The following is a 57,671-nucleotide window of genomic DNA, read 5'->3' on the forward strand; positions in this document are numbered from 1 at the left end:
GCTGAGGGCAGTGGCCGCCGCACGGGCAAGTTCTGGGTTTTCATGGCGCAGCAGCTCAATGAGGGATTGAACGTTGTAGCCCCCCAGCATTGTCCCTAGGAGTTCCACCGCTGCAACGGGAGTGATGAGGGGACTGGTGAGTTCTCCTTTGGCGATCGCCGTCAAAAAGCCGGCTTTAATGTAGGCCGCTTCATCGACACCGGGGGGCACGCGATCGCGAATCAGGTGCAGTAGGTAGTCTTCTTCGCCCGCTGGGGGGTGTTGCAGTAGATCACAAACCGCCGAGGTTTCTGCCGCCGTCAGGGGCAAGGGGGGAATGCCCAAGGCAGCACGTTCTTGGGTTTGCTGACGGTATTGGCTGAGTACGGTTGTGTCCACGCGCTGTTGACCTCAATTCGGATACAAGGGAGAACAAAATCATTTAAGTGCGGATCTAGATTTTAGAGTACAGATTCCCCTTTGGGGGTTTGGTTGCCTTTGCTACCCTTGCCCCTATCGCCAGTCCCGCTGTAACTCTTCAGCAACGCGGCGGTAATCCGCTTGAGCTTCCTTCGCCTGCTTGCCCTTCCATTGGGTAATGGGTACGCCGTCGAGAGCCGCCCGTTCGTGGGCTTTGTAGGCGCGGATAAAGGAGTGACAGGCTGCTACCCCCAACTGCAAGAGCGTATTTTGGGCTTCGAGGGCTTCATTGACACAGCGGGGATCAACGCGGGTGAGCAGGACGCGGTGGGGAACGTTAGACGGTTGCACCACTTGCTTCACTGTTTCAATGAGGGCGGCAAGGTCAATGGGGGCGGGGGGGGTGGGCAGCACCAGATAGTCAGCGATCGGTACCACCGCTGCTAGGGCACTGGAGGCTAAGGCCGGCGGCGTATCGACAACAATCAGGTCATAGCCAGAAAGCTGGCGTACCCTGCTGAGGAGTTTGGGGTTAAGCTCCTGGGCGAGATCGAAGCCCATGGATTGGCCACTGCGCTGAAACCACCACGTGGCTGAGGCTTGGGGATCCGTATCCACCAACAACACCCTGTACTGCTCGGCATAGGTGGCTGCTAGGTTGATTGCCGTTGTGGTTTTACCAACGCCTCCCTTGCCATTGAGGACCGCCAGCAGACGGGGTTCAGCCAAGGCCCTATCCTCCTAAAACTGCCGCAGAAAGCGCAAATCACTGGTGTAAAAGCGGCGAATATCATCAATTTGATGCAGCACCATGGCAAACCGCTCCACACCGAATCCGGCGGCAAAGCCCGTGTAGACCTCTGGATCGTAGCCGACATTTTTGAGCACAGCAGGATCCACCATGCCACAGCCCATCACCTCTAACCAGCGTCCCTGCCACTGCACATCCACCTCCGCCGAGGGTTCGGTAAAGGGGAAATAGCTGGCTCGGAAACGAATGGGAACATCACCAAAGAGTGCCGCCAGAAACGTCGTGACGGTACCCTTGAGGTCGGTAAAGGTCAGCCCCTCATCCACTGCCAAAATCTCAATCTGATGGAACACAGCCGCGTGGGTGGCATCCTCCGTATCCCGCCGATAACAACGGCCGGGAGCAACAATGCGAATGGGCGGATCATTGAGTTCCATGTAGCGAATCTGCACCGAGGAGGTGTGGGTGCGCAGCAGATTGCCATCGGGCAGGTAGAAGGTGTCCTGCATGTCGCGAGCCGGGTGATCTGCAGGTGTATTCAGCGCCTCAAAGTTGTAGTAGTCAGTTTCCATTTCGGGGCCATTGGCAACGGTATAGCCGAGACCCACAAAAATATCGAGGATGCGGTCAATGGTGCTATTGAGGGGATGAATGTGCCCTTGGGGACGATAGACGCCCGGCAGGGTGACATCAAGGCTTTCAGCCGCCAGTTGCGCAGCAATTTTTTCGGCTTGCAGGGTTTCGCGGCGGGCTTCTAGTTCTTGGAGCAGTTTTTCCTTGAGGGTGTTGGCGAGGGCACCAATGGTGGGGCGATCGCTAGGGGGCAGTTTGCCCATAAGGGCGAGAATTTGTGAGAGTTCGCCTTTTTTGCCCAAGTAGGCAACGCGCAGTTGCTCTAGGGTATCGAGGGTGCGGGCTGCAGCGATCGCCTGTAGGGCTTTGGCTTCTAAATCTTTGAGTTGTTGGCTGAGCCGATCACGATCAAGGGTGGGGGTCGTCATGGCAAAATGCAGTTGCGGGGTGCACAAATGGCAACAATTTCGGTCAAGATAAAGCATTCCCACCTGTTGGGAATAAGCCTTGATTATAACGCTATGCCCGCAGTTGCGATCGCGATGGTTCTCGAATGCCGATTCCCAACCTCACCAGCCAGCCTAAACAGACGGTCAGTCAGTGGCTAGCCAGCGCACCCCAAGCCTTTCTCCGTTCACCGCGGTTTTCTGCGAACCGCGAGCAACAGATGGCGATCGCTGCCTGTGGGCTGTGGTTTTGGGCACAACTCCTTTACCTGCACGATTTGTCTGCAACCCCTTGGCCGTGGCTCGAAAGTGTGGTGGAGGCCGCCGCCGTCGTCATCATTGGTGGTTTTCCAGTGCTATGGTGGGCAAGTGGCCAGCGGGATTTTAATAAGATGACCCAACGCTGGCCGGGGCGGTTACTCCTCAGTTTGGCACTGTACATTGCCATTGGCTTGATTCTCCCCCAAGCAGGCCGCTTTCCTTGGCAGCGGGTTCTCACCAATTTAATCTTTGCTGATCAGCCGTGGCTGAACTTGCTGATCTTTCTCGGAGGCGTCTGGGCCATGGTGCGCGTCCCTGTCCTCTTGCGGCAGCAAACCACACCGACACCAGTGTTGTGGGCTTGGATCAGTGGAGCAGCACTTTATTTGTTGCTCAGCCACAGTGGGTTGATTTCGCCAGCCTTCCCCAAAGCGTACACAGAAGGATTCATCATTACCCCTATCTATTTGCTCCTATGTGCTTGGGGCGATTGGCAGCGGCGACACCCGCCACGGGCGACCCCCACGGGATTGGGACTGCACGACATTCCCCTAATTGCGGTCTCGCTTTTTAGCCTCTACTGGTTCTCGACCCCCTACTTTCGCTTTGGCCCTTTTGTGGCACTGCAACTGTTTATTTTGGTGATCATTTTTGGCAGGGGGCTGGGGCGATCGCACTTTGGCTATAGTTTTGAACCCCGCTGGTGCGATGCTCGTTTATTGGCGGCAATGTTCTTGGCGGCTTTGGTAACCATGGTGCCCTTGGGGAGTCTATTGGGCTTTTTGCCCTTGGCGAAATTTAACTTGACGCCTTCGCCTTTGGCGGTGTTTGTCTATGTCAGCCTCTTTGCAATGCGGGTGGGCATTTTTGAGGAGGTGCTCTTTCGCAGTGGTTTGATGATTTTCGTGCGGGATCTGTGGCAGCACTATGGGGGCGATCGCCAGCGGCCGGTGGTCATTGCTTGGGGTGCCATTCTCATTTGTTCGCTGCTTTTTGGTATTCTCCATGTAGGCAATGAGCCGAATGCCGATATTCAACTGCCCCTCATGGCCTACCGAGCGGTGTATATCGTCATGGCAACCTTGGCCTCCCTCTTTTACTGCCTCACCTTTGCCTGTACCCAGCGCCTCTGGGCGGGCGTTCTCCTGCATGGTCTGGTGGATGCGATCGCCGTCGTCTTTTTTGGCGCTGCCCTTGTTGCCCCTTTCTAGCGCACCACAATCACAGGCACACCCGGCTTGACTTTCTCAAAAAGCTCCTCAATGTCGCGGTTGTACATCCGCACGCAACCGTGGGAAACCGCATGACCAATGGAATCCGGATGGGGGGTACCGTGCAACCCAACCCAATTGGTGCCATCACTCCAAAAGCCAATCCAACGCCGCCCCAAGGGGTTGCGGGGATGTCCACCAGCAATCACTGCCCCGGTAAAGGGATTTTTCCAAGCGGGATCGCGAATCATCTCCCGCACTTGAAATTGACCTGTGGGGGTTTCCCACCCCGGACGACCTACGGCCACGGGATACCGGCGCAGGGGAGTTTGTCCTTGATAGAGGGTCAATTGGCGCCGTGATAGGCTGATTTCTAGACGTAGGGGAGCGGTGACCGCCGGTGGAGGAGCAGTAGCAAGGGCAAAGGGGAGACGACCCCAAAGACTCAAACTCACCCATCCAATAACCGCGATCGCTCGCTGGCCAGCTTTTAGGAAGCCTTGTGCTTTCATTCCGCAATTCACTCCTACCACTGTGAGATTGGCATTGGGGAATAATAGATAGTTACGTTGCTACTGAAAAATTTTTCAAAATTCTAGATGAATGACCAAGTTCTCCGCTATTTACCCCTTGCAACGGGGGTTTTGGGGGGCACACTTCTCCTCATCAATCGCCTCTTGACCCCCCTGCTGACCCCTTCCCAAGCCCGTGCCGATGTCGTGGGGGTGATCCTTGCGGCGGTCTTGATTTTGACGACGCTGATTTGGCAGCGGGTGCAGCCCCGTCCTGCGGAAGCGGTGATCCTTGAAGGGGAAGAGGGATTTGAACTTGCCGATGATCTGGATGCTGCCCTGAAAACAGAGCTGGCGTGGCTGTCCTATACCTTGCTGAAGAATACGCCGACAAAGTCCATTGTCATTTGGCGCGCCGATCGCCCCCTCCTGCGGCGCGGTATTCTGGGGCCCAAACCAATGACGGCCACGGGTGCCATTGTGCAGCGCGCCCTGCAAACCCAACGCCCCATCTATTTAGTGAATTTAGCCCTTTACCCCGGACGCATTGAATTTGACTATTTGCCCCCCAATACCCAAGGGGTGATCTGCCAACCGGTGGATGCGCAAACGGTGATGATTCTCGGCACTAATGCCCCCCGCCGCTATACCAAACAGGATGAACAGTGGGTAGCTGCCCTTGCCGCCAAGCTCGCCCAGGTGCTGGCAGAACAGTACAATAAAGCCTAGACACGCTTTGAAGCGACTTTTTTTTGACACTGAAGACCGTTTATTAGGATTTCGATATTTACTATGACTGTTGCCACTTCTGCTACCCCTGCTGTGCCCAGCGACTCGCGTCAACGGGCAGCGACTTTTTTGAAAGACCTCCAGGATCAGATTTGTCAGGCTCTAGAGGCAGCCGATGGCGGTGCCCAGTTTCAAGAGGACAGTTGGCAACGTCCCGAAGGGGGCGGTGGTCGCTCGCGGGTGATGAAAAATGGTCAGCTCTTAGAGCAGGGGGGCGTTAATTTCTCAGAGGTGTGGGGGGAGCAATTGCCGCCCTCAATCTTGGCGCAGCGGCCAGAGGCAGCGGGGCATGGCTTCTATGCCACGGGTACCTCCATGGTGCTCCATCCCCGCAATCCCTATGTGCCAACGGTGCATTTGAACTACCGCTACTTTGAAGCAGGTCCTGTGTGGTGGTTTGGCGGTGGCGCAGATTTGACCCCCTACTACCCCTTTGCTGAGGATGCGAAACACTTCCATCAGGTGCATAAGGCTGCCTGCGATCGCCACCACAGCGAGTACTACCCTGTGTTCAAACGCTGGTGTGATGAATACTTCTACCTCAAGCATCGTGGCGAGACCCGTGGCGTGGGCGGCATTTTCTTTGACTACCAAGATGGCAGCGATCGCGAGCTTTACCGCGGCCCTGATCCCCATGGCGAAGCTGCTCGCTACAGTCAAAAGGTTGGTTCCATCGGCAATCGTTCGTGGGAAGACCTGTTTGCCTTTATTCAAAGCTGTGGCCAAGCCTTTCTAGAAGCCTACCTACCGATTGTGGAACGGCGGCGTCACCTCGAGTATGGCGATCGCGAGCGGCAATTTCAGCTCTATCGGCGCGGGCGCTATGTGGAATTCAACCTCGTCTATGACCGCGGCACCATCTTCGGCCTGCAAACCAATGGCCGCACCGAGTCTATTTTGATGTCCTTACCCCCCCTTGTCCGCTGGGAATATGGCTATACCCCGGAACCCAACAGCCGCGAAGCGGAACTGTACACCACCTTTCTCAAGCCCCAAGACTGGGTGAATTGGCCACTCTAAAGTAACTCTAAAGATGGACGCCCCTGTGTTGCGCCGTGTTCTTGCTCTCCTTGGAGATCTGCGCCTAGCAATTCTCCTGTTGCTGGTGATTGCGATCGCCAGTATTGCCGGCACCGTGATTGAGCAGGGGCAATCCCTCAGCTTCTATCAGGCCAATTATCCCGAAGACCCTGCCCTGTTTGGTTTTCTCAGTTGGCGGGTGCTGCTGGCCCTAGGGCTAGATCATGTCTATCGCACCCCTTGGTATCTCACTCTGTTGGTGCTCTTTGGCGCCAGTTTAACGGCCTGTACCTTCACTCGGCAGGTGCCTGCCCTCACCACCGCCCAACGCTGGCAGTACTACTCCCAACCGCGTCAATTCACCAAGCTGGCCCTGAGCACCACGATTCCCCAAGGCTCCCTCAAGGACTTAGCCACTGCCCTAGGTGCAAAGGGCTACCGCGTCTGGCAAACCGATAATCAACTCTATGCCCGCAAAGGCATTGTTGGTCGCATGGGCCCGATTGTGGTTCATGCCAGTATGATTCTGATTTTGCTGGGGGGGATTTTGGGGGCGCTGACGGGCTTTATGGCGCAAGAACTCATTCCCAGTGGTGAAACCTTTCATCTTCAGCACATTGTGCAGGCGGGGCCACTGGCGCGCATCCCCCAACACTGGTCGGTCAGGGTAAATCGCTTTTGGATTGATTACACTGATGCGGGGGAGATTGATCAGTTCTACTCAGACCTCTCGATACTGGATGCGCAAGGCCAAGAGGTGAAGCGGGGCACAATCCATGTCAACCAGCCCCTGAAGTATGGCGGAGTCACCCTCTATCAGGCGGACTGGAGTATTGCCGCCATTCGCTTTCGCCTTAACAACAGTCCCGTGCTGCAACTGCCCATGGCCCAGCTAGACACAGAAGGCAAAGGTCGTCTTTGGGGCACATGGCTGCCCACGAAACCGGATCTCTCGGAGGGGATTTCCCTGATTGCACGGGATTTACAGGGGACTGTGTTGATCTATAGTCCCAAGGGCGAGTTTCTCACTAGCTTGCGCACCGGCATGAGTACAGAAATCAATGGGGTCAGGCTGACATTGGTTGAACTGGTGGGCAGTACAGGGCTACAAATGAAAGCCGATCCGGGGATTCCCCTGTTTTATGCGGGCTTTGCCCTGTTGATGGCCGGCGTGATCATGAGCTATGTGTCCCACTCGCAGGTGTGGGGGCTGCAGGAAAACGATCTCCTCTATGTAGGTGGCCGCACCAATCGGGCGCAGTTGGCCTTTGAGCAGGAATTGGTGGCGATCGCCAATGCCTTAAACCGCCAAGACCAGCCCCTAGCCGTTGAACAAAATTAGCCGGCACTCCCCCTTGACTCTCTAGTTGACTGGAGACTTGAAGATTCTCAATAGGGAGTGCTCTAGGGGAATCTCACCATGGTTCTCAAGCTGCGCGTGCCCGACATGGCCTGTGGCGCCTGTCGTGATGCCATTATCCAAGCGATTCAAGCGGTTGACACCCGTGCCACTGTAAGCGCCGATCTCGCAACCAAAGAGCTAGAAATTGACACCCAAGCCCCAGCGGCAGACATCCGCAGTGCCATTCGTCAAGCCGGTTATACACCCCAATGATCACCCAGCTCACCTTCCAGGTGCAGGGGATGCAGTGCGCCGCTTGCGCCAATGTCATTGAAACTGCCCTGCGATCGCTACCGGGCGTCAGGGACTGTGAAATTTATTTTGCCGCCGCTCAGGCCACGGTCACCTACGATCCCCAGCAAGTGACCTGGTCAGATCTACAGGGGGCGATCGCTAAAGCCGGCTATCACGCAGAGCGACTGCCTGAAGAAGGCTTGGTAACTGACACCGCCACCGCAGAATTGACCTATCGGGCTGAGCTGCGCCGTCTCAAACGCCGACTCCTCTTTGCCGGTAGCGCCACCCTACTCCTGCTAGTGGGGAATCTACCCATGATGACGGGCTGGCATCTCCCTTGGATCCCCCCATGGCTGCACCATCCTTGGCTGCAACTGTTGCTGACAGCGCCGATTCAGTTTTGGAGTGGTGAATCCTTTTATGAGGGAGCCTGGCGAGCACTGCGCTATCGCACAGCAACGATGGACACCCTAGTGGCTCTGGGCACCAGTGTCGCCTTTTTCTACTCGCTCTTTGTGACGCTCTTTCCCCAAGCCTTCCATGCCCACATGCCAGAGGTCTATTACGAAGTCTCAGCCGTCGTCATTACCCTGATTCTCTTGGGACGCTTTCTCGAAAGTCGCGCCAAACGGGAAACTGCTGCCGCTATTCGCAAACTCCTCGCCCTGCAACCGAAAACGGCACGGGTAATTCGTAACGGAGAAGCGGTGGAGGTGCCCCTGATTGAAGTGCAAGTGGGGGATCGATTGCTGGTGCGTCCGGGCGAAAAGATTCCCGTCGATGGTGAGATTGTGGCTGGGGCCTCAACCGTCGATGAATCCATGGTAACGGGGGAAAGCTTACCAGTGGAAAAGCGCGAGGGGGATGAAGTCATTGGCGCCACCCTCAATCAAACCGGAAGTCTGCAGATCCGAGCCACGCGGGTGGGGTCGCAAACCTTTTTGGCACAAATGATTCGACTGGTGCAGCAGGCCCAAGCCTCAAAAGCCCCCATTCAAAAACTAGCGGATCGCATCACGGCTTGGTTTGTGCCGGCAGTGTTGGCGATCGCTCTCCTGACGGGGCTGCTGTGGCTGACCATTGGCCGCAATCCCACCCTAGCCCTGTTGACCACCATTGGCGTTTTGATCATTGCCTGTCCCTGTGCCCTTGGCTTGGCCACCCCCACCTCAATCATGGTGGCCAGCGGCAAAGCAGCGGAGTATGGCATTTTGATTAAAGATGCCCGCAGTCTCCAGCTGGCCCATCGAGTGCAAACCGTGGTTTTCGATAAAACAGGCACCCTCACCCAAGGCCATCCCAGCGTCACCGATTTTTATTCTCAGGCGGAGGCCACAACCCTTTTGCGCCTGGCCGCCAGTGTGGAATGGCACTCGGAACATCCCTTGGCTGCCGCCGTGGTCGAGTATGCCCAAGCCCAGGGGGTATCGCCCCAACCGGTTCGCGATTTTGGGGCCACCATTGGTCAAGGGGTACAGGGCATGGTTGAGGATCAATGGGTGCTCATTGGTACCCCAGCCTTTCTAGCAGGCCACGGCATTGCCACCGCCCCTTGGCAGCCTCAAGCTCAAACCCTTGCACAGCAGGGGAAAACGGTCATCTGGATAGCGGTGGATGCCCAAGTCAGGGGGCTGATCGCCCTTGCCGACACGCTGAAACCCGAAGCCCCAGCGGTAGTGGCTGCCCTCAAGCGCATGGGATTAGAGGTGATTCTGCTGACCGGCGATCAGGCCGTAACCGCTGCGGCCATTGCCCAGCAAGTGGGAATTGAGCATTACGTTGCCAGTGTCCGCCCCGATCAAAAGGCAGCGATCATTGCTGAACTGCAACGGCAAGGGAAGTGCGTGGCCATGGTGGGGGATGGCATTAATGATGCCCCGGCCCTCGCTCAAGCCGATGTGGGCATTGCTCTGGGCACGGGTACCGATGTAGCGATCGCCAGCAGTGACATCACCCTCATTGCCGGTCATCTTCAGGGCATTGTCATCGCCCTACAACTCAGCCGCGCCACCATCCAAAATATTCGCCAGAATCTCTTTTTCGCCTTCATCTATAATGTGGCCGGCATTCCCATTGCCGCTGGTATCCTTTACCCCCTGAGCGGCTGGCTCCTCAATCCCATGGTGGCCGGTGCAGCAATGGCCTTTAGTTCCTTCTCCGTGGTGATGAATGCCCTGCGCCTGCGCTCTTTTCGACGATCGTCGGCATTCTAACCCCCTAAAATTACTCCGTTGTCTGAATTGGAAAATACTTGACTGGGTCATTAGAACCTTGGGGTGGCTCTGCCCAACAATCCCCAGGGGGTGCTGCCGTTGCTCCCTCCTTCACCGAAGCACTCGTGACCCCAAAATCCCCCGGCTTCGCCCAGACACAGCCCGACACCCCCTTGCCTGCTGGATCAATGGCTTGGGCATGCACAGCGGCATACCACGGATTACCGCCACCATGGAGGATGCGGCCAGTATTTTCCTCCTTCACTTGGTCATAGGTGAGCGTCAAGGGATAGTAGCCATCCACCCTATAGCCCCCCCCTTGGGTGTTATAGAGACCCAGATAGGCAATTTTGGTGGCAAAAATTTTGTGGCGCACCCGGTAGGCCTCCTGGGCACGGTTAACTGCCCCCACCGCTGATTTGGCCCCCGCCAGTTGTGCCTTGAGCCGTTGGTTTAGCAGCGAAGGCAAGGCAATTAGGGCAATCACCCCTAAAATCACCATCACCACCAGCACCTCCGGAAACGTCAATCCGCCATTGGCTCCCCACCGCCGCCGCTCCTGCAGAAAAAACAGCAGCTTCAGATATACACTGTCCCTACCCCTGTCCCCATGTTCTGTCATAGCCATCTCTAACTCTTCAACACTGCTCTACCGACACCTTACTCACGATACACGCCACAGGATGTTCCCTGCTCAATGCGCATCCCCCCCAAAATGGTTGGTATTCGCACGCACTGGAGGTACTCGTCTTCATAGGCATAGATGCTAAAGGCAATCCGCCGGGGCGTCACCGGCGTGATCACCCGCCCCTGATGGTCAAAGGCCAACTCACACTGTTGGACTGCCGCCGATCGCGCCTGGGGCTGCCAGCATTCCAAAATTCGATTCCCCTCCCCCACCTCTGTGGAGTTAAAGTCAGTGGCGTACATAACCATCACCAACTGCTCATCGTCATCCACTAGGGGCTGCCACTGCCAGTCCCTCCTATCCCGGTTGACGGGATTGGTCGACCACTGCGGGCCAAAATCGGTATTGCGAAATGCCGCTATCCAAGGCAGCTTTTCCCTTTTGGCATTGGCCTGGGCAAGGCGCAGTACATTGCGGGCAGTATTCACAGCGGCGCGCACCCGTTGCCGTTGCAGCAGTGGAAACAGGGTCATGGTGCCAATGCCCACAAGAATGGCAATCAGGACAATGACCACCAGTATCTCGGTCATGGTGTAGCCCCGTTGGCGGCTGTTCATGGCTGCGGCGCTCCTTTTCCTTAGGCGGTTAGCTAAAAATTGGGAACTTTTCCTTGCACCGAACGGCTCAGCACCGTGGTGGTCAGTACGGGCCGATTTTGTATATCCTCTTCACGGATCCCCGGCAAGCCCTGGGGATTGCCCCGCAGATAAACAAAGGTGGCGGCATTAAAGCTTGAGCCGCGCTCTTGCACACAGGCAAAAAAGCCTGCCGGTGCCGGCGCATCACTGGTGTCTCGGGGAGTGCGAATTGTCCCCGTTGGGCAGTCTGGCCTTGGCATACTGGTATCAGTATCAATAAAGTCTGTGACCACCGTCAAATCGGTGACCCGTAGATAGCCCTCAATGTTTTTGACAGGGCGACTAGATTGCAGATTGGCACCAGTTTGCACATCAATTGGCCAGCGGGCAAAGTTGGTCCTTCCTGTAGGGTCAACATACCCCTGGTTAATCCCCAGCCAGTCGTAGTTAGCATCACTAGCCCTCGCCGCTTCCTTATATTTGCGCAGTTGGTAGCGCACGAGTCGTGCCTGCCCCTGCCAATCCGATTCCGGTGACCAAAAGGACTGGCGAGCGGTATCAATGTAATACACCACCAAGGTATAACTGCGGCGGCCACTTCTCAGCTCTTGGCAGTGTGCTTCCGCATTTGCCTGATCTGTTGACCATACCCTTGAGCAATCCCGCGGCATGACGAATCGGGCATACCCCAGTTGGTTTTGGTAGTAGGGAAAGGGCTCCAAAATCCACATTGCCAACACCGGCCGCATGGTATTTGGAAAGTCGGGCAGGTAGTTTGTCAGGGGTTCAGAGCGGGAGGTATCGCCACAGGAGCCGCTGCCAGCTAAGCAGTTGCCGTTATAGACAAACACCGCCTGGGACAGATCCGTACTGATCACATCCAGCGTCGCCTTGAGGTCTTGGCGCAGCTGATTCAAAGCGGCCTCGCGGCTTTCGGTTTGGATCATGTCGATCAAAATTGAGCCTAAGGAGGCGGTGATCACCCCAGCAATGACCAAGGAAACCAGAATCTCGGTAATCGTAAAGCCCTTGGATCGCCGCCGCCACCAACCCAGCAGTTTCATTGCAACCTCTCCTCTTTGCGACAACAACACCTTATGAACCAGAACCTGAACCGCCATCTCCCTCCGGCACAGCCATCAGCGGCAGGGTTTCAGCGGAGTCACTGCGCAGCAGCACCGTTGTCAACACCGCCAAGGGCCGTCTTTCGGCACCCACAATGCTGCTGGTCATCATCGCCGGTTCTGGCTCAATGGGGTCGGGGTTCATCTCGGACTCCATCGGCAAGGCTGCAGCGCTATAGACCCGCACCTGCACTGGGTAAGCCAAGACCCTGCGGGCAGCGTCGGTAATCATGGTACCGCGATAGATTTGCACCCCAAAGCGGGCATTGTTCAGTTGCCGCTCGCAGGCCGTGGTGGCACTGCTGGGCAAGTCGCAGGCTGTCAAATTCGTTGGCGGAGCCTGCCTAGACAGTGCCGCGGGATTTTGCACCGAGGCGCCAACGGTGCTTGCAGGCGGCAGCAGGCTATGACTGTCTGCGCGAAGGTCAATGCCCTGCTCCATCATCACCCGCAGCCGATCCAGCTCGCCACGGGCAATTTCTGTGGCCTGGTTAATGCGGTCATTGCGCAAGCGGGTAGCCGCCACCAACAGCAGCGGTGCGGCCAACATGGCCACAGAGAGGTTCACCACCAGAATGGCAATGAGACACTCCACCAAGGTCAGCCCCCCATTGGCTGGCTGCGGCCGCTGCAATTGTCGAATCATCGAACTCACCTCCATGGTTAGGCAGGACAATTAGACACCGTTGGATCAACTCGTCCACTACCGCTAGGACGTTGGGCACAGCGTAGGCGCAGGATATAGGGATCGTCGGCACGCAGCTCAGTGTAGAATTCATTGCGTTGCCGCCCTGGGGTAATAAACCGCCGCGCCACTGGCCCTGCCGGTGCCAGTTGCAGACCCACGTCATAGCCCCAACGCCGAGTCGGCGCTCCGTAGTACTGAATTAACTCTACAGATTGCGCTGGACAATTGAAGGCGGTGTTGACATCGCGGCAGCGAGGATCGTTGGGAATTTCCCACTGGTCTTGGTCAAAAGGACCTGTGGCTTGGGTCGAGAAGTTGAGTTGAATAAAGGATCCCTGAATGGTAAGGTTACCCCATCTCTCCAGAAAACGCGGGAAGTTGTGCATGCCGCCATAGGATTGGGTCGGTCGCGAAGGCACGATGCCACTGATGATTACCGCATTGACTTGGGTAGCTTGAGCATCGTTGAGAGAGCGAAGATCGTTGAGAGAGCGAGGATCGTTAAACGTATAGAAGTTGCGGTTGTAGGGTTCCGGTTGAGAGTTCTGGATGACCCAAGGCGTGCCATTGCGATCCACGTAAATCGGTGAACTGGGATCAAAGGGACTTTCCCGCCGCCAAACTGTATTGTTATGTAAGTCGTCCCTAGGACGGTTGGCATTCAAGAAAGAGGTGCGCAGGTTTGCATTGTCGGCACAGGTCGGGTAGATTTTCTTGTCCCCGTTGTCAACCCGTGCGTCACTTCCAGTGTTTTGCACATAGGTGGCGAGGTTTTCAGGGGAGTTGTTGCCAAGCCCTTGAATACCATCGTTGTAAGCCTGAGCAAAATAATCATTGGCAGAGCCATTGCAGAAATTGTCAGAGAGAATCGTCACCGCATCCCCGAGGATTTCTGCGGGTCGCCAAGTGTCGGAGTTAGGCCGAGCAAAGCGATTATCGAGCGTATCACGGCTATAGAAGTTGCTCCAGTTTGCGTCTCGGGTTGTGGTAAATTCCTCCAGATTGTTTGTTGTGCCGTTGGTACTGTGGAGGTTAAAGTTCCCCTGAATATACACGGGGTTATCGCTGATAAAGGAGAGACCAGCGATATTCTTCTCGGCAGGAATTCCTTGGCGGTCAAGGCGCCGGCCATTCCAGAGGCGGAAGCCATTGGGTCGCCGCATTGGATCGGCAAAGAAGTCCACTGGTTTTGTCGAAATGCCGTTGGCGGCTCGGATGGGATCATGAGGATTGCTGGGATTAGTATTCATCCAGTTTTGACCTGTAATGGCAGGTCGGGCAATGCCATCTTCGCGCACTGCATCCTCCCGGAAGGCATAGACAATGCCCCCCATCGGCAGCCATGTATCCCCACCAATGGTCCTGCGCCGCAGCAGGTCAAGGTCAATATCCATTTCCCGCACCGCCATCTCTTCACGACCATTGAAGAGGGTGTTATCAAGGAAAGCGACATTGCGAGCATTGCCGTCAAAGCCAATGATTTGATTCAGGCGGCTGGGATAGGGGTTATTCCCATCAACTCGCTCGATAGGGGTAAGGAAATCTGTTGGATTCATACGTGGGTTTGCTGCAATAGCCCTAATACCATTCAGAATCTCACTCAGATTTAGAGTCCCCTGCGGGTTGAAGATCTTCTGCAACGCTGGATATCGCTGGTCTTCTGCGCAAAAAGCCTCCCGCAAGTTGCTATACCCATTAGGAATTCCACACGTGTACCCTTCTTGTGGATTAAGGTCATATTTCACCTGCTCCGTGAGGGCAATTAAGCGGGCAAGACGGGCATTGACATCGGCATTAGTTTCTTGCAGCGGGCGCCGCTTCCAGTCGTCAACTAGGGCGGTGATGTAGGCATCTGACTTCAGATACTTCTCCTCATTTCCCAAGCGATACCTCAATGGGTAATCAGGGTTAACGCCCTTGCGATAGACCTCGATGGTAGAACTATTGAAAATCACTTCACCATTGTCTCGATTCCCGTCACGCAAATTGCCGATCGCATTATTCAGATCACTCAGGTTGAGGTTTTGGTAATTTAGATTTTCAAGGGTATTCACACTATACGCCAGCATTCCCAACATACAGCCTGCGGTGTGGATTGTACTTTGATCGGCCAAGCTTAGAGCGCTCAAGCTGCCTCTTTGCTCTAGGAGTTGAAGCGCGCGGTCAAGGTTCGAGAAATTCCCAGCACGGGTCTTATCAGGATTGGGGTGAATTGTGGTTCCCCCTATTTCCTGTTTGGGCGGAAACGCCCCATCCACACCATCACCCGCATAGTCCACGAGGTTCCTCATCGCTTTTCGCATCTCTGGACTGTTGAAATTAGGAGGCTCAAACTCCCAACCATTGGTGCCGCGCCCGGTAAAGAAGTCAAAGAAGCGGAAGTCAGAGGGCAAGCCCTGAATGCCATCGTACTGGTTGAACATGATGCTGCGCAGGGCAGTTTGCGGTGTGCCGTGGTGGTGAGTAGTCGCCAAGCAGGCGATCGGCTCATAGCCCCCGCTGTTTTGCCCCGGATAAGGCTCCGTGAACGGATCGGGAATACTGGGGTCGATCGTTGTTCCCCTCGCTTTGTAGTGATAAACGGCTGTGGCCTGCACGGCCGCCAAATCATCCCGCAGTGTGCGGTGCTGATAAAACTCATTGCCGCGGCTGTTATCAGCGGTCGCAGGTGGATCAAGAGGTTTGCCCAGTTCCAAGCGTTCCCCCACAATGATTCGTAGGCCTTCTTGGCGTGCCCGCCGCTCCCAGTAGCCATCCAGTCCCAAATCCTCCCGTTTATTTGTGCTGTCGGGGGGGGCAACATTGCGCGTCAGCAGATCGCGCCCCCCAATCGGGTCGCCCACCTTAGCGCTTGGGGGAATTTGCCGCAGCGGATCAGAAGCAGGCATCTTGACGTCATACACCGGCTTAGGGCCATAGCGGTCATCAGCGCGGTACGTATCATCCACGTAGGGCTTAGGTTGGGTTTTATTGTCAAAGCGCCCCTGCTGCACATAAAACTGATTCGACCAGTTAGAATCCCGTGCCGTCACATTGGTTGGATTACTCCCGCGCGCCCGACTGCGGTCTTCGGTCACAATAGCCACTGGGTTGAGAGCTATATCCGCGGGGTTCAGGTTATCCTTTACAGAGTCGCGGTTCGCGTTAAACCTGACGTTTTCAGCAGGTGGATTCGCATCCCCACTGGTGTAGGGGGCACTGGGCGGCTCGCGGTAAGAGTGAATGTAAACATTTGGCGCATTGGTGTTGTTATCCCGCAAGCTCCCCGCCATAAATTGGCCTTGGAATTCAATCTCATTGGTTTCTGGGTTGCGGATTTCCGTTGCCGTAATCTCTGAAGCCGCGCGGGTATAAACACAGGACTTCGGCGCGCTAATCAGATAGGCGGTGAAACCAGTGCCACCCGTCAAAAAGACACTCCCCTCGGTGTGCAGTGCCCCATTCCAGCGAAACTCCGGCCCCGGAAAAATCTCCAAATCATTGCGGAACCATGCCCCCCATTTATTGCCCCGCTCCATTTGGCGTTCCTGCACAAACTCAATCGTCGACAGCGCCTGACCACCATTGCGGTTTTCATAAACAAAGGCATTAATTTGAAAGTTCTTGCGCAAAATAGCACTGCCCACTTCATCCCAGCCCACTTCCACCTGTTGGCCTGCGGCGCCGCCCAGATCACTACACTGATTCCCCAGTTCAGTAATCCCCATTGGCCGACTGCGGGTGATCAATTGACCAGCTTTTTGCGCATCCGATTGATCGAGTTGCGCATTGCTCGGTCGCCGCATCAAGATCGAGTAGGCCACGATCGAGTCACTAGTGGGTTGAAACACCCAAGCATTATCCACCTGCCCATCGCCATTAATATCAATCCGCTGCTCGTCAGCCATCGTATAGGGGTCGGGGTTGCGGGGGGTGTCTAGCCGATTGCCAATAATCTGTTCAATGGTTTCTTCCCCCGGCACCCCATTCGGACGCAGCGGATCTTGGCTAAAGAAGTACTCTAGCTTGGCACGCGCCCTATCAATGGCCGGTGCAGTGGCATTCAAAACTTGGGTGGTCTGCCGTTGCCCCCCCACCTCTGCGGTGCGATTCAGCGTGCGGATCATCAGTGCTGCCACCGTTAATGTCAGCACCACCAACACAATCACCGCCGTCGGCAACACAAACCCCCGGCGCCCAAACTGCAGTTGCCGCCCCCCTCTCCCTAGGGGTGCCAGCCGTCGCCGTATCCAGAGGCGCAGCTGGTAAAGCAAATGACGAATTGCTTGGGTCAATTTGCGATACTGCCGTTTTGAGAGGCCAAAGCGTCGGTCATTCTTTTTCATAGGGGCACCTAGTCAACGCACGGGAGCAGTAACCTACCACTAGTTATAGAGCGATCAATAGATCTGAAATAGGCTAGTAATTAGTATGGTTTTTCCTTGGTAAAAAATTTCAGCCTCCAGACAATTTTTCAAATTGTTGCGCACAGCAATCATACTTAAAGATCAAAAACACAATTTTTCAACTGTTCCAACCAGCGATTTATGATGCCTAGGCTAGCTGGAGCGCTCTAGCCACGCAAACACTTCCTCTAGGGCAGTAAAGTCCAAGAGAGCCTCTGCCAAGGCTTCAATCTCATGGGCAGGGAGCTGGCGAATGCGCTCCTCAAGGCCAGCTGGTAACTCGCCAAACCGCCGTCTTAACTGCCGCAACACAACGAGGGTCTCTCCCTGCTGCAACCCTTCCTGTCGACCTTCCTGTCGACCTTCCTGTCGACCTTCCTGTCGACCTTCCTGTCGACCTTCTTCCCGTGCCTCAGCATAGACCTCTTCCCGTACCTCAGCATAGACCTCTTCCCGTACCTCAGCATAGACGTCCCGATAAAACCGCGTCCGCTTCAGTTCCTCAGTGGTAAACCCCAGCATGCGCAGCACCTCCTCCCGACTCAGCTCCGTAAACTTGTACAACACAATGGTGGTGATTAACTCTATTATGGCTTCTGGCCTTGGAACCGCCTCTGTGCGAGTCCGCTCTGCCAGCAACCGTGCTGCTGTCGGCATCTCTGCTTCGGGTAACACTGTGAGTTGCATCAGCGCTAGGCTCAATGGCAACGCCTCAAGCGACCCGAGTTCATTCAGATAGACCCGACGCAGGCGATGACTATTCACCAACACCTCATAGGGCTCAAAGGACACTTGTTCCACTTGACGATGGGGATAAATAACCACCGCTTGCCAGTCAGAGAAGGTCTGGCGATACAGCCGCAGATAGAGAAAGATTTCCGCAAAGAAGCGTTCGTAGAAGGTAGTGTCCCGCTGAAACTGCACCTCACAGAAATAGACCGTTCCTGAGGGGTCAGGGGGCACGAAGACGCCATCTATGCGAAAGGCCGTTTGCTTCAGCTCCACGGACTCAAAACGATACCCCTGAGGCGTGTCTATGCCCAAAAGGTCAAAGAGGGTCTGGGGTAGTTGGGCAAACAGTTGGTAAAAAAGAGAGTCACGGCGCATCGGCTAGCTGGAGCGCTCTAGCCAAGCAGAGACTTGCTCAAGAGTCGTAAAGTCCAAGAGGGCTTCTGCCAGAGCTTCAACTTGATGAAGCGAAAGCTGGCGAATACGCTCCTCAAGGCCAGCTGGTAACTCGCCAAACCGCCGCCTTAACTGCCGCAACACAACGAGGGTCTCTCCCTGCTGCAACCCTTCCTGCCACCCTTCCTGTCGCCCTTCCTGTCGACCTTCTTCCCGTGCCTCAGCATAGACCTCTTCCCGTGCCTCAGCATAGACCTCTTCCCGTACCTCAGCATAGACGTCCCGATAAAACCGCGTCCGCTTCAGTTCCTCAGTAGTAAACCCCAGCATGCGCAGCACCTCCTCCCGACTCAGCTCCGTAAACTTGTACAACACAATGGTGGTGATTAACTCCATTATGGCTTCTGGCCTTGGCACTGCCTCTGTGCGAGTCCGCTCTGCCAGCAACCGTGCTGCTGTCGGCATCTCTGCTTCGGGTAACACGGTGAGTTGCATCAGCGCTAGGCTCAATGGCAATGCCTCAAGTGACCCCAATTCATTCAGATAGACCCGATGCAGGCGATGACTATTCACCAACACCTCATAGGGTTCAAAGGACACTTGTTCCACTTGACGATGGGGATAAATGACCACCGCTTGCCAATCAGAGAAGGTGTGGCGATACAGCCGCAGATAGAGAAAGATTTCCGCAAAGAAGCGTTCGTAGAAGGTAGTGTCCCGCTGAAACTGCACCTCACAGAAATAGACCGTTCCTGAGGGGTCAGGGGGCACGAAGACGCCATCAATGCGAAAGGCCGTTTGCTTCAGCTCCACGGAGTCAAAGCGATACCCCTGAGGCGTGTCTATGCCCAAGAGGTCGAAGAGGGTCTGGGGCAGCTGGGCAAAGAGTTGATAAAAAAGGGAGTCGCGGCGCATGGGCTAGCTGGAGCGTTCTAGCCACGCAAACACTTCCTCTAGGGCAGTGAAGTCCAAGAGAGCCTCTGCCAATGCTTCGATTTGATGGGCAGGGAGCTGGCGAATGCGCTCCTCAAGGCCAGCTGGTAACTCGCCAAACCGCCGTCTTAACTGCCGCAAGACAACGAGGGTCTCTCCCTGCTGTAATCCCTGTTGTAATCCCTGTTGCAACCCTTCCTCTCGTGCCTCAGCATAGACGTCCCGATAAAACCGCGTCCGCTTCAACTCTTCCGTCGTAAACCCCAGCATACGCAGCACCTCCTCCCGACTCAGCTCCGTAAACTTGTACAACACAATGGTGGTGATTAACTCCATTATGACTTCTGGCCTTGGCACTGCCTCTGTGCGAGTCCGCTCTGCCAACAACCGTGCTGCTGTCGGCATTTCTGCTTCGGGTAACATGGTGAGCTGCATCAGAGCTAGGCTCAATGGCAATGCCTCAAGTGACCCAAGTTCATTTAAATAGACCCGCCGCAGGCGATGACTATTCACCAACACCTCATAGGGTTCAAAGGACACTTGTTCCACTTGACGATGGGGATAAATGACCACCGCTTGCCAGTCAGAGAAGGTCTGGCGATACAGCCGCAGATAAAGAAAGATTTCCGCAAAGAAGCGCTCGTAGAAGCTGTTATCGCGCTGAAACTGCACCTCACAGAAATAGACCGTTCCTGAGGGGTCAGGGGGCACGAAGACGCCATCAATGCGAAAGGCCGTTTGCTTCAGCTCCACGGAGTCAAAGCGATACCCCTGAGGCGTGTCTATGCCCAAGAGGTCGAAGAGGGTCTGGGGCAGCTGGGCAAAGAGTTGATAAAAAAGGGAGTCGCGGCGCATGGGCTAGCTGGAGCGTTCTAGCCACGCAAACACTTCCTCTAGGGCAGTGAAGTCCAAGAGAGCCTCTGCCAATGCTTCGATTTGATGGGCAGGGAGCTGGCGAATGCGCTCCTCAAGGCCAGCTGGTAACTCGCCAAACCGCCGTCTTAGGAGGCGTAAAACAACAAGGGTCTCTCCCTGCCGTAATCCCTGTTGTAATCCCTGCTGCAATCCCTGTTGCAGCCCTTGTTGCAATCCCTGTTGTAATCCTTGCTGCAGTCCCTGCTGTAATACCTCTTCCCGTACCTCAGCATAAACCTCTTCCCGTACCTCAGCATAGACGTCCCGATAAAACCGCGTCCGCTTCAGTTCCTCAGTAGTAAACCCCAGCATGTGCAACACCTCCTCGCGACTCAGCTCCGTAAACTTGTACAACACAATGGTGGTGATTAACTCCATTATGACTTCTGGCCTTGGCACTGCCTCTGTGCGAGTGCGTTCTGCCAGCAACCGTGCTGCTGTCGGCATCTCTGCTTCGGGTAACACGGTGAGTTGCATCAGCGCTAGGCTCAATGGCAATGCCTCAAGTGACCCCAATTCATTCAGATAGACCCGATGCAGGCGATGACTATTCACCAACATCTCATAGGGTTCAAAGGACACTTGTTCAGCTTGGCGATGGGGATAAATGACCACCGCTTGCCAATCAGAGAAGGTCTGGCGATACAGCCGCAGATAAAGAAAGATTTCTGCAAAGAAGCGCTCGTAGAAGCTGTTATCGCGCTGAAACTGCACCTCACAGAAATAGACGGTTCCTGAGGGGTCAGGGGGCACGAAGACGCCATCCATGCGAAAGGCCGTTTGCTTCAGCTCCACGGACTCAAAACGATACCCCTGAGGCGTGTCTCTGCCCAAGAGGTCAAAGAGGGTCTGGGGTAGTTGGGCAAACAGTTGGTAAAAAAGAGAGTCACGGCGCATCGGCTAGCTGGAGCGCTCTAGCCAAGCAGAGACTTGCTCAAGAGTCGTAAAGTCCAAGAGGGCTTCTGCCAGAGCTTCGATTTGAGGGGAAGAGAGCTGGCGAATGCGCTCTTCAAGACTAGTTGGTAAATCGCCAAACCGCCGTCTTAGGAGGCGCAACACAACGAGGGTCTCTCCCTGCTGTAATCCCTGCTGCAATACCTCTTCCCGTACCTCAGCATAGGCCTCTTCCCGTGCCTCAGCATAAACCTCTTCCCGTGCCTCAGCATAAACGTCCCGATAAAACCGCGTCCGCTTCAGTTCCTCAGTAGTAAACCCCAGCATGCGCAGCACCTCCTCGCGACTCAGCTCCGTAAACTTGTACAACACAATGGTGGTGATTAACTCCATTATGGCTTCTGGCCTTGGAACCGCCTCTGTGCGAGTCCGCTCTGCCAGCAACCGTGCTGCTGTCGGCATCTCTGCTTCGGGTAACACTGTGAGCTGCATCAGCGCTAGGCTCAATGGCAACGCCTCAAGCGACCCGAGTTCATTCAGATAGACCCGATGCAGGCGATGACTATTCACCAACATCTCATAGGGTTCAAAGGACACTTGTTCAGCTTGGCGATGGGGATAAATAACCACCGCTTGCCAATCAGAGAAGGTCTGGCGATACAGACGCAAGTAGAGAAAGATTTCTGCAAAGAAGCGCTCGTAGAAGCTGTTATCGCGCTGAAACTGCACCTCACAGAAATAGACGGTTCCTGAGGGGTCAGGGGGCACGAAGACGCCATCTATGCGAAAGGCCGTTTGCTTCAGCTCCACGGACTCAAAACGATACCCCTGCGGTGTGTCTATGCCCAAAAGGTCAAAGAGGGTCTGGGGCAGCTGGGCAAACAGTTGGTAAAAAAGGGAGTCACGGCGCATGGGCTAGCTGGAGCGCTCTAGCCACGCAAACACTTCCTCTAGGGCAGTGAAGTCCAAGAGAGCCTCTGCCAAGGCTTCAATCTCATAGGCAGGGAGCTGGCGAATGCGCTCCTCAAGGCCAGCTGGTAACTCGCCAAACCGCCGTCTTAGGAGGCGTAAAACAACAAGGGTCTCTCCCTGTTGCAATCCCTGCTCCAATCCTTCCTGCCGACCTTCCTGTCGTCCTTCTTCTAGCCCTTGTGCTCGCCCCTCTTGTAAGCCCTCTTCCCGTGCCTCAGCATAGACCTCTTCCCGTACCTCAGCATAGACCTCCCGATAAAACCGCGTCCGCTTCAGTTCCTCAGTAGTAAACCCCAGCATGCGCAGCACCTCCTCGCGACTCAGCTCCGTAAACTTGTACAACACAATGGTGGTGATTAACTCCATTATGGCTTCTGGCCTTGGCACTGCCTCTGTGCGAGTCCGCTCTGCCAGCAACCGTGCTGCTGTCGGCATCTCTGCTTCGGGTAACACGGTGAGTTGCATCAGCGCTAGGCTCAATGGCAATGCCTCAAGTGACCCCAATTCATTCAGATAGACCCGATGCAGGCGATGACTATTCACCAACACCTCATAGGGTTCAAAGGACACTTGTTCCACTTGGCGATTGGGATAAATAACCACCGCTTGCCAATCAGAGAAGGTCTGGCGATACAGCCGCAAGTAGAGAAAGATTTCTGCAAAGAAGCGTTCGTAGAAGCTGTTATCGCGCTGAAACTGCACCTCACAGAAATAGACCGTTCCTGAGGGGTCAGGGGGCACGAAGACGCCATCTATGCGAAAGGCCGTTTGCTTCAGCTCCACGGACTCAAAACGATACCCCTGAAGCGTGTCTCTGCCCAAGAGATCAAAGAGGGTCTGGGGCAGCTGGGCAAAGAGTTGGTAAAAAAGGGAGTCACGGCGCATGGGCTAGCTGGAGCGCTCTAGCCACGCAAACACTTCCTCTAGGGCAGTGAAGTCCAAGAGAGCCTCTGCCAAGGCTTCAATCTCATAGGCAGGGAGCTGGCGAATGCGCTCCTCAAGGCCAGCTGGTAACTCGCCAAACCGCCGTCTTAGGAGGCGCAACACAACGAGGGTCTCTCCCTGCTGTAATCCTTCCTGTCGTCCTTCTTCTAGCCCTTGTGCTCGCCCCTCTTGTAAGCCCTCTTCCCGTGCCTCAGCATAGACCTCTTCCCGTACCTCAGCATAGACCTCCCGATAAAACCGCGTCCGCTTCAGTTCCTCAGTAGTAAACCCCAGCATGTGCAGCACCTCCTCGCGACTCAGCTCCGTAAACTTGTACAACACAATGGTGGTGATTAACTCCATTATGACTTCTGGCCTTGGCACTGCCTCTGTGCGAGTGCGTTCTGCCAGCAACCGTGCTGCTGTCGGCATCTCTGCTTCGGGTAACACGGTGAGTTGCATCAGCGCTAGGCTCAATGGCAATGCCTCAAGTGACCCCAATTCATTCAGATAGACCCGATGCAGGCGATGACTATTCACCAACACCTCATAGGGTTCAAAGGACACTTGTTCCACTTGGCGATTGGGATAAATAACCACCGCTTGCCAATCAGAGAAGGTCTGGCGATACAGCCGCAAGTAGAGAAAGATTTCTGCAAAGAAGCGCTCGTAGAAGGTGTTATCGCGCTGAAACTGCACCTCACAGAAATAGACTATTCCCGAGGGGTCAGGGGGTACGAAGACGCCATCAATGCGAAAAGCCGTTTGCTTCAGCTCCACGGACTCAAAACGATACCCCTGCGGTGTGTCTATGCCCAAAAGGTCGAAGAGGGTCTGGGGCAGCTGGGCAAACAGTTGGTAAAAAAGAGAGTCACGGCGCATGGGCTAGGTGGAGCGCTCTAGCCAAGCAGAGACTTGCTCAAGGGTCGTAAAGTCCAAGAGGGCTTCTGCCAGAGCTTCAATTTGATGAAGCGAAAGCTGGCGAATACGCTCCTCAAGACCAGCTGGTAACTCGCCAAACCGCCGTCTTAGGAGGCGTAAAACAACAAGGGTCTCTCCCTGCTGTAATCCCTGTTGTAATCCCTGCTGCAATCCCTGTTGCAACCCTTCCTCTCGTGCCTCAGCATAGACGTCCCGATAAAACCGCGTCCGCTTCAACTCTTCCGTCGTAAACCCCAGCATGCGCAGCACCTCCTCCCGACTCAGCTCCGTAAACTTGTACAACACAATGGTGGTGATTAACTCTATTATGGCTTCTGGCCTTGGCACTGCCTCTGTGCGAGTCCGCTCTGCCAGCAACCGTGCTGCTGTCGGCATTTCTGCTTCAGGTACCACCATCAACTGCATCAGCGCTAGGCTCAATGGCAATGTCTCAAGTGACCCCAATTCATTCAGATACACCCGCCGCAGGCGATGACTATTCACCAACACCTCATAGGGTTCAAAGGACACTTGTTCCACTTGACGATGGGGATAAATGACCACCGCTTGCCAGTCAGAGAAGGTCTGGCGATACAGCCGCAGATAAAGAAAGATTTCTGCAAAGAAGCGCTCGTAGAAGCTGTTATCGCGCTGAAACTGCACCTCACAGAAATAGACGGTTCCCGAGGGGTCAGGGGGCACGAAGACGCCATCTATGCGAAAGGCCGTTTGCTTCAGCTCCACGGAGTCAAAGCGATACCCCTGAGGAGCCTCTCTGCCCAAGAGGTCGAAGAGGGTCTGGGGCAGCTGGGCAAAGAGTTGATACAAAAGGGAGTCGCGGCGCATGGGCTAGCTGGAGCGTTCTAGCCACGCAAACACTTCCTCTAGGGCAGTGAAGTCCAAGAGAGCCTCTGCCAATGCTTCGATTTGATGGGCAGGGAGCTGGCGAATGCGCTCCTCAAGGCCAGCTGGTAACTCGCCAAACCGCCGTCTTAGGATGATGCGGGCGGCTCCGGGGGGCGTCTTGACTGCCAATAACTGCTGGAGTCCTCGTTGGCGATAGGCGTTCAGCCAGCGAGTAATGGTGGACTCGTTGCAATGGAGCAATTGGGCAATTTGTGGGCGGCTGTGGACAAGTCCTTGCTTCAGCCAGTAGAGCATCTGCAAGCGTTCCTGCTGTCGAGCATCGGTTTCATGTTGTAGGCGTCGCTGCAGTTCTTCAGAGCTTTCTGTAATTGTGAGGACAAGCAGGCGAGCCATGAAGGTCTCCTACTGAGATGACTTCAGTTTTAGGATAGACAATTCCCTCGTTTAAGACCTATTTATTAAGCTCAATGTTACAAAGAGCTGGTATTAAATACAAGTCTTGTCCCATGGATTGGATTGAACACACTCAACATTATGGCTACAGGAAAGACTTATATCCGATGTTTTAGAAAGGTGAAGAAGTGACACATTGACAATTGGCGCAACCCGAAGCGATCGCTAGGCTAGAGGCAACCCCTTGGAACCGCCATTATGTACAGTGAGTCAGAACATACTCCCCAAGCGATCGCCAACCGCCCCTATCAAGTACGGATTGGTCAATACCTCAATGAGGGCTGGCAAATTTTCAGCACTCAACCCGCTGCCTACATTGGTTTTCTCATTCTGGCAATGATTATCAATGGTGTGCTCAACAACATTCCGGGGGCTGGCCCGATTGTTAGCACGATTTTGGCAGGCCTCTTCGCCGCAGGCTACTACTTTTTCAGCTTTCGCATTGCCCGCAACCAAAGACCCGAATTTAGCGACTTTTTTAATGCGTTCAAAAACAACTACTTTTTGCCAATTTTTCTGACGAACTTGATCATCGGTTTGATTACGAATGTGTTTGTGATTAGTGCCAGCATTCTATTCATGATTGCGGGGTTGCCCTTCTGGCAAAGCATATTAAGGCGGGCGGCGGCTGAAGCAGCGGAACCCGATGCCGACTTAGAACAACTGCTAGCGTTACTGGAGCAGCTTCCCGCTGTGCCGGATGCCCTGACCCCCGTTTTCATCTTGGTGGGTGCCATCCTGCTGCTGCCGGGGGTTTACTTTGGGGTAGCCTATATGTTTGCTGTGCCTTTGGTGGTGGAACACCGGTTTGATGTGTGGCCGGCACTAGAAACCAGCCGCCGCTTAGTTTCCCGCGATTGGTGGAGCTTCTTTTTTCTCAGCGTGTCAATCATTTTCTTCAATATCTTGGGCTTTTGCCTCTGCTGTGTGGGGATGCTGGTGACTATTCCTTGGAGTAGTTGTGTCATTGTGGCGGCCTACCGCGATATTATTGGCCTCATGCCCACGACGGATAATACGAACCAGTTTTAGTCTGATGACGCTGCCCACCCTTGCGGATCTCAACCTCGACCCCTTCTGGATGCCCTTTACGGCCAACCGCCAGTTCAAGCAAAGCCCTCGGCTCCTTGTTTCGGCAGCCGGGATGTACTACAGGAGCATTGATGGCCGTGAGATTCTCGATGGCACCGCCGGGTTGTGGTGTGTCAATGCCGGCCACTGCCGTCCAGAAATTGTCAGCGCGATCGCCCAACAGGCAGCAACACTGGATTTTGCCCCCACATTTCAGATGGGACATCCAGGGCCATTTCAGGTGGCCGATCGCCTGCGTGCCATTACCCCTGATCCCCTTAACCATGTCTTTTTTGCCAACTCTGGCTCTGAGGCCGTGGATACAGCCTTGAAAATTGCTCTTGCCTACCATCGGCTGCGGGGAGAGGGGACACGACAACGGCTCATTGGGCGTGAGCGGGGCTATCACGGGGTCGGCTTTGGTGGAATTTCAGTGGGAGGAATTGCGCCCAATCGCAAGTTCTTTGGTTCTCTCTTGGCAGGAGTGGATCATCTGCCCCACACCCACAACCTTGAGCACAATGCCTTCAGCAAGGGGCAACCCGCTTGGGGAGCACATTTAGCCGATGAGCTAGAACGCTTGGTGGCGCTGCATGATGCCTCGACGATTGCGGCAGTGATTGTTGAACCCCTCGCTGGCTCTACGGGGGTATTGATTCCGCCCCAAGGATACTTGGAACGCCTGCGTGCCATTTGCGATCGCCACGGCATTTTGCTGATCTTTGATGAAGTGATCACGGGTTTTGGCCGTCTCGGTGCCCCCTTTGCCAGTCAGTACTTTGGTGTGACTCCAGACCTCATCACGGTTGCCAAGGGTCTAACCAATGCCGCTGTACCCATGGGAGCGGTGATTGTCCGCGATGAGATTTACGACACCTTCATGCAAGGCCCCGCGGGGCAAATTGAGTTTTTCCATGGCTACACCTATTCGGGACATCCCCTTGCCTGTGCGGCCGCCTTGGCAACCCTAGAGATCTACGAGAAAGAAGCCCTATTTGAGCGGGCGGCTTCCCTGGCGCCCTATTGGCAGGAGGCCATCCACAGCCTACGGGGTCTGCCCCATGTCATTGATATTCGCAACTTGGGCTTGGTGGCAGGGATTGAATTGGCGCCACGGGAGGGGCAAGGAGGGGCACGGGGCTATGATGCCCTCTGTCGTGCCTTTGAAGCGGGACTACTGATTCGTGTCACGGGGGATATTATTGCCCTCTCACCACCGCTGATTGTGGAGCGATCGCACATTGATCAAATGGTGGATATTTTGAGTCGTGTTCTACGGGAACTTCCCTAGGCACCGCAGCGTCGGAATCAGAGGATCACTCTCTCCTTGGAGGCTTCTATGTTACGCTTCCTGCCGTTGGCCATCAGTAGCTTAGCTACGCTGGTGGCGATCGCTCCCCCCAGTCGTGCCGCCTATCCCCTCTTTCCTAATCAGCCGGGGGTTGATGTCTTTTTCCCAGGGCTAGAGTCCTTTGGGCGGCCACGGACACCGCAGTACAGTCCCTACAATCCCGTCATTTACCGTCCGCCGCAGCAATCTCAAACCTACATTATTGTGCCAGTGCCCTATCCGCCTCGCCCCGTAATTTACCCGCCCCCCTATTCACCCGTTTATTACCCCTATTACCCCTGTTATCCATTCCGTTGCCGATAAACAACAATACTGGGGATTGATACTTGACTCGACTTGGGAAGCAGACCGAGAGCCGGTTCTCCTGCTAAAATAGCGGCTAATTTAGCCATTTTCAGTTCGAGAGAAATCTATGGCTCAGTTGGCGATCGCTCCCGTTTTATTTCACCTTGCCTTTCCTGTCAGTAATTTGGCGGACACCAAGGCCTACTACATTGATGGGTTGGGCTGTGAACCGGGGCGCGAAAATCCCCACTGCCTGATCATGAAGCTCTATGGCCATCAACTGGTGGCTCACGTCACGGATGAACCCTTAACCCCACCCAAGAGCATTTATCCGCGCCACTTTGGCTTGATTTTCTTGGCACAGGCCGACTGGCAAAACCTCTGCGATCGCGTGATCAAGAAGGGACTTGACTTTTACCAGCCACCGCGTACCCGCTTTGCCAATACCCCCCTAGAGCACCAAACGTTCTTTCTCGCAGACCCCTTCCACAACCTGATTGAAATGAAGCACTACCGCCATGTAGAAGCCATTTTTGGCCTGCGGGATCACCGTCATATTGGCGATACCCCCCTCGTTTCTGCGCCGCAACCGTGACCCATCTGATTCTCTATAGCAAGCCCGGCTGTCACCTCTGTGAAGGACTACAAGAGAAGCTGGCCACTCTGAAGGAATTTACCCTTGAGGTACGCGACATCACCAGCCGCGAGGATTGGTGGCAAGCCTATCAATACGAGATTCCTGTTCTCTACCTAGTGATTGGAACGCAAGTGCTTCCCGTACCGCGCTTTTCTCCCCGTGCCAGTGCTGCACACATTCGTCAGCGACTCCAAGAACTGACCCATTCAGGCGGCTCAGCGTCCACTCCTTAAGGGCATGATCAATTACAGCCCTTTTCACAGCGATCGAATACGGCCAAAAATTTAATTGCTAGATTGCATCCCCCCTATGTATCCCATATGTTAGAAAAGGGTCATCATCGGCATCGCAAAGCCAATAGGAAACTCAGGAATGGTGGATTTTGGAGCAATGCTCTTTCGCGGGCGGGGGGTCAAGATCTCGCAGCAGTATGCGGTGATTGGCCTAGGGCGGTTTGGCCGGGGGGTGTGCGAGACCCTGCACAGCATGGGCTATGAGGTGCTCGGCAGTGATAACCAAGAGCGATTGGTGAATCAAGTGCTTCAGGATCACATTGTGGATCATGCGATTCAACTGGATTCCACGGATCCCCAAGCCCTGAAGGAGGCGGGTCTGTTTGAGTTTGAAACGGTAATTGTGGCCATTGGCAACCATCTCGACGCCAGTATTATCACGACATTGAACCTAAAGGAGGCAGGCGTGCCCAATGTCATTGCCAAGGCTTCCTCAGAGATTCATAAAAAACTCCTAGAGCGAGTGGGGGCAGATCGGGTGGTCTTTCCAGAGTATGAGGCGGGTTGTGAACTGGCGCGATCGCTCACCCGCCCAGCGATTCTCGATTGGTTTGACCTTGACCCCGAAAAAAGTATTGTCGAAGTCAAAGTGCCTGAGGCATTTCACAATCGCACAGTTGCCGAGGTGGAACTCCGTAGTCGCTATGGCCTCAACCTCATTGCCCTGCGCTTTGATGATAAGTTTGAGATCAATCCCAGTCCCAACCAGAAGCTCAATAAAGGGGACATTATGGTGGTGATTGGTGCCAATAACGATATTGATCGCTTTTTGCGTAGTCAACACATTAATTAGGGCATAACCCTTGAGCTTTCGCTACTGGTCGCCGCCGGCACGGGTGATGGCGATTCTCCTGTGGATTTTTTGCATTAGTAGTTTGCGGCGGTTAGACAGTCTGGCGATCGCGACCTTGCTTGTGGCGCTCCTCTATCTCCTGAGCCATGTCCCTTGGCAGCGCTTGGGCAAACGTCTGCAGCAGATGGGGCTCTTTTTTCTGGGACTGTGGTTACTGTTGGCGGTTACGGCGTGGCCGATCGCACTGCTCCTCACATGGCGCTTGGTCTTGTGTCTTGCCCTTGGCGTGGTATTGCTAGAAAGCTTGACGTTTAGCGAATGGGTGCAGGTCTGTCGCTGGTGGGGACTACCGCCCTTGTTGGTGGATACGCTGGCTTTGACCTATCGCTATCTCTTTGAGCTAGAGAGTCAGTTGACACAAATGCAGCAGGCACTCTTTCTGCGGGGATTTCGCTTGAGTTGGCGCCGCCTTCGCCCGTGGGCACAGGTGATTGGTATCTTTCTCATTCGCGCCGAGGAACGGGCACAGCAGATCTATCTGGCAATGCGGCTGCGGGGCTATGGGCAAGTGCTTCAGCGTCGTCCGCAATTTTCTGAAGGAGCGGTTTGGAGTTGGGGGCTAACGCTGAGTGCTAGCTTGGGGGCAGGATTGTTGGCAATCTATGATGCCCTTGGCGAAATCCAACTGCCTTTTTGAGGTGGATAGACGACAGTGGGAACAGTGGTACATTAACATATTAACATTTGTAAACGATTGCCCCTTTGAGATTGCCCCTATGAAACCCAAGAACGCGCTTTTCGTTGCGGAGCAGGTGTGCCTAGTTGGTCATATTGTGGCGATGGCCTTTGGCTTAGCGGGGTTGCTCCTCGTCGTTCCCCATCCCGAGTTTATTCTGGCGTTGCCCGCCTGGGGTCAGCAGCTTTTTCAATGGAGTATGGGGAGTGGGGGTGTCGTTTATATTGTCCTCGGCGCACTGGCGATCGCCCTTCACACCTATCGCAACTTTGGCCTTGGCAAACTGCTTGGCTTTTTGCTGCCAGCGGTGGGCATTTCCCTTACCAGTGAACTGTTGGGGACGAGTACCGGCTTTCCCTTTGGCCATTATGGTTACCTCAGTGGTTTGGGGCACAAAATTGCTGGACTGGTGCCCTTCACCATTCCCCTCTCTTGGTTTTATATGGGGCTAGTCACGTTTCTTTTGGCCTACAGTGGCTTCATCAGTCGTCCGCTGCGGGAAGGCAAGGGCGTGGGCTTGGGGGCAGCCCTGATCACCGTGGGCTTGGGAGCAATCTTTTTAACCGCTTGGGATTTTGTCCTTGATCCGGCCATGAGTCAAACTGCCATTCCTTTTTGGCAATTTCAGGATGTCGGTGAATTCTTTGGGATGCCTTACCGCAACATTCTGGGATGGACGGGCACAGGGGCCGTATTTATGGGGCTGGCGATGATCACTTGGTGGCCAAAGCCAATGGTGGTGAACCGTGGGCAACTCATTACCCCCTTGGTGGTGTATCTGGTGAATTTTGCCTTTGGGGCGATGATTACCCTCACATCCTTGGATCAACGTTTTTGGATTCCGGCAACGCTGGGATTTGTTTTGGGGGTCGTGCCGGTCACAGCACTGTGGTGGTTTACTGAAGCCCCCCTAGAGAAAGTTCAGGGGGTCAACATCAATACTGAGGCGGGTTGAGCGGGGACACTGCTCCTTGAGGTGCATGAGGGCTGGGCTGAGGTTAGAAACTCGTTCTAGTTTGCCCTTGAGTAAAATTTGCCAGCGGTAGCGGCCAGCAATTTTGGCGATCGCGGCCGGGGCGGGGCCAAGTACTTCCCATTCTCCCTGAGAAACTGGGGCTAACGTTTGGAGCTGTTGGGCGATCGCCTGAGCCGTTGCGGCCACCTCCTCAGCATCGGGACCACTCAAGCGCAGAAGGATTAGTTGGGCATAGGGGGGATAGCCCAAGGGGGCACGGCTACTTAGCTCCTGGGTAGCAAAGGTGTCCCAGTCATAGGCTTTGACCGCTGTAATCACTGGATGCTGCGGCACATAGGTTTGGAGAATGACTTTACCGGGGTGTGTCCCCCGGCCCGATCGCCCCGCCACTTGGGTGAGGATTTGAAACGTGCGTTCTGCCGCCTGATAATCGGGCAAGTGCAGGAGACTATCGGCAGCCAAAATTCCCACGAGGGCGACCTGCGGCAGATCAATGCCCTTCGTCAGCATTTGTGTCCCCACCATCACATCAGCTTCGCCGGCGGCAAACTGAGCCAGTAACCGGCGATGGGCACCCTTGCGTTGGGTCGTATCACTGTCAAAGCGCAGGACTCGCAACTGCGGAAAGAGGCGATTCAGTTCACTCACCACCCGCTGCGTCCCGCCACCAAAGGGCTTGAGATAGGGGGAGGCACAACTGGGACAACGCTGCGGTACGGCTTGGCTATAGTTGCAATAGTGACAGCGCAGCACTTCCATCTCCTCGCCAAAGAGGTGTCCAGTGAGAGAGACGCTGCAATGGGGACAGTAGATCACTGTGCCACAACTGCGACAGGAGACAAAGGTACTGTGACCCCGCCGCGGTACAAAGAGAATTGCCTGCTGTCCCTGAAGATTCCCTAGAGCGTCTTGCAGCGGACGACTGAGCATGGAACGGTTGCCACGGTGCAATTCTTGGCGCATATCCACGACGGTGATGGGGGGCAGGGGGGTGGCGTGGATACGCTGGGGAAGGGAAAGGATCTGAATCTGGCCGGTTTGGACAGCCTGCCAAGTGCTGAGGGCAGGGGTAGCGGTTCCTAAAATCAGGGGACACTGTTGCTGGCGCGATCGCCATTGGGCAACGGTACGGGCATGGTAACAAGGCTGAGGTTGATCCTGTTTGTAGCCGCTGTCGTGCTCTTCATCCAGAATGATCAAACCCAAGCCCACCAAGGGCAGCAGAATCGCTGATCGCGTGCCAATGATTACCCGTGGCTGCGGCATCAGCGTCAACCGCCAAGTATCGTAGCGCTCCCCCTCACTGAGACCACTGTGATAGACCAACAGGCGTTCACCAAAGCGAGCACGCACGCGATCCGTCAGTTGAGGCGTCAAGCCAATCTCCGGCACTAGCAGCAAGGCCGATCGCCCTCGCCCTAGGCACTCAGCTATTGCTTGCAGATAGACTTCCGTTTTGCCCGACCCCGTCACCCCGTGCAGGAGAAAGGTTTGGGCACAGTCTAGGTGTGCTGAAATGGCTTGCAGGGCGGTGGCTTGGGCAGGGGTGAGGGCTTTTGGCCGATCCGGTGTCACCGCTACCCCCTGTTCAATGCGGCAGTGCTGCTGCTCGACAATGGCAATGTATCCTTTGGCGGCAAGGCGATGGAGCGTTTGGGCGGTGGTGCCGGTGGCCTTGACCACCTCTTGTAGCCAGCAATCGCGACCCTGCTGCTGCAAATAGCGGAGGATTTGGCGCTGCCGCTGCGTTAAGGTCTCGCCTTCACTATTGAGGAGGATCACCGCCTGCTGCTGTTTTGGCTGTTGACTAGCGGGTGCCGCTAAGTAGGTTTCCACCAAGCCAAGGCGTTCGAGTTCTGCGAGGGCACGCTCAACCTTGGGAAGCTGTTGCTGGAGGTAGCGCACACTGTAGTCCCCATTACCCTTGGTCTGGAGAAAGCGCAGCAGATGTTGCCCCTGTTCTGACAGGGGGGGAATCCCCTGTTGGCGCCGCAGGCGCACCCGCCGTTGCGATCGCCCCAAGACCCCCGGCGGCAGAGCAGTGCGCACCACTTGAATTAAAGGCGTGCAGTAGTACGTGGCAATTTGTTCTAACAACGCCCAATAGTCCTTGGGAAAAAGCTGCTGGTCAACCACTTCAAGGAGCGATCGCAAGCGCTGTGGATCGACGGATGGGGCTACAGTTTCCAGTACCTCGAGGACAATCCCCCGCACCACCTGAGAGCCAAAGGGTACTTCCACCACCTCGCCCCCTTGGAGACACCAACCCGCAGGAACTTGGTAAGTGTAAGCCTCGCTTGCCGCCGGACAGTCCACAAGCACACTGGCGTAGAGAGAGGGTTGTTGAGGTGCTAAGGCCATCAGATGGTTTGATTGGTTTTCACTCAGACAGGCAGATAAACAACGTCCCCAACCACTGTACATACTTCTCTATTTCTTTAGATTTTCGCTATTCCACAACGCAGATTTGCTCCCTAGGCTGGGAGCTGGCGATTATGCGCTGGCCGGTGGTGCACCGCTTTCCCACAGGCACTGTTTTAAGAGCCAATATCACACCCGCAGGCTTTGCCACGATTACCGATAGTCGAGGATTGCCTTGGTTCAAGGTCTCCATTGGTGAAGAGAATCACATTTGCTTGGTGCGAGCTAACCACCGATTGATTCGTCCCTGCTAAGAATTTGGTTGTTTGCTTTAGAGGACATGGGAAAATAGGAAAGGCTGCTCCTCACCCAAGATTCTCCGTGACTGGTCTTTACGAAGCACAAACGATCGCGATCGCCCGTCAACTGTGGGCGGCTAGTCAAGAGTCCCGCAACTTTTTCAGTCAACTGCGGGAGCAAATGCGCATTGAAGATAAACTCCTCGGCTGGGCGATGGAACATCCGGGGCTACGGGTGCAACTCTTTCGCCTCATTGACTGCCTGCCGAGTCTGCGCAGTAAAGCCGAGGTGGCACGCCACTTGCAGGAGTACCTCAGTGACCCCAGTGTGGAGTTGCCGGAAGGCCTAAAAAAACTCTTGAACTTTGCTCAGCCGGATTCCCTGCCCGCCCAAGCAGCGGCAACCACCTTCACAACAGCGGTTCAAGCCCTTGCCCACAAGTACATTGCTGGTGAAACCACCGAGCAGGTGCTGAAAACCATTGGCCGCCTACGCAAGCAGGGCATGCTGGTGACGATGGATATTCTTGGGGAAGCGGTGATTACGGAGGCAGAGGCGCAGCAGTATTGCGATCGCTACCTTGACTTGATGCAGCAACTCAGCCCCTTGGGTCAGCGGGAAGGGGTGAATCCAGTCCAAGTCTCCGTGAAGCTGACGGCCTTCTACTCGCAGTTTGATCCTTTGGATGTGTCTGGCTGCCGTGCCAAGGTGGGGGAACCGATTCGGCGGCTGTTGCATCGTGCCCAAGAATTGGGGGTAGCGGTGCACTTTGACATGGAGCAGTATGCCTACAAAGACATTACCCTCGCAATCCTCAAGGACATTTTGCTAGAGCCAGAGTTTCGCGATCGCGCTGATGTCGGGCTGACCCTGCAAGCCTATTTGCGGGATAGTTACCAAGATGCCCAAGACCTAATTACTTGGGTGCAACAGCGGGGGACACCAATCACCGTGCGGGTGGTCAAGGGCGCCTACTGGGATCAAGAACTCATTAAGGCGGTACAAAATGACTGGCCATTGCCCGTCTATCAACACAAGCAAGATACCGACGCCAACTTTGAGCGGGTGATTGAACTGCTCCTGAGTCACCACACGCTTTTGCGCACAGCAGTTGCGAGTCATAATGTGCGTTCCCAAGCGCGGGCGATCGCGATCGCCCAACATCAGCACATTCCGCCCACGGCCATGGAATGCCAAGTTCTCTATGGTATGGCCGATAAACTTGCCAAGGCTCTTGTGGAAGCGGGGCAGACGGTGCGGGTCTATTGTCCCTACGGTGAGCTGATTCCGGGGATGGCCTACCTGATTCGGCGGCTCTTGGAAAATACGGCCAATAGTTCCTTTTTGCGCCAACAATTGGGAGCGGTAAATATTGACGCACTCTTGGCACCGCCAGAACCAACGGCAGACTTTAGGGCAGTGAACGTTCATCTGACCACCGGCAAGACCTCAACCTTTGTCAATGCCGCCAATAGCGACTATGCCCGCGCCAGCCAGCGGGAAGCGATTCAAGCGGCCTTAATTCATGTCCATCGCCAACTAGGGCAAACCTATACCCCCATCATCAATGGCGATCGCGTCAATACCCTCGAATACAGTGAGTCCCTCAACCCCTCACAGCCCGAAGAAGTTGTCGGTCGCGTTGGCTTGGCCACCATTGAGGATGCCGATCATGCAATCCGGGCTGCCAAAGCCGCTCAAGCGCAGTGGCAACAGACTCCCGTAGCCGAACGGGCCATCCTGCTACGGCGGGCAGCGGATCTCCTCGAGGCACAACGCCATGAACTGGTAGCTTGGATGTGCTATGAAGTGGGCAAGGTGGTGGCGGAAGGGGATGCCGAAGTCTCCGAAGCCGTTGATTTTTGCCGCTACTACGCCGATGAAATGGAGCGCCTCAGCAGCGGATATGACCGCAACTTTCCCGGTGAAACCAACCATTACCACTACCAAGGTCGCGGCATTGCAGTCGTCATTTCCCCTTGGAACTTTCCCCTAGCGATTCCCACCGGTATGACCGTGGCCGCCTTAGTCACAGGCAACTGTACCATCCTCAAGCCCGCGGATCCGGCGGCTGTGGTTGCAGCGAAGCTGGCTGAAATTCTCATTGCCGCTGGTTTTCCCCGCGGGGTATTTCAGTTTCTGCCGGGGCGAGGATCGGTGATTGGCCCCTATTTGACAAAACACCCCGATGTGCATCTCATTGCCTTTACTGGCTCCCAAGAGGTGGGTTGCCGCATTATTGCTGAGGCAGCGGTGTTGCAGCGGGGACAAACCCACATCAAACGGGTGATTGCTGAGATGGGGGGCAAAAACGCCATTATCATTGACGAAAGTGCCGACTTAGATCAGGCAGTGGCGGGGGTGGTGCAATCGGCCTTTGGCTACAGCGGCCAAAAATGCTCCGCCTGTTCGCGGGTGATTGTCCTCGAGTCCATCTATCAACCCTTTGTGCAGCGCTTAGTGGAGGCCACCAAGTCCCTCAATATTGGGCCTGCCCATTTGCCCAGTACCCGTGTTGGACCGGTGGTGACCGCAGCCGCCCGCGATCGCATTCAGGAATACATTGCCAAGGGACAGCGGGAAGCAGAACTGACCTTGAGTGTACCGGTACCGGAGGTGGGGTATTTTGTCTCCCCTACCATCTTTACCAACGTCCCCCCCACCGCCACGCTCGCCCAAGAGGAAATTTTTGGCCCGGTGCTAGCGGTACTGCGGGCAGAAACCTTCAGCCAAGCCCTTGAAATTGCCAATGCCACGGCCTATGCCCTGACGGGGGGGCTGTATTCGCGGACGCCGTCCCATATTCAGCAGGCCAAAGCCCAATTTGCCGTAGGGAACCTGTACATCAACCGTGGGATTACGGGGGCGATCGTGGATCGGCAGCCCTTTGGTGGCTTTAAGCTCTCAGGGATTGGTTCCAAAGCGGGTGGCCGCGATTACCTACTGCAATTTCTGGAACCGCGTGTCATTACCGAGAATGTGCAGCGCCAAGGGTTTGCCCCCATTGCCGGAGTGGATGATTGATGCCAAAGGGCACTCAGCTATTGGCCGACCTTCAGGAGCGCATCAGGGCAGCGGGCGCCATTTCCTTCTGTGAGTTTATGGCCTTGGCTCTCTATGCACCGCAGTGGGGCTACTACAACCGTCCCCAAATACAGATTGGTCGGCGCGGCGACTTTATCACGTCCAGTAGCCTGACGAGGGATTTTGCGGAACTGCTTACCGAGGCCTTTGTGCAGATGTGGCACGCCTTGGAGCGACCGCAGCAGTTTACCCTGCTGGAGATGGGGGCGGGTGAAGGCCAATTTGCGGCTGGGGTCTTGGGCTATAGCCAAGCGACCTACCCCGATTTCTTTACCGCCCTGGAGTACCAGATTCAAGAGCAGTCCCCCACTTTACGGGAACGCCAGCGGCAACGCTTAGCACCTTGGGGCGATCGCCTGTGCTGGCGAGGCTCTGACACTCCTGCTGAACCGATCACCGGCTGCATCTTTAGTAATGAACTCGTGGATGCATTCCCAGTGCATCGGCTGCAATGGCAGGGGAGCAATTGGCAGGAAATTTATGTCAGTCTCGATGCCCAAGGGGCGTTGCAAGAAGTCTTGCGTCCCCTTAGCGACGATCGCATTCACAAGTACTTTGCCACCGTTGGCATTAATCCGCAGCAGCAGGGCTACAGCGACGGCTACCGTACCGAGGTTAATTTGAACCTCATCCCCTGGCTCAAGGATCTGAGTCAGCACCTAGAGCGGGGCTTTGTTCTCACCATTGACTATGGTTATCCCGCCCAGCAATACTATCATCCCGCCCGCTGTGAGGGTACCTTGCAGTGCTACTATCAACACCGCTACCACGACAATCCCTACTGTTTTGTTGGCGAGCAGGACATTACGGCTCATGTGGATGTGACCGCCTTGACGCGCTATGGTGAGCACTTTGGCCTTGAAACCCTCTATGTCACCCGCCAGAGTTTATTTCTCATGGCCCTAGGTTTGGGCGATCGCCTACTAGCACAACAACAGAGGAATGGCAATCTCCTCCAAGCTCTCAACCGCCATCAATCACTGCACCAACTCATTGACCCCCTTGGCCTCGGTGGCTTTTACGTCGTTCTCCAAGGCAAGCAAGCCACCCTCGATCTGCCGCTATTAGGCGAACTAGATACAGCACTAAGTTAACGGTTTTTCGTGAATTTGAACATCAATTGCTGAATCATCACTACGGACTTCATATTTATGCTCTGATTGACGGTATACATTGACTGTTTGATGGGTTGTTGAAAAAGTGTTCTCTTCTAGATATTGAGGGTTACCCCAGATTATCTCTTCAATGGTGCTAGAGGTATACTCAGTGAATCCACTACCTGAGTCTTTCACAAGTTGTTCAATTTCACGAATCTTCTGTAAGTAATTTATGCCTTCTGTATCATCATCTGGCATCACAATAAAGAGATAGTCTCGCGCTCGGCTGATAGCCACATTGAGAATATTTTGGTTGTTAAGGAACATCTGAGAACTTGAAGAGAGTTTTGGTGGTGGATTGAAAAGAGTAACAATAATATCGCACTCATCACCTTGGAAACCATGGATGGTACCGACTTCAATCTCAATAGTACTCGGCTTAGGAGACCATGAGTCAGTTAACCTATTCAATAGGCTAGCTTGGGCACGATAGGGAGCAATGATTCCGATGTGTAACTTCGAACTTAAATGGACTTGGCTTGCAAGCCAGCGAACGAATTCAAAAGTGAACAACGCTGAGTAGATATGGTAAGGCGTTCCACTTTCCAGTCGCTTAGGTCGGTAAATACTTTCATATTGTTTAACGGGAAACTTAATAAGATTGATTGGCTGAATGGTAAGGCTACCAAAATTTAATGGACGCTGCATTTCATTTGTTCGATGGTGCCGTAAAATACCGTCATAAGTAAATCGACTGAAAACTTCGCCAATAGCAGGAATACTCCGATATTGTGTTTCTAGGTTTATTACTCGGTACCGATGTGGCTCTGTAGTAGGACTTGCAAAAGAGCCTACTTTACTGAGGCCAACCAGTGTATAGATATTTTCACTTTTCCAATCTTCAACTTCAGAAATCGGTTCAATTTGGAAGGGATCTCCCGCAATAATAAATTTGCAAGACCGGTGGCTGTATAGTGGATAAATAATGTTGACAAGTGGAATCATTGAAGCTTCATCAATCACTATTGCATCCCACTCTATTTCACGTAACTTCTGCCTACCAGATTTGGTAGAAAATCCATCATAGACAAAACGGGCAATCGTCGTGACTGTTATGAAATGACTTAACTGGCTAATATCAAAGGAGCGATCGCGACACACACCTGCTTTTTCAATATACTCATCACTAGAGCTTCCAAAACGAATAAGCCAGTTCTGATAGGAAATATTTGTGTCCATTTTCTCTATAATACGAGCTACTAGAACATCGGCTGCTTTATTAGTAGGTGTAAGAACAAGTACCTTGGCTGGATTATCACCTTGCATCATTGGAATCAGCACTTTCTCTGCAAGGTAAGTAGTCTTACCTGTACCAGGTGGACCGAATACAAACTCAATATGAGGCGTTAGGTTCGCCTTCATATCAAACTGATTGTCCAACCCTAGTTCACGAAAGCGCTTCATTAGTTCATTTAAGACAAAAGATGGATTTTGTATTTCAATACAAGCTTCTAGTACCTTACTTAGATCAAGACCCTTCAGGTCATCCTCAGAAGTAAGCTTACCAAGAAGTATAAATTCTTTTGCCGTAAATGATTCAATATGCAGTTTTTCCTTTCGCCCATCAGCAAAACACAAATCTAGACGTACATCCGAAAAATCTTCAATCGAGGGTGGAATAAAACGATTCGGCTCCCTTAGAACAATAGTTCTAGATGACTGATTGTCCAAGTCTACTTTACTAAATCGAATAGAAATAGCCTTGCTATTTGAAAATTTTTCAAGATTTTGCATGCACTCTAGTTCAAGTAGTGAAATAAACCAGCCATAGCTGTACCGAGGCAATTTTTTAGCTTTCCGATATAGAGCTTCTTCACGTTCTATGCGATCAAGTTCACTAGCGTAGCGATCTTTGGCACGATCTAGCTTTTTGTCATAGTTAACTGATTGTGGAGCATAGTCATCTGCATCTTGAATACTGTCATCCTCCTTATTAGGAGCCTTAACTGAAGAGCGACGCTTTTCAATTTCTTGAATTAGAGAAGACTGACAACTTCTATCCTCTAATTGAGTACTTTCTCTGCGAGCAGCCTTTTTGAGAATATCTATTGCTTCAGTTTCGGAAATTCCCAGTTCTTCTAGTACTTTATTGAATCTATCAGCTTGCTCAATTTTCCGAGATTCTTCCTCACTTAAATAAGAAGTTTTTTCTGATTTATTTTTTATTCCCAAAAATTCGATAAAATTTCCTGAGTCACGTTGATTATATTCATCTGAAAGTTCTTGAATTGTAATAGCATCAGGAGAAACCAGATCACCCGACTTGTTTAGGAGCCACTTACTTTTGCGTAGCCTCTCACTAACACTTGTGTCATATTCGTATTCTCCTTTGTAACCTCCACGTGGTCCAAAACGCCTTCGAGATACCGTCATAGCACTTTTATAACTACTCCACCAATAGCGAGTAAGAATATTCCAAAGGAGAATAGATTTTTCATGATTCACTTTCTCTAATAATTCCTCTAAACCATCAATTTTTTTGTCATCACATGTCACTCCTATGCCAGACCAATTATAGTGAACTTCATAGCTAGGGACGTCAATTATTTTTGGAATAGAATTAACACCAAGCTCACGTAGAAATGTTTTGAGATTTTCTTCATCTTTTTCATCTATAAACTTCTTGTATTCATCTTCTAGTAAAAACCTTGTATCTGGTTTAGTTTCAAACCATTTCCTTAATTTAGGAGTCGGGAAATATATTATTTCGTTCGGTTTACTCCAGTGAATTTCTGAATTATTACTTTTATTTTGTGTAAAGCAAGCAAGAAAGGGAATTTTTTTAATGTTATTCAAAAAAATCTTGGTCTCATATTGGGGAAGAGACATGAAATAATCAAAAAAAGTCTTTAAATGAGTAAGTCGCTCATTGATACTAAGTTTCTGTAGAGATTCATCATCTTCATATTGAGGTAGGATAATTTCATATATCTCATCACGTTTAGATGGTTCTTGACTATTGACGCCTAATAAACCTAAAAATTTTTTTAAGATTTCATGATCAGATTCAGGATATTTCTCAGCGAGATATTCCCAATCTAGGAACTTGGTGTCCAGCTTGGATTTATAAAAAGCAACTAGAGCATCAGTTGGAAAATACAGTGCTGTTCCCCGAGAATATCCCCTTTGACCATTTTTTGCTTGATAAGGCAGGAAGTCTATCTTCTTAATTCTTGAAATAAAGTGATCCATTTCATTATGCGGGCACTCATTTTTGAAGTATTTGAATGACTTAGCCAAGAAATTATCTGGTGAGATCTGTCCTCTAGCTATCTTATTAATATCAGCCTCAATTTCATCCTTGACGGTGTATTCTCTGATGCCGAAGCGAGCAAAAAACTCCCTAGCACTTTTTTTATTACCATTGCCTATAATTCGTTGGGTAGCCATAAATAGCTTGTATGATAAGGCTTTATAGTCGTCATGATCACTATTGGGAAGAAATAGAGCTAGCTTACCTTCTTGATCGTATACTGAAGTAACATTTCCATCATTATCAATAAATATATTTCTATTTTTTGCTATATCCATCCTTTTTTTGGATTCAGATATCCACTCATAGAATCTATACAACCATTTATAGTTTTGTTTTTTTATGAAAGCACTAAATGTATCCTCAAAATTATTCAGAATGTCATCTTCATCTAACCAATCAGATATAATTTCATCGATATAATTCACGAGTTGCTTATTTTTTCGATGACATTCATCTCGACCAAATGAAGTAAATACCCAGCAGGCATCTTGATTACCTGTTAGAAATGCCAACTGCTCGTTAGAAATGATCTGTGTAATTCTAGGAATAGATGCCCAATAGGCATTGTCTGATTTTGCAAATCGGTTTTTGCTAGAAGGAAGTAATGCTTCTTCCTTAAACTTAGACTTGATGGCTGTATAAAATGGCCTGAATGAAATTCTACTACTATTATCTTGATTATCAAACATTAATTCATTATAGGGAATAATATCAATGATACTATCATCTATGAGTTTTTCATCTCGTAGTACAGGAAGGCTATCAGCAGCAAGTTGTGCTAAGTCCTCAATAAGCTTTTGGTTATGTTCCTCTCCAGCTTTGATACCTTCTCGACTGTCTGTCAGCAGAAATGGTGCATGCAAAATAAAGTTGAGATTTGTTTCTTCTCTAGTTGGAAAGAAACAAAATGCAGGACGATGAATGGGGCGTAGTGCTTTATTTTTTTCTAAAGCGTAGCCAATAGAATAAGTATGACCTTTATCATTGGTTCTGCTAAACATTAATAAGTATTCGATATTTTTTCTTTCATTTGTAACTAATGACAGCTTTAGATGTTGAACTCTGATATCTTGTTGCTGAGTCTCATCTCTAACTTCTTTAATATACTGACCATTAACATTACCTGCTTCAAAAGAAATGAATTTTAGGTTAGAGAGAAATAGAGTAGGAAATTCTAAAGACTTTAATTTTTTAAGAATCTCGTCATAACTCTCTTGAGCTTGTTTTTCTGTGTGGTCAAAAGGAAAGAAAAAAACTGTTTCTGATGACTCTCGCCAATCAAGATCAGCATCTAGCATACGTGGCACGATAAAGCGTTCAATTTTGAACTGAAATTGTGGATCATAGATGTGTGGTGTTTGGGTGTACTGAAAAACTGCCTTAAAGCCAATTCCAAATTTACCAATTGAAGCTTGAGTTTTGTTTGAGTTTCCAATTGAAGTAATTGCGTTAATATGGCCTAAAGTGCCATTTTCTCTATCCTCTTTTTCTCTGTCGGGATCAGAAATAGTAAACCAAATAGAACCATTGTGTATAAAGTACAGTCCATCTTTTTTAAGTCTGAACTTGGCAATAGTTGCCTTAGCATCATCAGCATTTTGCAGTAATTCATAAATGAAGTGTGCTTGGTCAGAGTATTTGTCCACAACACTACGCTGGAGACCACGCATGAAAGGCTGCTCAAGCATATCAGCAGCTTGGGCGCGAACTTGGGTAAGCTTATCGAACCACTTTTTCTCTTTTCTTCCCATTATTTTTGTTAATAACTTAGCTTTGTCACGCTATAGCATACTAAATTTCAAGGAATAATATGCATAAATTTTAGAAATCTTTACTTGCGATCATCAAGTGTATTGCATGGCTTAGGGACTGTGATCGCCCCCTATAAAGGAAATTAGCTATGCCAGCAATATTTACCGCATTTAGCAAGTTAAAACTGTATCCTGATGTTTGGTTGGCAAAACTGACTGGTAGTACTGCTCTAGTTGCTGGGTGGCCGCCGCCCAACTCCAGCGTTCAGCTTCTTGGCGGGCATTTTGGCGTAGGGTCTCGCGATCGCTCGGAGAGTCAAAGAGGCGCTGACAAGCCGTAATCGCTCCTGTAGAATCCGCTGGGTCAAACAAAAACCCATTCACCCCATCAGTGACAATATCCGGAATCCCCCCACTGTTGGCAGCCACCACAGGACAGCCTGCGGCCATCGCTTCTAAAAGAACCAAGCCAAGGGTTTCCGTGCGCGAGGGAAAGACAAAGACATCCGCCGAGGCAAAAGCTGCTGCCAAGCGTTCACCCCGCAGATAGCCCACAAAATGCGTGGGGGTACCGGCAAAGTGCTGTTCAAGGGCTTCCCGATGCGGACCATTGCCCACGAGTGCCAGTCGCGCCTGAGGAATCTGCTCCAGAATGGGTTTAATCTGCTCAATTTCCTTTTCCGCGGAGAGGCGACCAACGTAGAGCAATAGGGGGGCTTCTGGATGCCCTTGGCTGAGAAAGTAACGCATTTCTTGACTTTGGCGCTGCGGATGAAACAACTCCACATCTACCCCCCGCTGCCAGAGATCCAGATGGCGAATGCCGTGCGCTTTCAGTTCTGCCACCATTGCCGTTGAGGTACACAAGTTGAGTTGAGCACGGTTATGGGCCAACCGCAGCAGCGACCAGAGCACCTCTTCAAGAAACCCCAAGCCATAGTACTTCAGGTATTGCGGCAAATGGGTGTGGTAGGAAGCGACCAAAGGCAAGTGGAATTTCTGCGCATAGTACAGACCCGCTACCCCCAAGACCGCTGGGTTCGCTACATGGATCAGATCGGGTGCAAAGGCCTCTAGGGCTTGACCAATGGCGGGTCGCGGCAGGGCGAGTTTGAGTTCAGGATACAATGGGAGGGGAAAACCGGAGACACCGTAGATCTGCGCACCTTCATAATGGTCTAGCCCGCCTTCGGGAGCCACCACCAACACCTGATGGCCATTCCGTTGCAGATGTCGGACGGTTTGACACAAACGGGTCACAATGCCATCAATCTTGGGAAGAAAGGTCTCGGTAAATAGCGCGATCCGCATTTCGCTAACCTGAATGGGAGGGGGATTTTTCCCATTCTCGAATTAGGGGGGTCTTGACGCAACCCATAGGGGCAAAAAAGTTGCTTGTACTAGGAGGGGTGAACTGTGGCAAAGACAGAGTTACTAATGGCGATCGCTGGCCTGAATCGAGGCATTCTAGCCACACCGCGCGATCGCAAACAGGTGGCCGCCCTTGCCGCTTCCCTTGAAACCATGAATCCCACCCCAGATCCCCTCAATGCCCTCGAAAAACTTGCTGGGGATTGGCGACTCATCTACACCAGTAGTCAGGCGCTGCTTGCTCTAGATCGCTCCCCAATTGTCAAGCTGGGGCAAATTTATCAGTGCATTCGTCCGCAGCAGCAGCGCATCTACAATATTGCTGAACTCTACGGCTTGCCCTTCCTAGAGGGGATTATCAGTGTCTTGGCGCGCTTTGAACCCTTGACCCAACAGCGGGTACAAGTGTATTTTGAACGTTCGATTGTTGGCCTGCGTCAGTGGCTCAATTACTATTCTCCCTCCCAGTTCATTCCCCAACTCCACAGCCGTCAACCCCTGATTGCTCTGGATGTGCCCCTCAACAGCAATGATCAACAGGGCTGGCTGGAGATTACCTACTTGGATGAAGACCTGCGAATTGCCCGCGGTAATGAGGGGAGCCTCTTTGTCTTAAGCCGGGTTTAGGGACAATTCCCTGTACCGTTAAACTAGGGAACAGTGGCTCGACCCCTGCTGCAATGGAAGTACAGCTACCCCAGCAACTCAGTTTTCCATGGAATCCGATGCCTTCTGAGCCTCTGGCTGCAGGTTCCCTAGCGGCTCCTGCTGTTTCAGGGAGTGACAGTAGCCAAGAGCGCATCCGGCAGTTGGAGCAGGCCATTGATCAATGCGAACACTATATCAACGAGCTGAAGCAGCAACTGCGCAATCAAGAATTTTTAGAAGACTTACTGGCGCGTACGGAAGAAACGGCTCAGATTCAACAACAGGCAATCCTTGCCCTCCAAGAACAATTGCGCTCCCAAGCCACCTGTGCCCACGAGTTGGCCGAAATGAGCCACCATCGCCAATCCTTGGAAACGATTCTTCAGCAATCGCAAACGGAAATTGAGCACCTGCATCAGGAGGTGGATCGGCTCCTCAAGGCTCAAGATGCCCTCGAGGCTAAATTGGTGAATAGCCATCGCCTCCTGCGGCAACGGGAACAGGAATATCAACTCCTTGAATCCCAACTGCGCCAAGTCCAAGAGGAAAAAGCGCTGCTGCAAACTCGCCTTGAACAAGCCCGCTCAGAGTTGAGCGATCGCCAAACCCAACTGGATGATCTCAACCGTCGCCTCACCCAAGCCAACCATTTAATTGAAACCCAAGAACGGATCATCACTGCGCTGCAACAGGCGCAAGGATCAGAGGTCAGCAAAAACAATGTTATTCAGGGACTGAGTAAAACCCTCCTAAAAACCCAAACCAAGCTCCAAGAACTGGAGCGGGAGTATCAGCAACAGCGCCTGCAATATATGACCACCCAGCACTACAACCAAGAGCTGGAGGCGCGCACTAGTCAACAACAGGAACGCCTACAACACCTAGAAGCCCAAATTGCCGAACTCCAAGAGCAAATTCTCCATCAGGCACAGCAGGCACGGGAGCAGGAAACCGCTGTTCAACACTGGAAGGATCGCTACACCGAGGCCGAGCGATCGCTAGCGCAGTTACAACGCGTCATTGCCCAAATGGCCACGGGTGGATCCATTTCCCTGAGTGAGGTTCCTTCTTAGGGAGGATGTTTGAACAAATCTCAATTTTGTATAATAAGCCATAGTCATTACGAGTTTGTTTATGGTCAAATTCATTGGTTGGGCAGGGAGTCTGCGGGATGGCTCCTACTCTCAAAGCGCCCTAGATGTTGCCATTGCCAAAGCAGCCGCCCAAGGGGTTACCGTTGAACGTCTGGATTTACGGCAAATGACGCTCCCCTTTTGTACCGGTGCTGAGAGCTACCCCGACTACCCCGATGTCGCCATCTTTCAAACCAAGGTCAAGGAAGCCGATGGTATTTTGCTGGTGACCCCGGAGTACCACGGCAGCGTTAGCGGTGTGCTCAAGAACTCCCTTGATCTCCTCAGCTTTGAACACCTCAGCGGCAAAGTGGTCGCCATGATGAGTGTCCTCGGTGGCCAAACCAACAGCAATGCCCTCAATGATCTGCGGGTGATCTTGCGCTGGGTACATGCGTGGGTGATTCCAGAACAGGTGGCCATTGGTCAGGCGTGGCAAGCCTTCACACCCGAGGGGCAATTGAGGGATCCCAAGCTCGATGAGCGAGTGGACAAAATGATTGCCAGTTGGATTCAGACCACCCGTCAACTACGAGAAGCAAGCGCCTAATTCAATCCCTCTTGCAGCCACTGCGCCACCTGCTTGGCATGGTAGGTGAGAATGACATCAGCACCTGCCCGCTTAAAGCCAAGAAGGGTTTCCAGCACCACTTTTTTCTCATCAATCCAGCCATTGCGGGCGGCGGCTTTCACCATTGCATATTCCCCGGAAACGTTGTAGGCGGCCACGGGAACATCGCTCACCTGCTTGAGTTGGGCAATGACATCCATGTAGGCAAGGGCAGGTTTCACCATCACCAGATCGGCGCCCTCCTCAATATCCAAGCTGACCTCCCGCACTGCTTCGCGGACATTGGCTGGATCCATTTGGTAGGTTTTTTTATCACCAAACTTCGGTGCCGAATCTAAAGCATCGCGAAAAGGGCCATAGTAGGCGGAGGCGTATTTCGCAGAGTAGGCGAGAATCCCCACGTGGGTATAGCCTGCGGCATCTAGACCCGCCCGAATGGCACCGACACGGCCATCCATCATATCTGACGGAGCAACAAAATCAGCCCCGGCAGCCGCTTGACTCACTGCCTGTTTCACCAGCACCTCTACGGTTTCGTCATTGAGAATTTCGCCATCTTTGACAATGCCATCGTGGCCTTCGCTGCTGTAGGGATCAAGGGCGACATCGGTAAAGATCAGCAGGTCGGGTAAGACGGCCTTAATGGCACGTACCGATCGCTGGACAAGACCCTCAGGATTGTAGCTTTCAGTACCTGCATTGTCCTTGAGGTGCTCAGGCACAAGGGGAAATAGCGCGATCGCCCCAATTCCCAAGGCATAGACCTCCTTCAGCTCTAAAATCAGGCGATCCAGCGTATAGCGATAGCAGTCGGGCATTGAGGGGACTTCCTGCACCTGATCTTCCCCCTCCATGACAAAGACCGGATAGATCAAATCGCCTGTGGTTAGGGTATGCTCGCGCACCAAGCGACGAATTTGAGCCGTGCGGCGTAAACGGCGAGGCCGATGGGTTAGCTCCATAATTCAACAATCAAAAACTCAGTAATGTCCCAGTTCAAACGGCTGTGAATCAGCACGTACAACCTTTGGATTATTTCCGCATTATCTCACCTTGAGGGATCAAGACTGTAGGCGGTGCAGGATGCTTACAAACGTTTACGAACAACTTCAGTGTTCAAGCGGGTTGCAGATAGGGCAAGGCCAGATAGAAACTGGTGACGGTCTTGGCATCTTTCACTTGACCACTATGAATCGCAGCGGCCAAGTCAGCTAGAGAAAACTCCACAATTTCAATGTGCTCGTCGGTGTCCTGAGGCGGGGGTGTCTCTAGTTTTTCCAGCTCAGTGGCCAAGTAGGCGTAGATCACTTCATCAGAATAGCCGGGGGCAATGTAAAACTCTCCCAGTTTTTGCCAATGGTGGGCGCGGTAGCCCGTTTCCTCTTCAATCTCGCGCTCAATGGTGGCAAAAGGCTTTTCGTGATCCTCAACGGTGCCCGCTGGGAACTCCAGCAGATATTCCTCAGTGGCAAAGCGGTATTGTTTGACAAGGATCAGGTTGCCCTCTGGGGTCACCGGCACAGCTAATGCCCCCCCTGGATGCCGCACAGTTCCCAAGATCGAGACAGACCCATGGGGCAAGCGATATTGATTGACCTCAAAGGTAAACTTACGACTGCGGCAAAAGCAGTGGCGTTCGAGGACTTCGGGGGGGATTTTCGTCATAGGGGTTAGACAAGGGTGCGATCGGTGAGAATTTCGTAGCCCGTTTTGGTGACCAAGACCGTGTGCTCAAATTGGGCAGAGAGGGAATTATCAACCGTAACCGCTGTCCAGCGATCGCGCAAAATCCGCACCTGTTTTGACCCCGCATTCACAATGGGTTCAATGGCCAAGGTCATCCCCGCCCGTAGCCGCACATTCTTAAGTTCATTGGTGCGGAAGTTAAATACCGAAGGTTCTTCGTGGAGATTGCGCCCCACGCCGTGGCCAGTAAAGTCCTCGACCACAACAAAGCCATTGGCTTCGACATAATCTTGAATAGCACCCGCCAAATCCATGAGGTAGTTGCCTTCTTTGACCTGCTCAATGCCGCGGTAGAGGGCTTCTTCAGCCACTTTTACCAGCTTGGCCGCCTCCTCGGAGATTTCCCCCACCGGAATCGTAATGCAAGAGTCGCCATGGAAGCCATTGTAGTAGGCACCGGTATCAATCTTAACGATGTCGCCATTGCGAATCACTTTGCGGGGGCTGGGAATGCCATGAACCACCTCGTTGTTGATGCAAGCGCAAATGGAGGCCGGAAAGCCCTGATAGCCTTTGAAGCTCGGTGTTGCCCCCATTTCGCGGATGCGTTTCTCGGCATAGGCATCGAGATCCGCCGTCGTCATGCCCGGCTCGATCATCTGGGAAATTTCCTTGAGCACCGTCGCCACAATGCGCGAGGCCTGCCGCATAATCTCAATTTCTCGCTTGGACTTAATTTCAATGCCACGGCGGGGACGGGTTTGGATGGGGGTGGTGGGGGGAGTGAGCAGACTACCAAGGATATTCATGGGCGCGATGCAACCGCAAAAATCGTTCTTTTTCAGGATAACGCTGTTGCGCTGATCAGGGGAATGTCAATTTTATCCTTGAGGGATGGGTGAACGAACATGCGCTTGATAGAGCTGCTTAAATCGCCGCTGTTGCTGGCCGTGATCCACAATTGGCAAGGGATAACCGCAGCGATGCCGCTCTAGGGGAGAAATAGTTCCCGTCACCAAATCTGCCGTGTCTAGGGATTTCAACTCCGGCAGCCAACGGCGAATATACTCCGCCTCAGGATCAAATTTTTGCGCTTGACTGGCTGGGTTAAAAATCCGCAGCGGCTTTGGATCCATCCCACTAGAGGCACTCCACTGCCAACCGCCATTATTGGCTGCCAAGTCGCCATCAATCAGTTTTTGCATAAAGTACCGCTCACCCCATTGGGGATTGATGATCAAGTCCTTAGTGAGGAAACTGGCCACAATCATGCGGCAGCGGTTATGCATCCAACCCGTTTCATTGAGTTGGCGCATGGCGGCATCCACAATTGGGTAACCGGTGCGACCCTCACACCAAGCCGCAAAGTGTTCTGCGTGATTCAGCCAAGGAAAAGTGGCAAATCGTTCACGATGGGGACGCTCCGCCAAGTGGGGAAACCAATAGAGGGCGTGCTGATAAAACTCCCGCCACGCCAATTCCTGCTGCCACGTGCGAATACTCGTTTGTGCCTCTTCACTGCGGGCTGCGGCCATAGCGGCCTGACTGGCTGCCCAGACACGACGAATACCAATGACACCGAACTTGAGGGCAGGGCTTAAGAGGGAGGTTCCAGGTTGCGCTGGATAGTTGCGCTGCTCACCATAGTCTTGAATGTGCTGGCCAATAAATGTCTCCAGTTGTGCTTGGGCGGCGGCTTCACCGGGAGCAAGGATCAGTTCTCCTGACCAATGAAATCCCAAATCCTTGGCAGTGGGCAGCGGTATCGCCCCTAGGGCTGTGGCTGTCGCTTGTTCAGCTTCTGTCAGAGGTTCGAGGTGGCTGGGGCTGGGGACAGGCTCTGGTTTAGCTAGGCTTGACCAGTTGCGCCAAAAGGGGGAATAGACGGTGTAGGGCTGCCCCTGTTTTGTTTGTACGGCCTCTGGGGGATGCAGGAGTTGATCCCAAGCAGTTTCCACAGCAATTCCCTTTTCCTTGAGGGCAGCAGCCACAGCGCGATCGCGATCGCGACCGTAGGGTTCCACATCCTCATGCCAATGCACCGCCACCGCCCCTAAGCCACTGGCCACTTGGGGCAGAATTTGACGCGGGTCACCATGAAAAATTAAAAAGCTCCCCCCAAGTCGCTGATAGGCTTCTTGCAAGGCCTGTAGGCAACCCACGAGGTATGTCACCCGCACCGCCGCAATGTCCGAGGCACTGAGAATCGCCGGGTCAAAACAAAAAATGCCAACCACTTTGGGAGTTTGGGTGTAGGCAGCCGCCAACCCCACACTGTCACTCAGGCGCAGATCGCGACGATGCCAAAAGAGGCGCAGGCTCATCACCCGTCCATCCTAGGCGCACTAGAAAATAGCGCCAATACATTCATTGATTGCGGCTTTAACTTCCGGGGGTTCATTGTCGGCAGTCATTTTCTGAAATTCCTCATAGCTCATTTTTTCTTGGAGGCGGTTTATCAGGCAAGTGCAATAGCGATCGCCGCGATCGCCAAAGCCGGGAGGCGCTTGCGCCGCAAATTTGGTTTGACACTCCTGCATAAAGACCGCGATCGCCTCTGGGGGATAAGTCGCCGCTGGCGTTTCTTGGGCGAAAATAGATAAACTCAGCAATCCCAGACCGCTACTGCTGAGAAGGCTCATCACGAGTTTGGAGAATTTCATTGGGGCGACTCCTAGGGGCGATACCTGATGCGATTCTGGCAAAGAGCTTCCTGCGGTTGCTGCACTTCCAAACTTTTGTTGAGTTAGCGATCAAGTCATAGACAAGGATGCCACGTTTATCTATACTTGTCTTCTATCGTTTTGTGTGTACAGTTATCGGCAAAGGAGGCTCTCATTTCTGAACCACTTGCCCTCACCCAAAGCCTAAGGGGTACCCGTGAGATTCGCGATAACTATCAAGTGTTTCGCCTGACGGGTCTTATTGATGCGTTCTCCGAGTCGGCCTTTCGCAAGGTCATTAGTAAGTGTTTTGACGATGGGCCTGCCAACGTCATCTTAGACCTTTCAAAAATTGAGTTTATTGACAGCTCTGGCCTCGGCATTTTGGTACAACTGGCCAAAAAAGCCCAAGAGCATCAGGGTCAACTGCAAATTGTCACCAATCCCCGCGTCACCCAAACGGTCAAACTCGTGCGTTTAGAGAACTTTTTGCCCCTTCAGCCGGATCTGGCGACGGCGATCGCCCAAATTACTGGCGAAACCCATTCCTAAACATTCTGTTCCTGTGGCAGTAAAACTAAGGGGGGTCTTTTTAGCTGAAACGTCATGCTGGACTCTGCTGGATTATTGCCCCTTGTTCCCCCCAAAATTCCCGCCCATCAACTGCCACCGGCGGCTTTGGCCTACGTTGGCGACGCCGTTTATGAACTCTTTATCCGCTGGCTTTTTCTAACCCCCCCTCAACGCATTAATACCTACCACCGCCAAGTGGTGGCGCATGTGCGTGCCGAAAGTCAAGCCCGTTATATGGACTTCCTCTGGCAGCATTGCACCGAAACCGAACGCTCGATTTTTCGTCAGGGTCGCAATGCGGCTGCCGATGGCCCAAAGCGAGTTGCCGCAAAAATTTACCGTCAAGCTACTGGCTTTGAAGCCCTACTGGGATACCTCTACCTCACCAATCCGCAACGCCTACAGGAGATTTTTCAACTACTTGAGCGGCACATTCGCAATGAAATGAACAGCAATATCGACGAAGCAGAATCCCGTAATGAAATGTAACCACTGCGTGATAGGATGCTTAGTGGCCAGTTCAAGGCATCCTCGGATGCTCCCTATTCTGCTGTGACCGTTCCCGATTCTGCTTCAGCACCCTCTGTGCCATCAACCATTGCCAATTCCCCAAAGAAGGGCGGCTCGATGGCCGAGTTTTATCAACTCTGTCGCGAATTATTCACGACAAGCTTCGTGCTGATGGCGATCGCCTTTGGAGCGGTTTGGCTGATTTACGGCCTGAACACAGCGTTGAATTACCTTTTGGGGGCAAGTGCGAGCCTAATTTATCTGCGGCTCCTCGCCCGCAGTGTGGAGCGCCTAGGAAACGACCAGAAAAAGCTGGGGAAAACGCAGCTCCTTGTCGTCGTGGTTGTGATTATTTTGGCAGCCCGTTGGCAAGAGCTACATATTATTCCAGTGTTCTTGGGGTTCTTAACCTACAAAGCCGCCATTCTGGTCTATATGTTTCGTACGGTTTTGCCGTCCCCTTAACGCTGGCTCACTGTAGTGCTTAGACAACCGAGCGCGGAGGCATGATGCCTTTGATACACCTTTGGACAGCTCTTCCCCTTGCCAAGTTGGAGGTGGGGCACCATTTCTACTGGCATATTGGCAACCTAAAAGTTCACGGTCAAGTCTTCATCACCACTTGGTTTGTGATGGCCATTCTGATTGCGGCGGCCTTTGCCGCCTCGCGGAATATCCAACGGGTGCCCAGTGGTATTCAAAACTTGATGGAATACGCGCTGGAATTCATCCGCGATTTGACTAAGAGCCAAATGGGTGAGCACGAGTACCGAGCTTGGCTTCCCTTTGTGGGGACACTGTTCCTGTTCATTTTTGTTTGTAACTGGTCAGGCGCACTGGTACCGTGGAAACTCATCGAACTGCCAGAAGGGGAGCTAGCAGCACCCACCAATGACATCAATACCACCGTGGCCTTGGCTTTGCTGGTCTCCTTGGCCTATTTCTACGCCGGGCTACGCAAGCGGGGGCTGAAGTATTTCACCAAGTACATCGAGCCAACGCCCGTCTTACTTCCCATTGCCATCTTGGAAGATTTTACAAAACCGCTTTCCCTGAGCTTCCGTCTTTTTGGCAACATCTTGGCGGATGAATTGGTGGTGGGGGTCTTGGTGTTGCTGGTGCCCTTGTTTGTGCCCTTGCCCGTGATGGCCTTGGGACTCTTTACCAGTGCCATTCAAGCCCTTGTGTTTGCCACCCTTGCAGCCACCTATATTGGGGAGGCCATGGAGGGACATGGCGGCGAGCACGAAGAGGCGCACTCCTAAAAGGGGTACATACCCTGCTATTGTTATCTCTGGAAATTTTGTTTCGTCCTACTACGTCTCGAGGAAATCAACTATGGATCCGTTAGTCGCTTCTGCTTCTGTTTTGGCTGCTGCTCTGGCAATTGGTTTGGCATCGCTTGGGCCTGGGATTGGTCAAGGGAATGCCTCTGGTCAAGCCGTGGAAGGGATTGCGCGGCAACCGGAAGCGGAAGGTAAAATTCGGGGTACACTGCTGCTGACCTTGGCATTCATGGAGTCGCTGACCATCTACGGTCTGGTGATTGCGCTGGTGCTCCTGTTTGCCAACCCCTTTGCATCCTAATTAACCCCAGTGGGGGAGGCTTGGATGAGCTTTCCCCCGATCCCCCATTCTGGAGAGGCTGATGTTTGATTTTGATGCCACCCTACCCCTGATGGCTGTGCAATTCTTAATCTTGACCGTCATTTTGAATGCGCTGCTGTACAAGCCCTTGGGTCAGGCGCTGGACAATCGGGATGAATATATCCGAACCAACTTGCAGCAGGCCAAGGAGCGGTTGCAACAGGCCACTGAACTGGCTCAGCAGTATGAGCAGGAATTGGCCAGTACCCGTCGCCAAGCCCAAGCCTTGATTGAAGAGGCCAGAGCCGAGGCACAAAAAATTGCCACCGCCGAAATTGCCGAAGCACAGCAGGCCGTGCAGGCAGAGTTACTCAAGATTCAAGCAGAGATTGATCAGCAAAAGCAGGCGACACTGCAAGCGCTTGAGGGTCAAGTTGCCAGCTTGAGTGAACAGTTATTAGCGAAGTTACTGGCCTAGGAGTGTGGGTCATGGACGCAGTATTTTTATTGGCAACGGAAGAAGCGGGGCATTTTGGCATTAACACCAATTTGCTCGAAACCAATGTGATCAACCTTGCCATCATTATTGGGGTATTGGTGTATTTTGGGCGGGGCGTACTTGGCAAAACCTTGGGCGATCGCCAGCAACAAATTGCCACAGCCATTGCGGAAGCCGAAGAACGCCAGAAAGTGGCCGCTGCCCGCCTTACCGAAGAGCAGCAAAAACTGGCTCAGGCCAAGCAGGAGGCACAACGCATTCGCGAAGACGCCCTTGCCCGTGCCAAGGCTGCAAAGGAAGAACTCATTGCCCAAGCCAAGCGGGAAATTGAGCGCTTGAAGGAAACCGCTTCCCAAGATACGAGTGCCGCCACTGAGCGGGCGATCGCCGAAATTCGTGAGCGGATTGCCGCTAGGGCACTTGCCGAGGCCGAAAACCAACTCAAAGCGCGTTTGAGCCAAAATCCGGACCTTCAGCGTACCCTTGTTGATCGCAGTATTGCCCTACTAGGAGGCAAATGATGCAGACCACTGTCCGTGGTGAACTTGTTGAACCCTATGCCGAGGCGCTACTGTCGTTAGCGCAAACCCACAACCTCATTGATCAGTTTCAGCAGGACACGCAGTTAATTCTGGAACTCCTTGCCAGCTCCAGTGAACTGCAACAGTTTCTCGCCAATCCCCTGATCAAGCCTGAGGCCAAAAAGAACGTGCTGCGACAGTTGACCGTGGAGAAGGTGCACGGCTATTTTCTCAATTTCTTGATGTTGCTGGTGGATCGGCGGCGAATTAACCTTCTTGGCCCTATTTGTGAGCAGTATCGTGCCCTTGTGCGCAAACTCCGCAATGTGGTCTTGGCGGAAGTCACTAGTGCCGTCGAACTCAACGACGATCAACGCCGTGCCGTGGTTGAAAAGGTCAAAGCCATGACCGGTGCTGCCGATGTGGAGCTGGTTACTGCCTGCGATCCCGAACTAATTGGTGGTGTGGTGATTAAGGTTGGCTCCCAAATTTTTGATGCCAGCCTGCGGGGTCAGCTCCGCCGCCTCAGTCTCACCTTGGCGCAAGCCGCCTAACGTCCCTTTGTAAACTGTTCAACCCTTGAGAGCGACTTCTATGGTAAGTATCCGACCCGACGAAATCAGTAGCATTATTCGCCAGCAAATCGAGCAGTACGAACAGTCGATCAAAGTCGATAATGTCGGTACTGTCTTGCAGGTGGGCGATGGCATTGCCCGTGTCTATGGCCTCGACAAAGTGATGGCCTCAGAATTGGTGGAATTTGAAGACGGCACCGTGGGGATTGCCCTTAACCTCGAAGAGGATAACGTGGGGGTGGTGCTGATGGGCGATGGCCTCGGTATCGAAGAAGGCAGTACGGTGCGGGCCACTGGTAGAATTGCTTCAGTTCCTGTGGGTGAAGCGGTCATTGGTCGGGTCGTGGATGCGCTGATGCGCCCCATTGACGGCAAAGGGGAGATCCACACGACGGCAACCCGCCTGATTGAATCCCCTGCCCCCGGTATTGTCCAGCGCAAATCGGTGTGTGAGCCGTTGCAAACGGGGATCACCGCCATTGACGCCATGATTCCCATTGGTCGTGGTCAGCGGGAACTGATCATTGGCGATCGCCAGACCGGAAAAACGGCCGTTGCCATTGACACAATTCTGAACCAAAAAGGCCAAGATGTGATTTGCGTCTATGTGGCCATTGGTCAAAAAGCGTCCAGTGTCGCTCAAGTGGTGAACGTGCTGCGGGAGCGGGGTGCACTCGATTACACGATTGTGATTGCCGCTAACGCCAGTGATCCAGCCGCTTTGCAGTATCTCGCCCCCTACACCGGTGCCACGATTGCTGAGTACTTCATGTACCAAGGCAAGCACACCCTCGTCATCTATGACGACCTCTCCAAACAAGCGCAAGCCTATCGGCAAATGTCGCTGCTGCTGCGCCGTCCTCCCGGTCGTGAAGCCTACCCTGGGGATGTGTTTTATCTCCACTCCCGCCTGCTGGAGCGTGCCGCCAAACTCAACGATGCCCTCGGCGGTGGCAGCATGACGGCGCTTCCTGTGGTTGAAACCCAAGCCGGTGACGTGTCTGCCTACATTCCCACCAACGTCATTTCCATTACTGACGGTCAAATCTTCCTCTCCTCTGACCTCTTCAACGCTGGCTTGCGTCCTGCCATCAACGCGGGGATTTCCGTGTCACGGGTGGGTTCTGCTGCTCAAATCAAAGCCATGAAGCAGGTGGCTGGCAAACTGAAGCTGGAATTGGCGCAATTTGATGAACTGCAAGCCTTTGCCCAGTTTGCCTCTGACTTGGATAAAGCCACCCAAAACCAACTGGCACGAGGCCAACGCCTGCGGGAAATTCTCAAGCAGCCCCAGTACTCACCCATTCCGGTGGAATACCAAGTGGCAACCATTTACGCCGGTACCAATGGCTACCTTGACGACATCCCCGTTGAGGCAGTGGCCAAGTTTGTTGCCGGTCTGCGGGACTACCTACACACAAGCAAGCCCGAATACGGCGAAATCATCCGCACCACCCAAAAACTGGATGAAAAAGCTGAAGCCTTGCTGAAAGAGGCGATCGCCGAATACAAAGCTGGCTTTACTGCCTAGGCGCGATCGCGTTATATCATGCTCTGAACCTGCCCTCTACCCAGGGTAGGTTTTTTTATGCCTAGGCTACTCTCAAGTGTCAAAAATCATTGCAGTTTCCTGAAGCCATCCCCCTGAGCCTGCCGTCCTCTCCTACACTGGGATCCTAGGGCGAGGTTTGACAAAGGAGAAAACAGTGCGTGTCGTCCTCATGGCCGGGGGAAGTGGTACTCGGTTGCGTCCCCTCACCTGTGATCTACCTAAGCCAATGGTGCCGGTGGTCAATCGTCCCATTGCTGAGCATATTCTCAATCTCCTACGCCGCCATAGCCTTGATGATGTGGTCATGACATTGCACTATCTCCCCGATGTCGTGCGCGACTATTTTGGCGATGGGAATGAGTTTGGGGTGCACCTGAGCTATGTCGTTGAGGAAGAGCAGCCCCTTGGCACAGCAGGTTCAGTCAAAAACATTGCCAATTTGCTAACGGA

The 57,671-nt window shown here is 53.0% G+C and carries 56 protein-coding genes (2 of these 56 only partly in view); 30 read left to right on the forward strand and 26 right to left on the reverse strand.

Annotation, left to right across the window (positions count from 1 at the left end):
• The 3 genes from acnB to pheS all read right to left on the reverse strand — a co-directional run.
• Positions 1-378 carry the 5' portion of a bifunctional aconitate hydratase 2/2-methylisocitrate dehydratase gene (gene acnB, locus RHI63_RS07500; protein ID WP_310821404.1) on the reverse strand. The gene continues 2,229 nt to the left of window position 1, outside the view, so 378 of the gene's 2,607 nt are visible here — the first part of the coding sequence; its start codon is at positions 376-378; its stop codon lies beyond the left edge, outside the window.
• 114 nt (positions 379-492) lie between these two features.
• Positions 493-1,128 (reverse strand): ParA family protein, encoded by a 636-nt coding sequence (locus RHI63_RS07505; RefSeq protein ID WP_190278069.1) that lies wholly within the window; start codon positions 1,126-1,128, stop codon positions 493-495.
• Between the two features lie 12 nt (positions 1,129-1,140).
• Positions 1,141-2,151 carry a phenylalanine--tRNA ligase subunit alpha gene (gene pheS / locus RHI63_RS07510; RefSeq protein ID WP_206199627.1) on the reverse strand — a complete coding sequence of 337 codons (1,011 nt, stop codon included), beginning with the start codon at positions 2,149-2,151 and terminating at the stop codon, positions 1,141-1,143.
• A 125-nt stretch (positions 2,152-2,276) separates the two neighbouring features.
• Between pheS and RHI63_RS07515 the strand changes: the two genes are divergently transcribed.
• On the forward strand, positions 2,277-3,641 hold the full coding sequence (locus tag RHI63_RS07515) for a CPBP family intramembrane glutamic endopeptidase (protein WP_206199628.1): 1,365 nt from the start codon (positions 2,277-2,279) through the stop codon (positions 3,639-3,641).
• Here the strand turns inward: RHI63_RS07515 and RHI63_RS07520 are convergent.
• Entirely contained in the window at positions 3,638-4,153 is a 516-nt protein-coding gene (locus RHI63_RS07520) for a L,D-transpeptidase (RefSeq protein ID WP_225901523.1), read from the reverse strand. The two genes, RHI63_RS07515 and RHI63_RS07520, sit on opposite strands and share 4 nt — an antisense overlap.
• 87 nt (positions 4,154-4,240) lie before the next feature.
• On the opposite strand from RHI63_RS07520, the gene RHI63_RS07525 reads away from it, so the two are divergent.
• The 5 genes from RHI63_RS07525 to RHI63_RS07545 all read left to right on the forward strand — a co-directional run bounded on the left by RHI63_RS07525 (position 4,241) and on the right by RHI63_RS07545 (position 9,814).
• A complete protein-coding gene (locus tag RHI63_RS07525; protein ID WP_206199629.1) occupies positions 4,241-4,882 on the forward strand; it encodes a cofactor assembly of complex C subunit B in 642 nt (213 codons plus the stop codon).
• Between the two features lie 63 nt (positions 4,883-4,945).
• Positions 4,946-5,962, forward strand: a complete 1,017-nt coding sequence (hemF, locus tag RHI63_RS07530; protein WP_310821407.1) for an oxygen-dependent coproporphyrinogen oxidase — start codon at positions 4,946-4,948, stop codon at positions 5,960-5,962.
• Positions 5,963-5,975: 13 nt separating this feature from the next.
• Positions 5,976-7,304: a cytochrome c biogenesis protein gene (locus tag RHI63_RS07535; protein ID WP_310821408.1), complete on the forward strand. Its 1,329-nt coding sequence runs from the start codon at positions 5,976-5,978 to the stop codon at positions 7,302-7,304.
• A 78-nt stretch (positions 7,305-7,382) separates the two neighbouring features.
• Complete coding sequence (locus tag RHI63_RS07540) at positions 7,383-7,577, forward strand: heavy-metal-associated domain-containing protein (RefSeq protein ID WP_149820636.1); 195 nt, start codon at positions 7,383-7,385, stop codon at positions 7,575-7,577.
• Positions 7,574-9,814, forward strand: coding sequence for a heavy metal translocating P-type ATPase (locus tag RHI63_RS07545; protein ID WP_310821411.1), 2,241 nt, complete (start codon positions 7,574-7,576; stop codon positions 9,812-9,814). The genes RHI63_RS07540 and RHI63_RS07545 overlap by 4 nt, the downstream gene beginning before the upstream one ends.
• A gap of 10 nt (positions 9,815-9,824) precedes the next feature.
• Here the strand turns inward: RHI63_RS07545 and RHI63_RS07550 are convergent, their stop codons facing one another.
• The 14 genes from RHI63_RS07550 to RHI63_RS07615 form a co-directional block, all read right to left on the reverse strand.
• Positions 9,825-10,442: a prepilin-type N-terminal cleavage/methylation domain-containing protein gene (locus RHI63_RS07550; RefSeq protein ID WP_310821413.1), complete on the reverse strand. Its 618-nt coding sequence runs from the start codon at positions 10,440-10,442 to the stop codon at positions 9,825-9,827.
• 32 nt (positions 10,443-10,474) lie between these two features.
• Positions 10,475-11,059, reverse strand: a complete 585-nt coding sequence (locus tag RHI63_RS07555) for a Tfp pilus assembly protein FimT/FimU (RefSeq protein WP_302677954.1) — start codon at positions 11,057-11,059, stop codon at positions 10,475-10,477.
• A gap of 32 nt (positions 11,060-11,091) precedes the next feature.
• Positions 11,092-12,144 (reverse strand): type II secretion system protein J, encoded by a 1,053-nt coding sequence (locus tag RHI63_RS07560; protein ID WP_206199636.1) that lies wholly within the window; start codon positions 12,142-12,144, stop codon positions 11,092-11,094.
• A gap of 31 nt (positions 12,145-12,175) precedes the next feature.
• Positions 12,176-12,850, reverse strand: a complete 675-nt coding sequence (locus RHI63_RS07565; protein WP_310821417.1) for a hypothetical protein — start codon at positions 12,848-12,850, stop codon at positions 12,176-12,178.
• A gap of 17 nt (positions 12,851-12,867) precedes the next feature.
• Positions 12,868-17,217 (reverse strand): hormogonium polysaccharide biosynthesis protein HpsA, encoded by a 4,350-nt coding sequence (gene hpsA, locus RHI63_RS07570; protein WP_310821419.1) that lies wholly within the window; start codon positions 17,215-17,217, stop codon positions 12,868-12,870.
• 213 nt (positions 17,218-17,430) lie between these two features.
• Entirely contained in the window at positions 17,431-18,384 is a 954-nt protein-coding gene (locus RHI63_RS07575) for an Rpn family recombination-promoting nuclease/putative transposase (RefSeq protein WP_310821420.1), read from the reverse strand.
• Between the two features lie 3 nt (positions 18,385-18,387).
• On the reverse strand, positions 18,388-19,317 hold the full coding sequence (locus RHI63_RS07580; RefSeq protein ID WP_310821421.1) for an Rpn family recombination-promoting nuclease/putative transposase: 930 nt from the start codon (positions 19,315-19,317) through the stop codon (positions 18,388-18,390).
• Between the two features lie 3 nt (positions 19,318-19,320).
• Positions 19,321-20,190, reverse strand: coding sequence for an Rpn family recombination-promoting nuclease/putative transposase (locus RHI63_RS07585; protein WP_310821423.1), 870 nt, complete (start codon positions 20,188-20,190; stop codon positions 19,321-19,323).
• A gap of 3 nt (positions 20,191-20,193) precedes the next feature.
• Positions 20,194-21,147: an Rpn family recombination-promoting nuclease/putative transposase gene (locus RHI63_RS07590; RefSeq protein ID WP_310821424.1), complete on the reverse strand. Its 954-nt coding sequence runs from the start codon at positions 21,145-21,147 to the stop codon at positions 20,194-20,196.
• Between the two features lie 3 nt (positions 21,148-21,150).
• Positions 21,151-22,056 carry an Rpn family recombination-promoting nuclease/putative transposase gene (locus RHI63_RS07595; RefSeq protein WP_310821426.1) on the reverse strand — a complete coding sequence of 302 codons (906 nt, stop codon included), beginning with the start codon at positions 22,054-22,056 and terminating at the stop codon, positions 21,151-21,153.
• A 3-nt stretch (positions 22,057-22,059) separates the two neighbouring features.
• The gene (locus RHI63_RS07600; RefSeq protein ID WP_310821427.1) at positions 22,060-23,001 is read right to left on the reverse strand and encodes an Rpn family recombination-promoting nuclease/putative transposase; all 942 of its coding nucleotides are present in this window, start codon (positions 22,999-23,001) and stop codon (positions 22,060-22,062) included.
• A 3-nt stretch (positions 23,002-23,004) separates the two neighbouring features.
• Positions 23,005-23,922, reverse strand: a complete 918-nt coding sequence (locus RHI63_RS07605) for an Rpn family recombination-promoting nuclease/putative transposase (protein ID WP_206199648.1) — start codon at positions 23,920-23,922, stop codon at positions 23,005-23,007.
• Positions 23,923-23,925: 3 nt separating this feature from the next.
• Complete coding sequence (locus RHI63_RS07610) at positions 23,926-24,807, reverse strand: Rpn family recombination-promoting nuclease/putative transposase (protein ID WP_310821428.1); 882 nt, start codon at positions 24,805-24,807, stop codon at positions 23,926-23,928.
• A gap of 3 nt (positions 24,808-24,810) precedes the next feature.
• Positions 24,811-25,221 (reverse strand): DUF4351 domain-containing protein, encoded by a 411-nt coding sequence (locus RHI63_RS07615; RefSeq protein ID WP_206199650.1) that lies wholly within the window; start codon positions 25,219-25,221, stop codon positions 24,811-24,813.
• A gap of 258 nt (positions 25,222-25,479) precedes the next feature.
• On the opposite strand from RHI63_RS07615, the gene RHI63_RS07620 reads away from it, so the two are divergent.
• The 8 genes from RHI63_RS07620 to cruF all read left to right on the forward strand — a co-directional run bounded on the left by RHI63_RS07620 (position 25,480) and on the right by cruF (position 31,402).
• Positions 25,480-26,313 (forward strand): DUF975 family protein, encoded by an 834-nt coding sequence (locus tag RHI63_RS07620; protein ID WP_206199651.1) that lies wholly within the window; start codon positions 25,480-25,482, stop codon positions 26,311-26,313.
• Positions 26,314-26,317: 4 nt separating this feature from the next.
• Complete coding sequence (locus tag RHI63_RS07625) at positions 26,318-27,643, forward strand: aspartate aminotransferase family protein (RefSeq protein WP_302677969.1); 1,326 nt, start codon at positions 26,318-26,320, stop codon at positions 27,641-27,643.
• A 48-nt stretch (positions 27,644-27,691) separates the two neighbouring features.
• Positions 27,692-28,006 (forward strand): hypothetical protein, encoded by a 315-nt coding sequence (locus RHI63_RS07630; protein WP_206199653.1) that lies wholly within the window; start codon positions 27,692-27,694, stop codon positions 28,004-28,006.
• A gap of 109 nt (positions 28,007-28,115) precedes the next feature.
• Positions 28,116-28,583, forward strand: coding sequence for a VOC family protein (locus RHI63_RS07635; protein ID WP_310743625.1), 468 nt, complete (start codon positions 28,116-28,118; stop codon positions 28,581-28,583).
• On the forward strand, positions 28,580-28,858 hold the full coding sequence (locus RHI63_RS07640; protein ID WP_206199655.1) for a glutaredoxin family protein: 279 nt from the start codon (positions 28,580-28,582) through the stop codon (positions 28,856-28,858). The genes RHI63_RS07635 and RHI63_RS07640 overlap by 4 nt, the downstream gene beginning before the upstream one ends.
• Positions 28,859-28,997: 139 nt before the next feature.
• Entirely contained in the window at positions 28,998-29,711 is a 714-nt protein-coding gene (locus RHI63_RS07645; RefSeq protein ID WP_302676254.1) for a TrkA family potassium uptake protein, read from the forward strand.
• A gap of 10 nt (positions 29,712-29,721) precedes the next feature.
• Positions 29,722-30,408 carry an energy-coupling factor transporter transmembrane component T gene (locus tag RHI63_RS07650; RefSeq protein ID WP_310821431.1) on the forward strand — a complete coding sequence of 229 codons (687 nt, stop codon included), beginning with the start codon at positions 29,722-29,724 and terminating at the stop codon, positions 30,406-30,408.
• 79 nt (positions 30,409-30,487) lie between these two features.
• Complete coding sequence (gene cruF / locus RHI63_RS07655) at positions 30,488-31,402, forward strand: gamma-carotene 1'-hydroxylase CruF (protein WP_302676252.1); 915 nt, start codon at positions 30,488-30,490, stop codon at positions 31,400-31,402.
• On the opposite strand, the gene priA is transcribed toward cruF, so the two are convergent.
• On the reverse strand, positions 31,358-33,784 hold the full coding sequence (gene priA, locus RHI63_RS07660; protein ID WP_310821433.1) for a primosomal protein N': 2,427 nt from the start codon (positions 33,782-33,784) through the stop codon (positions 31,358-31,360). The two genes, cruF and priA, sit on opposite strands and share 45 nt — an antisense overlap.
• 134 nt (positions 33,785-33,918) lie before the next feature.
• Between priA and RHI63_RS07665 the strand changes: the two genes are divergently transcribed.
• The 3 genes from RHI63_RS07665 to RHI63_RS07675 all read left to right on the forward strand — a co-directional run bounded on the left by RHI63_RS07665 (position 33,919) and on the right by RHI63_RS07675 (position 38,262).
• Positions 33,919-34,098 carry a hypothetical protein gene (locus tag RHI63_RS07665; protein WP_206199660.1) on the forward strand — a complete coding sequence of 60 codons (180 nt, stop codon included), beginning with the start codon at positions 33,919-33,921 and terminating at the stop codon, positions 34,096-34,098.
• Positions 34,099-34,165: 67 nt separating this feature from the next.
• A complete protein-coding gene (pruA, locus tag RHI63_RS07670) occupies positions 34,166-37,108 on the forward strand; it encodes an L-glutamate gamma-semialdehyde dehydrogenase (RefSeq protein ID WP_310821434.1) in 2,943 nt (980 codons plus the stop codon).
• Complete coding sequence (locus tag RHI63_RS07675) at positions 37,108-38,262, forward strand: class I SAM-dependent methyltransferase (protein WP_225901524.1); 1,155 nt, start codon at positions 37,108-37,110, stop codon at positions 38,260-38,262. The genes pruA and RHI63_RS07675 overlap by 1 nt, the downstream gene beginning before the upstream one ends.
• Here RHI63_RS07675 and RHI63_RS07680 read toward each other — a convergent pair.
• Entirely contained in the window at positions 38,254-43,332 is a 5,079-nt protein-coding gene (locus RHI63_RS07680; RefSeq protein ID WP_310821436.1) for a DEAD/DEAH box helicase, read from the reverse strand. The two genes, RHI63_RS07675 and RHI63_RS07680, sit on opposite strands and share 9 nt — an antisense overlap.
• 171 nt (positions 43,333-43,503) lie before the next feature.
• Entirely contained in the window at positions 43,504-44,643 is a 1,140-nt protein-coding gene (locus tag RHI63_RS07685) for a glycosyltransferase family 1 protein (RefSeq protein ID WP_206199663.1), read from the reverse strand.
• Positions 44,644-44,748: 105 nt separating this feature from the next.
• Here RHI63_RS07685 and RHI63_RS07690 point away from each other — a divergent pair, with 105 nt between their 5' ends.
• From RHI63_RS07690 to RHI63_RS07700, 3 genes are all read left to right on the forward strand, one after another.
• A complete protein-coding gene (locus RHI63_RS07690) occupies positions 44,749-45,330 on the forward strand; it encodes a PAP/fibrillin family protein (RefSeq protein ID WP_206199664.1) in 582 nt (193 codons plus the stop codon).
• Between the two features lie 98 nt (positions 45,331-45,428).
• Positions 45,429-46,424: a hypothetical protein gene (locus tag RHI63_RS07695; protein WP_206199665.1), complete on the forward strand. Its 996-nt coding sequence runs from the start codon at positions 45,429-45,431 to the stop codon at positions 46,422-46,424.
• A 61-nt stretch (positions 46,425-46,485) separates the two neighbouring features.
• Complete coding sequence (locus RHI63_RS07700) at positions 46,486-47,034, forward strand: NADPH-dependent FMN reductase (protein ID WP_206199666.1); 549 nt, start codon at positions 46,486-46,488, stop codon at positions 47,032-47,034.
• Here RHI63_RS07700 and hemB read toward each other — a convergent pair.
• From hemB to RHI63_RS07725, 5 genes are all read right to left on the reverse strand, one after another.
• Positions 47,031-48,017 (reverse strand): porphobilinogen synthase, encoded by a 987-nt coding sequence (hemB, locus tag RHI63_RS07705; RefSeq protein WP_149818282.1) that lies wholly within the window; start codon positions 48,015-48,017, stop codon positions 47,031-47,033. The genes RHI63_RS07700 and hemB overlap by 4 nt on opposite strands.
• 154 nt (positions 48,018-48,171) lie before the next feature.
• The gene (locus tag RHI63_RS07710) at positions 48,172-48,720 is read right to left on the reverse strand and encodes an NUDIX hydrolase (protein ID WP_149818284.1); all 549 of its coding nucleotides are present in this window, start codon (positions 48,718-48,720) and stop codon (positions 48,172-48,174) included.
• Between the two features lie 5 nt (positions 48,721-48,725).
• Positions 48,726-49,550, reverse strand: coding sequence for a type I methionyl aminopeptidase (map, locus tag RHI63_RS07715; protein WP_206199667.1), 825 nt, complete (start codon positions 49,548-49,550; stop codon positions 48,726-48,728).
• Positions 49,551-49,622: 72 nt separating this feature from the next.
• Positions 49,623-51,068, reverse strand: coding sequence for a deoxyribodipyrimidine photo-lyase, 8-HDF type (locus RHI63_RS07720; protein WP_315863465.1), 1,446 nt, complete (start codon positions 51,066-51,068; stop codon positions 49,623-49,625).
• Between the two features lie 18 nt (positions 51,069-51,086).
• Positions 51,087-51,404 (reverse strand): hypothetical protein, encoded by a 318-nt coding sequence (locus RHI63_RS07725; RefSeq protein ID WP_206199669.1) that lies wholly within the window; start codon positions 51,402-51,404, stop codon positions 51,087-51,089.
• A 141-nt stretch (positions 51,405-51,545) separates the two neighbouring features.
• Here RHI63_RS07725 and RHI63_RS07730 point away from each other — a divergent pair, with 141 nt between their 5' ends.
• The 10 genes from RHI63_RS07730 to RHI63_RS07775 all read left to right on the forward strand — a co-directional run.
• Complete coding sequence (locus RHI63_RS07730) at positions 51,546-51,956, forward strand: STAS domain-containing protein (RefSeq protein WP_225901526.1); 411 nt, start codon at positions 51,546-51,548, stop codon at positions 51,954-51,956.
• 54 nt (positions 51,957-52,010) lie between these two features.
• On the forward strand, positions 52,011-52,466 hold the full coding sequence (locus tag RHI63_RS07735) for a Mini-ribonuclease 3 (RefSeq protein WP_206199670.1): 456 nt from the start codon (positions 52,011-52,013) through the stop codon (positions 52,464-52,466).
• 15 nt (positions 52,467-52,481) lie between these two features.
• Complete coding sequence (locus tag RHI63_RS07740; protein ID WP_206199671.1) at positions 52,482-52,952, forward strand: ATP synthase subunit I; 471 nt, start codon at positions 52,482-52,484, stop codon at positions 52,950-52,952.
• Between the two features lie 41 nt (positions 52,953-52,993).
• Positions 52,994-53,752, forward strand: coding sequence for a F0F1 ATP synthase subunit A (gene atpB, locus RHI63_RS07745; protein ID WP_310821437.1), 759 nt, complete (start codon positions 52,994-52,996; stop codon positions 53,750-53,752).
• A gap of 73 nt (positions 53,753-53,825) precedes the next feature.
• Positions 53,826-54,074, forward strand: coding sequence for an ATP synthase F0 subunit C (gene atpE / locus RHI63_RS07750; protein ID WP_009767951.1), 249 nt, complete (start codon positions 53,826-53,828; stop codon positions 54,072-54,074).
• 61 nt (positions 54,075-54,135) lie between these two features.
• The gene (locus tag RHI63_RS07755; protein ID WP_206199672.1) at positions 54,136-54,552 is read left to right on the forward strand and encodes a F0F1 ATP synthase subunit B'; all 417 of its coding nucleotides are present in this window, start codon (positions 54,136-54,138) and stop codon (positions 54,550-54,552) included.
• An 11-nt stretch (positions 54,553-54,563) separates the two neighbouring features.
• On the forward strand, positions 54,564-55,094 hold the full coding sequence (locus RHI63_RS07760) for a F0F1 ATP synthase subunit B (protein WP_302676241.1): 531 nt from the start codon (positions 54,564-54,566) through the stop codon (positions 55,092-55,094).
• Positions 55,091-55,648 carry an ATP synthase F1 subunit delta gene (gene atpH / locus RHI63_RS07765; RefSeq protein WP_310821438.1) on the forward strand — a complete coding sequence of 186 codons (558 nt, stop codon included), beginning with the start codon at positions 55,091-55,093 and terminating at the stop codon, positions 55,646-55,648. Before RHI63_RS07760 ends, atpH begins: the two co-directional genes overlap by 4 nt.
• Before the next feature lie 40 nt (positions 55,649-55,688).
• Complete coding sequence (gene atpA, locus RHI63_RS07770) at positions 55,689-57,200, forward strand: F0F1 ATP synthase subunit alpha (RefSeq protein WP_149818305.1); 1,512 nt, start codon at positions 55,689-55,691, stop codon at positions 57,198-57,200.
• Positions 57,201-57,375: 175 nt separating this feature from the next.
• On the forward strand, positions 57,376-57,671 hold the beginning of the coding sequence (locus RHI63_RS07775; protein ID WP_310742851.1) for a mannose-1-phosphate guanyltransferase. It continues 2,236 nt past the right edge of the window; 296 of the gene's 2,532 nt are visible here — the first part of the coding sequence; its start codon is at positions 57,376-57,378; its stop codon lies off the right edge, out of view.

It is taken from the genome of Thermosynechococcus sp. GLH187 (assembly GCF_031583395.1).
Taxonomy (GTDB): Bacteria; Cyanobacteriota; Cyanobacteriia; order Thermosynechococcales; family Thermosynechococcaceae; genus Thermosynechococcus.

Coding starts and splice junctions, on each gene's coding strand:
- RHI63_RS07680 (WP_310821436.1), bottom strand. CDS start 43,332: ATGGGAAGAAAAGAGAAAAAGTGGTTCGATAAGCTTACCCAAGTTCGC.
- RHI63_RS07620 (WP_206199651.1), top strand. CDS start 25,480: ATGTACAGTGAGTCAGAACATACTCCCCAAGCGATCGCCAACCGCCCC.
- RHI63_RS07590 (WP_310821424.1), bottom strand. CDS start 21,147: ATGCGCCGTGACTCTCTTTTTTACCAACTGTTTGCCCAACTACCCCAG.
- RHI63_RS07565 (WP_310821417.1), bottom strand. CDS start 12,850: ATGATTCGACAATTGCAGCGGCCGCAGCCAGCCAATGGGGGGCTGACC.
- cruF (WP_302676252.1), top strand. CDS start 30,488: ATGAAACCCAAGAACGCGCTTTTCGTTGCGGAGCAGGTGTGCCTAGTT.
- RHI63_RS07695 (WP_206199665.1), top strand. CDS start 45,429: ATGCCTTCTGAGCCTCTGGCTGCAGGTTCCCTAGCGGCTCCTGCTGTT.
- RHI63_RS07535 (WP_310821408.1), top strand. CDS start 5,976: ATGGACGCCCCTGTGTTGCGCCGTGTTCTTGCTCTCCTTGGAGATCTG.
- RHI63_RS07585 (WP_310821423.1), bottom strand. CDS start 20,190: ATGCGCCGCGACTCCCTTTTTTATCAACTCTTTGCCCAGCTGCCCCAG.
- RHI63_RS07725 (WP_206199669.1), bottom strand. CDS start 51,404: ATGAAATTCTCCAAACTCGTGATGAGCCTTCTCAGCAGTAGCGGTCTG.
- RHI63_RS07560 (WP_206199636.1), bottom strand. CDS start 12,144: ATGAAACTGCTGGGTTGGTGGCGGCGGCGATCCAAGGGCTTTACGATT.
- pheS (WP_206199627.1), bottom strand. CDS start 2,151: ATGACGACCCCCACCCTTGATCGTGATCGGCTCAGCCAACAACTCAAA.
- RHI63_RS07610 (WP_310821428.1), bottom strand. CDS start 24,807: ATGCGCCGCGACTCCCTTTTGTATCAACTCTTTGCCCAGCTGCCCCAG.
- RHI63_RS07615 (WP_206199650.1), bottom strand. CDS start 25,221: ATGGCTCGCCTGCTTGTCCTCACAATTACAGAAAGCTCTGAAGAACTG.
- RHI63_RS07675 (WP_225901524.1), top strand. CDS start 37,108: ATGCCAAAGGGCACTCAGCTATTGGCCGACCTTCAGGAGCGCATCAGG.
- RHI63_RS07605 (WP_206199648.1), bottom strand. CDS start 23,922: ATGCGCCGTGACTCTCTTTTTTACCAACTGTTTGCCCAGCTGCCCCAG.
- RHI63_RS07665 (WP_206199660.1), top strand. CDS start 33,919: ATGCGCTGGCCGGTGGTGCACCGCTTTCCCACAGGCACTGTTTTAAGA.
- RHI63_RS07550 (WP_310821413.1), bottom strand. CDS start 10,442: ATGGCTATGACAGAACATGGGGACAGGGGTAGGGACAGTGTATATCTG.
- hemF (WP_310821407.1), top strand. CDS start 4,946: ATGACTGTTGCCACTTCTGCTACCCCTGCTGTGCCCAGCGACTCGCGT.
- RHI63_RS07700 (WP_206199666.1), top strand. CDS start 46,486: ATGGTCAAATTCATTGGTTGGGCAGGGAGTCTGCGGGATGGCTCCTAC.
- atpB (WP_310821437.1), top strand. CDS start 52,994: ATGATGCCTTTGATACACCTTTGGACAGCTCTTCCCCTTGCCAAGTTG.
- RHI63_RS07625 (WP_302677969.1), top strand. CDS start 26,318: ATGACGCTGCCCACCCTTGCGGATCTCAACCTCGACCCCTTCTGGATG.
- RHI63_RS07630 (WP_206199653.1), top strand. CDS start 27,692: ATGTTACGCTTCCTGCCGTTGGCCATCAGTAGCTTAGCTACGCTGGTG.
- RHI63_RS07555 (WP_302677954.1), bottom strand. CDS start 11,059: ATGAACAGCCGCCAACGGGGCTACACCATGACCGAGATACTGGTGGTC.
- RHI63_RS07545 (WP_310821411.1), top strand. CDS start 7,574: ATGATCACCCAGCTCACCTTCCAGGTGCAGGGGATGCAGTGCGCCGCT.
- RHI63_RS07580 (WP_310821421.1), bottom strand. CDS start 19,317: ATGCGCCGCGACTCCCTTTTTTATCAACTCTTTGCCCAGCTGCCCCAG.
- RHI63_RS07740 (WP_206199671.1), top strand. CDS start 52,482: ATGCTTAGTGGCCAGTTCAAGGCATCCTCGGATGCTCCCTATTCTGCT.
- RHI63_RS07595 (WP_310821426.1), bottom strand. CDS start 22,056: ATGCGCCGTGACTCCCTTTTTTACCAACTGTTTGCCCAGCTGCCCCAG.
- atpE (WP_009767951.1), top strand. CDS start 53,826: ATGGATCCGTTAGTCGCTTCTGCTTCTGTTTTGGCTGCTGCTCTGGCA.
- map (WP_206199667.1), bottom strand. CDS start 49,550: ATGAATATCCTTGGTAGTCTGCTCACTCCCCCCACCACCCCCATCCAA.
- RHI63_RS07685 (WP_206199663.1), bottom strand. CDS start 44,643: ATGCGGATCGCGCTATTTACCGAGACCTTTCTTCCCAAGATTGATGGC.
- hemB (WP_149818282.1), bottom strand. CDS start 48,017: ATGGAGCTAACCCATCGGCCTCGCCGTTTACGCCGCACGGCTCAAATT.
- RHI63_RS07735 (WP_206199670.1), top strand. CDS start 52,011: ATGCTGGACTCTGCTGGATTATTGCCCCTTGTTCCCCCCAAAATTCCC.
- RHI63_RS07540 (WP_149820636.1), top strand. CDS start 7,383: ATGGTTCTCAAGCTGCGCGTGCCCGACATGGCCTGTGGCGCCTGTCGT.
- RHI63_RS07575 (WP_310821420.1), bottom strand. CDS start 18,384: ATGCGCCGTGACTCTCTTTTTTACCAACTGTTTGCCCAACTACCCCAG.
- RHI63_RS07755 (WP_206199672.1), top strand. CDS start 54,136: ATGTTTGATTTTGATGCCACCCTACCCCTGATGGCTGTGCAATTCTTA.
- priA (WP_310821433.1), bottom strand. CDS start 33,784: ATGGCCTTAGCACCTCAACAACCCTCTCTCTACGCCAGTGTGCTTGTG.
- RHI63_RS07520 (WP_225901523.1), bottom strand. CDS start 4,153: ATGAAAGCACAAGGCTTCCTAAAAGCTGGCCAGCGAGCGATCGCGGTT.
- RHI63_RS07710 (WP_149818284.1), bottom strand. CDS start 48,720: ATGACGAAAATCCCCCCCGAAGTCCTCGAACGCCACTGCTTTTGCCGC.
- atpH (WP_310821438.1), top strand. CDS start 55,091: ATGATGCAGACCACTGTCCGTGGTGAACTTGTTGAACCCTATGCCGAG.
- RHI63_RS07635 (WP_310743625.1), top strand. CDS start 28,116: ATGGCTCAGTTGGCGATCGCTCCCGTTTTATTTCACCTTGCCTTTCCT.
- RHI63_RS07600 (WP_310821427.1), bottom strand. CDS start 23,001: ATGCGCCGTGACTCCCTTTTTTACCAACTCTTTGCCCAGCTGCCCCAG.
- RHI63_RS07515 (WP_206199628.1), top strand. CDS start 2,277: ATGCCGATTCCCAACCTCACCAGCCAGCCTAAACAGACGGTCAGTCAG.
- RHI63_RS07525 (WP_206199629.1), top strand. CDS start 4,241: ATGAATGACCAAGTTCTCCGCTATTTACCCCTTGCAACGGGGGTTTTG.
- RHI63_RS07645 (WP_302676254.1), top strand. CDS start 28,998: ATGGTGGATTTTGGAGCAATGCTCTTTCGCGGGCGGGGGGTCAAGATC.
- hpsA (WP_310821419.1), bottom strand. CDS start 17,217: ATGAAAAAGAATGACCGACGCTTTGGCCTCTCAAAACGGCAGTATCGC.
- atpA (WP_149818305.1), top strand. CDS start 55,689: ATGGTAAGTATCCGACCCGACGAAATCAGTAGCATTATTCGCCAGCAA.
- RHI63_RS07760 (WP_302676241.1), top strand. CDS start 54,564: ATGGACGCAGTATTTTTATTGGCAACGGAAGAAGCGGGGCATTTTGGC.